Consider the following 56947-nt stretch of genomic DNA (forward strand, 5'->3'; position numbering starts at 1 on the left):
GACCGCGAGCCCCACGATCGCCCACCATGCCCACGAGGGCACCACCCCGCCCGCGGCGAGCGAGAGCAGCCCGGCGGCCGTGAACAGCGGCCAGGCCAGGTGCCAGCGGACGAGCGTGAAGAAGACCGCTGCCGAGGCCAGACACATCACGCCGACGGTCACCGGCGACGACCCGCCGAGCAGGACGCCGGCGGCTGCCCACCAGGCGATCGAGGTGAGGTGCCAGGCACCGCGCAGCAGTCCGTCCGCATGGCGACGTGGGACGCCGATCCGCCAGCCGGGCGCGGCGAGGAGCGGGCGCAGGACGACGATCTCGCCGAGCACGGAGTGCAGGACCCCGACGAGGACCAGGAGCAGGGCGGCGATGAGCAGCATCTTTCCTCCATACGGTGGCGTATGGTCACCGTATCCGTACGGTGGCGTATGGTCAACGCATGGCTTCGCTCTCCGCCTCCGACTGGGTCCGCGCCGCGGCGCGGAGGCTTGCCGCCGGCGGCGTGGACGCCGTGCGCGTCGAACCCGTCGCCGCCGAGCTCGGCGTGTCCAAGGGCAGCTTCTACTGGCACTTCACGAACCGTGACGCCCTGCTCGACGCCGTCCTCGACCACTGGCGGCACGCCGGCGTGGCCGACGTCGTCGCCCAGGTCGAACGGGTCGCAGCGGAACCCGAGGCACGGCTGCGGGAGCTCCTGCGGCGGTCGTTCGAGCACACCGACCAGGGATTCGACGTCGGCGTACGAGCCTGGGCGGCACGGGACGCCCGAGCGCGAGCCGCCGCGGGCGCCGTCGACGCCGCGCGCACCGACTACCTCGCCCGGCTGCTGGGCGAGGCGGGCTCCGCCGACCCGGACCGTCGCGCCGCCGTCGTGTACCGCACGTTGCTCGGCGACTACGCGATGCGGCACGCCGGCGGCGAGACGCTCGGGCCGGACGCGATCGCTGCGCTGATCGACTGGAGCCTCGCCCCGGAGCCCAGCAAGCCGACTACCAGCGGCCCTGCCGCGGCCGCGGCTGACAGCGCGGACAGGTGAACGACGACCGGTTCATGAACTCGTCGCGCCGCACGGGCGTCGCGCACCGCGGGCACGGTTCGCCGGCACGCCCGTAGACCGCCAGCGACCGAGAGAAGTAGCCGGACTCCCCGTTGACGTTGACGTAGAGCGCGTCGAAGCTCGTGCCGCCCTGACCGAGCGCCTCCGTCATGACCTCGGTGGCAGCGTCGAGCACACGGTGCACCACGGGACGGGTCATCGTGTCGGTCGCCCGCGCGAAGTGCACCCGGGCACGCCACAGCGCCTCGTCGGCGTAGATGTTGCCGATGCCCGACACCACCGTCTGGTCGAGCAGCGCACGCTTGATCCCCGTCCGACGGCGGCGGACCGTCGCGACCACAGCGTCCCGGTCGAGCGCGGGGTCGAGCAGGTCCCGGGCGATGTGCGCCACCGGCGCGGGGAGCGCCGGCAGCGGCGAGCCGTATCCACCGGACGCACCGTCCGCCGTCGGCTCCAGGTCGGTCACCGCCAGGTGGCCGAAGGTGCGCTGGTCGACGAAGTCCACGTAGTGCGCACCCGAGGGTGCCTCGTCCACGTGGAGGCGGACACGCAGGTGCGGGTGCGCCCACTCCCCGGCCACCGCCGGGTCGCGGACCAGGAGCTGGCCCGACATCCCGAGGTGCGCGAGCAGCGCCGCCGAGGCCCCCTGCCGGGGGTCGGCCAGCGGGAGCCAGAGGTACTTGCCGCGGCGCACCGCGCCCACGAGGCGTCGCCCCCGGAGCTGGTCCGCGAATCCGGCCGGGCCGCCGTCGTGCCGTCGCACCGAGTAGTCACGGAACACCTCGGCGTCACGCACGACGGCGCCCGCGACGAGGCGGTCGAGACCGTCACGCACGGTCTCGACCTCGGGAAGCTCAGGCACCGACGGGGATCTCCGCGATCGCCCGGTACGCCTGCTCGGCAGCGGCCTGCTCGGCGTGCTTCTTCGCGGTCCCCTGGCCGATCCCGATCACGGGGCCGGCCGTGACGTGCGCCTCGAAGCGGCGCGCGTGCTCAGGGCCCTCACCGGTCACCGAGTAGACGGGCGCACCGAAGCCGCGCAGGGCCGCGGCCTCCTGCAACGACGTCTTCCAGTCCAGCCCGGCACCGAGGTCGGCAGCCTGGTCGAGGGTCTCGTCGACGAGCCGGTGCACGAGCTCGCGGGACACCTCGAGACCGTGGGAGAGGTACGTGGCGCCCAGCAGGGCCTCGACGGTGTCCGACAGGATCGAGTCCTTGTCGAACCCGCGCGTCCGCATCTCCCCCTTGCCGAGCAGCACGTAGCTGCCCAGCTCCAGCCGGCGCGCGACCGCGGCCAACGAGCGCTGGGAGACGGTCGCCGCACGCATCTTCGCCAGCTCACCCTCGGGCTTGTCGGGGTGCCGGCGGTACAGCGCCTCGGTCACCACCAGACCGAGCACGGTGTCGCCGAGGAACTCGAGCCGCTCGTTCGTGGGGATCCCGCCGGCCTCGTGCGCGAACGACCGGTGCGTCAGGGCAAGCACGAGAAGCTCGGGATCCAGATGGACCCCGAGCTTCTCGAGAAGAGCGGTCGGCTCCGAACGGGCGGGGCCGGTAGCAGGCATCTCAGCCGGCGTGCTCGGTACGCAGCGCCTCCGCGTACTGACGACCCTTGTACGCGCCGCAGGTCGGGCACGCAGTGTGGGACAGCTTCTGTCCCTTGCAGCTCGGGCACGTGGTGAGGGTCGCCGCGGTGGTCTTCCACTGCGAACGACGCGCACGGGTGTTGCTGCGCGACATCTTGCGCTTCGGAACAGCCACGGTCAGCTCTCTTTCGTCTCGTCGGACACGCTCGACTCCTCGAGCATGGTCTGCAGCGCCGCCCAGCGAGGGTCGACGACGTCATGGTGGTGCTCGGGGTCCTCCTCGAGCCGCGCTCCGCACTCGGAGCACAGGCCGGGGCAGTCCTGCCGGCACAGCGGTTGAAATGGTAGTGCAGTCACGAGCGAATCCCGAACCACGGGTTCGAGATCCGCCAGGTCGTCGGTCAGCTCCGGCTCGTCCTCGGCCTCTTCGTCGCCGGACTCGTCGGCCGCCTGGGCACGCTCCGGGTAGACGAACAGCTCCTGGACGCGCACCGTCACCTCGTCGCGGATCTCCGCGAGGCAGCGGACGCACTCGCCGACGGCGGTGCCGCGCACCACACCCGAGACGAGCACGCCCTCCATGACCGACTCGAGGCGCAGCCCCAGCGTGAGGTCCGCGCCCTCGGGCACACCGATGACCGCCGTCCCCAGGTCGGCAGGTGCGGCGACGATGCGCGCGACCTCCCGCATGGTGCCGGGACGTCGCGACAGCTCGTGCGTGTCGAGCACGAGCGGCGAGCGCTTTGCGGTCGTGATGAGGCTCTCCTGAGGGTGGGCGCGCCTGGTACGGCGCGGGGCTGTGGCGTGGCGTGTGGGACGACGTCCCGAGAAAGACGGTCCGACCGGACCAGCGTCCCAGTCTACGCGATCGGCAGACCTCAGCCAACGGGGTGGTGGCGTGACGTGCACGACCCCGCCCCGACCTCGCCGCGTGATGCGTCGCTCAGGCGCTGCGCTCCTCAGCGCGGGCACCCTCCTGGGGCCATGCCGGGTCGTTGACGGCGTCCCAGCGCACCCTCGGGGCGCCCGTCCCCAGGCGCTCCGCCAGCTTGGCGCGGCCCGCCTGGACCTGGGCACCCAGCTTGCCGAGGTCCGCCTCGAAGTCCGCCAGCCGGCCGTCGCAGTACTCGTCCGCATCCGTGCGCAACGCGGCGGCCTGACGCTCGGCGTCGGCCACGATCTCCGCGGCGCGCGACTCCGCCTGGACGACGACCTGCTCCGCCTGCACCAGCTCGATCGCCCGGGCCCGAGCCGTCGCGAGGACCTCCTCGGCCTGACGGTGGGCACCTTCGAGGGTCTGCTCGGCCTCGGCGAGGACCTCGTCGGCCCGCGCGACCTGCGTCGGCAGCGAGTCGCGCAGCTCCTCGACGAGCCCGAGCGCCTGCTCGCGGTCGACCTTGACGTTCGTCGACAGCGGCGACGTGCGTGCGTTCTCGATGAGCGCGGCCAGGTCGTCGATGATCTCGAGCAGTCCGGCGGTGGGGTTCTGGTTCTCGGTCATGTGGCGCTCCTCACGCACGGTGCGCGACGGCGGCGCGCACCGCCTCGGCCGCGGCGGGCGGCACGAGGTCGTCGATCGGCCCGCCGTGGCGGGCGATGTCCTTGACCAGCGACGACGCCACGTGGGCGAAGCGCTGCTCGGCCGGCAGGAAGACGGTCTCCACGCCGCTCAGGTGTCGGTTCATCATGGCCATCGGGTGCTCCCCGTCGAAGTCGGCCCCGCCACGCAGCCCTTTCACGACGGCGGCGGCCCCGACCTGGCGACAGAAGTCGACCAGGAGCCCGGGCACCTGCTCCACCCGCACGGCGGCGAGGTCCGACTCGGCGGCGACGGCGCCCCGCACCACCTCGACCCGTTCCTCGGGCGTCAGCAGGGCGGACTTGGAGGCGTTGCGGGCGACCCCGATCACGACCACGTCGAACAGGCGCACAGCGCGGCGCACGATGTCGAGGTGCCCGAGCGTGATCGGGTCGAAGGACCCGGGACAGACAGCGATGCTCACGCCCCGACGCTAACGCGGGGCCCACCGGATCCGGCCGAGGCTCCCCGGAGTGGCCCGCAGGTGGTCCGGGACGTCGCTCGGCTCCGCTGAGGTCCGGTCAGGTCCATTCAGGACTGGCCGAAGCCTGCTCGACGGGCTCCGCGTAGTGCACGGCGGTGTCCCCGTAGGTCTTCGTCACGATCGGGACCAACCCCTCCGGCCACTGAGGTGCCCCGCTGCGCCTGGCCCGCTCGACGACCACGACCGCTTCCGGCGCCAGGACCCCGGGCGCAGCCAGGTCGGCGAGGATCCCCGCCAGCGCAGCACCCGACAGGTCGTACGGCGGGTCGATGAGCACCAGGTCGAAGGCTCCGCCGGCGCCGGTCGCTCCGCCGTCGGCCGCAAGGCGTGCCGTGCAGCGCTCCGCGGGCTCGGCGAGCACGCGCACCGTCCCGCCCAGGCCGAGGGTCGCGACGTTGCGGCGGGCGATCTCGGCAGCCTTGCGCGCCGACTCCACGAGAGTCACGTCGGCCGCGCCCCGGCTCGCGGCCTCGATGCCCAGCGCCCCCGACCCTGCGAAGAGGTCCAGCACCCGGCCGTCGTCGATCACCCCGTCGTGCTCCAGCCGGGAGAACATCGCCTCGCGGACACGTTCGCTGGTGGGGCGGGTGCCCGACGGCGGCACCGTGAGGGTGCGCCCGCCGACGGTCCCGGCGACGATCCTGGTCATGTCGCCGAGCGTAGCCGCCGTCGCTCGCCCGTCGCTCAGCCCGGCGGGAGCGCGACGTCGGCGACCACGGGCAGGTGGTCGCTGGCGGTCCGGCCCAGCGTGGAGATCCCCGTGATCTCGGCGCCCCGGACGAGCACGTGGTCGATCCGTACGCCCGGCAGCCGTGCGGGGAACGTGAAGCCGAGCGAGCCCGGCGGCGTCGCCACGTGCGCCAGCACCGGGTCGAAGGCCCGGTCGGCCAGCACCGTGTTGAAGTCCCCGCCGACGACGACGATCGGTGCGCCGTCCGCCGCCAGTACCTCTCCGAGCCGTCGGAGCGAGTGGTCGCGGGGCCCGGACGTGAGCCCCTGGGGTCCGAGCCGCACGGACGGCAGGTGCACGGCGTAGACCGCGAGGCCGGGGGCGCCCGGGGCGTCGACGACCACGCGCAGCCCGCGGTCCCACGAGGCGTCCGTCCCTGGTGGGCGCAGGTCGACCGGCTCGGCCCTGGTGATCGGGTGCCGCGACCACACCCCGACGGTGCCCTGCAGCGCAAAGTGGGGCAGGGCCTCGGCGAACGAGCTGGCGAAGGCCTCGGCGAGCTCCGGGGTGACCTCCACCAGGGTGACGACGTCGGGCTCCGGGGCGAGCAGGACGCGCGCCGTCCACGTCGGGTCGGTGTTGGTGTCGGCCACGTTGTGCAGCACGACGACGAGGTCTCCCTCGCCGCTCGACGCGGGGGTGAGGAACGGCAGGCAGACCCACAGCCACGCTCCCGTGGCGAACAGCACGGCCACGCCGCCGAGCACCGTCCGTCGGAGCACCGCGAGCAGGCCGAGTGCCGCCAGCGCCAGCCCGAACCACGGCAGCACGGTCGCCACGAGACTCCGCAGCCCACCCGCGGCCGGCAGGTGGTCGTGCAGGGCGAGCAGGAGCGCCAGGACCAGGGCGAGCACCACGAGGCCCGTCGCCCTCGGCGGGCCGGCGGCAGTGTGCGGCGTACCGTCCACCTGTCCTGGCGCGCGGCGCGGGGGCCGGCGACGGCGTGCTGTGGTCACGCCGGCCGCCACGGTGTTCACGTACCGACCGTAGCAAGCGATAGCGGGACATACCGGGTGCCACGCTCAGGCTCTCTCCAGATACTCCTCCTGCTCGGCGTCGAGCTGCGCCGCGATCTCCGCGGCGAGAGCCGGGTGACCGCTCAGGCCCGGGTCGGCGGCGACCACCTCGGTCGCCTCGGCTCGGGCCTCCGCGATGAGCTCGGCGTCCTTGACCACCCGCAGCAGCCGGAGCGAGCTCGACCGGCCGGACTGGGCGGCACCGAGCACGTCGCCCTCCGAGCGCAGCTCGAGGTCGAGGTTCGCCAGCTCGAAGCCGTCGGCCGTCGCCGCAAGTGCCTCGACGCGAGTGGCCGCGGGAGTGCCGGGCTGCGCGGAGGACACCAGCAGGCACAGCCCCGGGTCGCCGCCGCGCCCGATCCGGCCGCGCAGCTGGTGGAGCTGAGAGATCCCGAACCGGTCGGCGTCGAAGACGACCATCACGGTGGCCTCCGGCACGTCCACGCCCACCTCGACCACGGTCGTGGACACGAGCACGGGCGCCTCACCCGAGGCGAACCGCGCCATGGCGGCGTCCTTCTCGGCCGGGGGGAGCTGGCCGTGCAGCACGCCGATCTCGACACCGTCCAGGCGCGGCATCGAGCGCAGCATCTCCGCGACCTCCAGCACGGCCCGCAGCGGCGCACGGTCGGGATCCTCGCCGTCGGGCGGCACGAGGAACTCGGGGACCACATCGAACTCCGCCGAGCTCGGCTGCTTCCCGCCGGGCACGTCGTCGTCCGGGTGGATGCGCGGGCAGACGACATAGGCGCGCCGGCCGGCGTCGACCTCCTCGCGCACCTTCTCCCACACCCGCTCGTTCCAGCGCGGGTTGGCGGCCGGGACCACGTGGGAGGTGATGCCTGCCCGGCCGGCGGGCAGCTCGGTGAGCGTGGAGGTCTCCAGGTCGCCGAACACCGTCATCGCGACGGTGCGCGGGATCGGCGTGGCGGTCATGACGAGCAGGTGCGGTGCGACGCGACCCTTGGCCCGCAACGCGTCCCGCTGCTCCACGCCGAACCGGTGCTGCTCGTCGACGACGACGAGGCCGAGGTCGGCGAACTGGACCTGGTCCCCGAGCAGCGCGTGCGTGCCGACGACGATGCCCGCCTCCCCGCTCGCCGCCTGCAGCAGTGCCTCCTTGCGCGCGGCGGCACCCAACGACCCGGTCAGCAGGGCCACCCGCGTGCCGTGCGCGGCGCCACCGAGGAGCCCACCCTCGGCGAGCGGACCCAGCATGCCGCGCAAGGTCCGGGCGTGCTGGGCGGCGAGCACCTCGGTCGGGGCGAGGAGCGCGGCCTGACCGCCGGCGTCGACCACCTGGAGCATCGCCCGCAGCGCGACCACCGTCTTGCCGGAGCCGACCTCGCCCTGCAGCAGACGCTGCATCGGCCTGCTCCGGGACAGCTCGCCGGCGATCTGCTCGCCCACCTCGCGCTGGCCCTCGGTGAGCGTGAAGGGCAGTGCGGCGTCGAAGTCACCGAGCACGCCGCCGGGGCCGGCGGCACGCGGCGGGCGGGCCGTGGCCTCGGCGGCGGCGGCGCGGTCGCGGCGCTGCGCGAGCGCCGTCTGGAGCACGAAGGCCTCCTCGAAGCGCAGCCGGCGGCGGCCGCGCTGCCAGTGCTGGGCGGAGTCCGGGACGTGCACCGCACGCAGGGCGTCGAGGCGGCTCAGGAGCCCGAGCCGCGCCCGGACCTCGTCCGGGACCGGGTCGACGACGTCGTCCTCGGTCAAAGGGTCGAGCACCGTGCGCACGGCCCGCTGGATGCGCCACGTCGGCACCGACGCCGTCGCCGGGTAGAGGGGGATGGGCCGTGAGGCCTCGACCATCGCCTCCTCGTCGTCGTCCGCATCGACCCCGACCAGGATGTAGTCGGGATGCGTGAGCTGCCGGGTGCCGCGGTACTCGGAGACCACACCGGTGAACAGGCCCGACCGGCCCGGCCGGAGCTTGTCCTCGTGCGGGCGCAGCGCCCCGGCACGCTTGGCGAAGAACGTCAGGCTGAGCTCGTGCCGCCCGTCGGTGACCGTGGCCTGCAGCAGGGCGCCGCCGCGGCTGCGCATCTGGCGCACCGTGGCGCTGGCGACCCGTGCCATGACCGTCACGTGCTCGCCGAGCTGCAGGCGGTCCATGTCGGTGAGGCGTCCGGGCTCGCCGTAGCGCCGGGGGTAGTGGCGCAGGAGGTCGTCGACGGTCTCCAGGCCCATCTTCGCCAGCGGGCCCGCGGCCCGCTTGCCGAGCGTCGTGGCGAGCGGCTCGGTCAGCCGGCCGGTCACCACGTCTCCTCGCTCAGCGCCCCGATCACCCGGTGGTCACCGGGATCCTCCCCCGGCTCGACGCCGATGCCCACCTGGTCACCGGTTCGCCCGGTCGGCAGGACCACGACGTCGGCTCCGGGAGCGAGGTTCCCCGCGTGCTCGACGAGCGCGTCCACCACCGGGTGCGGGACGTCGAGGTCAGGCAGCAGCGCGACGATGCCGGCAGCTGCCCCGAGAGTCGCCACGAGCCGGGCCAGCTCGTCGGGCGCATCGGCCGCAGCCACCCGCGACGCCCGCAGCCGGGCCAGGGCAGACCGGACGACGTGGGGCACTTCGGCGTACGTCTCCGCGGAGCCTGCGACGTCGAGCGCGCCGGCCAGCGCCGAGACAGCGGTCACCAGGTGCACGTCGCCGTCCGCGGGGAGGACGACAACCTCGGGCACCTCGACCGGCTCGTCGCCGACCCCGTCACGTCCGGCCAGCGCGTCGATCGCGTCCCGCAGCCCGACCCCTCCGGACTCGGCGGGGGCGAGGACGAGGACGTGCGGCGTCCCGGCGCCGAGGACACTCTGGGCGAGGTCCTCCGGCGTGGGCGTCACGTCCAGGTCGAGCAGCACGACCGACCCGCCCGAGGCGAGCTCCGCCGCCAGCGCCGGGGCCGACGTCGTGGTGACGACGGCCCAGTCGGTGGGCGGCACCGCGAGGTGGCGCACGTGGACCCGGGAGACCGCACCGCGCCGCGCCCAGCGCCGGGCGACGTCGAGCGCCGCGTCGAGCTCAGGAGTGTGGACGTGCGCCTGCCAGACGGACTCGACGTCCTCACCACCCGCGTCCCCGGTGCCGCCCCCCACCACGACGACGGAGTTACCGACGCCGTCCAGGTCGGCGCGCAGGGCGTCCGCCACGGCGCCCGGGCGGAACCCTGCGGCGTCGGCGGCCCGGTGCAGCACGAACATGAGCTCGACCTCGTCGAGCGTCCCGGCCCCGGGCTCGCCGCCAGGTTCCCCGGCAGGCCCGTCGGCCGTCTCGGTCGCGTCGTCGGCGGGCGAGTATCCCCGCAGGTCCAGGTCGAGCAGCACGGGCCCCATGGTGACGTCAGTCTCCGACACACCGTCGCTCGTCGCGCCCACGTACCGCTGGGCCTCGGCGAGCGCGGCGAGCACCAGCAGCAGTCCGCAGGCGCCGGCGTCGAGCACCCCGGCGGCGCGCAGGGGGGCAAGGGTCCCCACGCTGCGCAGCGCAGCCTCGCGGGCGCCGCGGCGGGCCGCGTCGAGGACCGTCAGTCGTGCCGGGGCACCCAGGGGGCCCACCATGCCTCCGGCCTCCGCGTGCCGAGCGGCGGCCGCCGCGGAGTCCGCCGCCGTGAGGATCGTGCCGGCCGCAGGGTGCGCCACGGCCTGTCGCGCCGACCTCGCGGCCACGTCGAGGGCGACTCCGAGACTGTCCCGACGGCTCGCCGCGAGAGCCAGGCCCCGCAGCCACTCGCTGAGGATCACCCCGGAGTTGCCGCGCGCGTGCAGCAGCGCGGCACGGGCACCCAGGCGCAGCAGTCGAGCGCCGCTCGTTCCGTCGTCGGCGTCGTGGACCGCGGCGCCGGCCTCCCGCACGGTGAAGTACATGTTGGTGCCGGTGTCGCCGTCGGCGACCGGGAAGACGTTGACACCGTCGAGCTCCGTCCGTGCCGTGGCGAGGGCATCGGTGGACGCACGTGCCCACGCGCGGACGACAGGGGCGTCGAGGAGCTCGGGCTGGTCCACGCCCCCACCGTAGCGGTGACGCACCCAACGCCGGCGCTGTTGAGGCCGACGGCGAACATCGGCTATCCTCGTGTGGTTGCCCGGAGTTTCGGGCGCCCCCAGACCATCAACACCTCACGTCCTGCTGTCATGGCGCGGGACGTGCACGACGATTCAGGAGAAACCGTGGCTGCCAACTGCGACGTCTGCGGCAAGGGCCCGGGCTTCGGGCACAGCATCTCGCACTCCCACATCCGCACCAAGCGACGCTGGAACCCGAACATCCAGCGCGTGCGTGCCGTCGTCGCGGGCACCCCCAAGCGCGTGAACGTGTGCACCTCGTGCCTCAAGGCCGGCAAGGTCCAGCGCAAGGCCTGAGCCTGCGCCGTCGGACGCAGGACTGACGAACGCCCGTCGGGTTTCCCGGCGGGCGTCTTGTCGTCCCCGGCGAGCCCACAAAAGCAAAGAGTTCGTGAAGCGTTCACCAATACCTCTAGGCGTTCCCTCCCGGACGTGGCAGGCTGACTCCATGATGGTGGAGACCGACAACGACGTGGTGATCCGTTCCGCGACGACCTCTGACGCCGCCACGATCGCCCAGGTGCACATGACCTCCTGGAAGAGCGCCTACTCCCACGTGCTGCCCACCTCGTACCTCGACTCGCTGGACGTCAGCGAACGTGCCGAGCAGTGGGAGAAGACCCTCGCCTCCGCCGAGGGAACCACGATCGTCGCGGAGGCCGACGGCCGCACCCTCGGGTTCGCCAGCTACGGCCCGTCACGCGACGAGGACGCCGACGACGGCTGCCTGGAGCTCTACGCCATCTATCTCGACCCCGAGTCGTGGGGCCGGGGCGTCGCACGCGACCTGATGCGGACGGTGCTGGCGGACGTCCCGCCGACGGTGCGCATGACGCTGTGGGTCCTGAACGAGAGCCAGCGCGCGCACCACTTCTACCGTCGCCACGGTTTCCACCCCGACGGGGTGGAACGCATCGAGGACTACGGCGACGTGCCGGTGACGGAGATCCGTTTCGCCCGCTCGGCCGAGCGCTGACCCGGAGCGCAGCGAAGCAAGCACAGGGACAGCGCGACCCACGGCAACGAGCGTGACCCGGAGCGCAGCGAAGCAAGCACAGGGACAGCGCGACCCACGGCAACGAGCGCTGACCCGGGTTCTCCTCAGGACCGGAAGTGGTCCCAGCCCGGCGGTACGTCGGGCTCCTCGCCGTCGAGCAGGACGCGCGGACCGGCGTCGCCCGCCGCCGCGACCTCGCCGATCTCCCGGAATCCCGGGGGCAGGCCGTGGTCCGCGACCTCGGCGGGGAAGGCCGCCAGCAGTCCGTGGTCCTCTCCCCCGGACAGCACCCAGCCGTGCGCCAGCTGCCAGCCGTCGACGTCGTCGGTGGCGATCGCCAGCTCGACCGCCGCAGGCACGAGCGCGGTGACGTCACGGGACAGCAGGCCGCTGGACAGGTTCATCGTCACCGCACCGGCTCGGGCCAGGCGCCCGGCGTCTCGCAGCAACCCGTCCGAGACGTCCAGCAGGGCGGTGGCACCGGCGTCGGCGGCCGCCTGCCCGGCGGCGAGCGGCGCCTCGGGGCGCAGGTAGGCCGCGACGAACGGGGCGAGCGGACCTGACGCGCCCGGTGCGCCGTCGTCGGGCGATGCCGCCCCGGAGGCGAGCAGCGCCAGGCCGGCGGCCGACATGCCGAGAACCCCGCAGTGCGCCAGGACGTCGCCGGGCCGGGCACCGGAGCGCAGCACCGGGGTGCGGCCGCCGAGGTCTCCGTGGACGGTGACGGCGACCACGATCTTGTCACCCCCGGACAGGTCGCCTCCGACGACGGCGGCACCGGCGGGCGTGGCTGCGTCCGCCAGCCCGCGCGCGAACCCGGTGACCCAGTCGACGGGCAGGTCGTCCGGCACGACGAGGGAGACGACGAGCGACGTCGCACGTGCGCCCATCGCCGCGATGTCCGCAAGGTTCTGCACGGCGGCGCGGCGGCCGACGTCGAACCCGGTGGACCAGGTCCGGCGGAAGTGCCGGTCCTCGACGAGCACGTCGGTCGAGACCACCACCCGACCGTCCGGAGCCTGGACGACGGCGGCGTCGTCACCCGGGCCGACGTCCACGGTGTCGCCGGCCGGCAGGAGCGGGAAGATGCGGGCCAGGAGCTCTGTCTCGTCGAGGTCGCGCACGCGCACGGTGGGGTCGGTCACGACGGAACCCTAACCGGCTACCGCACCGTACCGGTGCGGGTACCGTGGTCGCGTGCCCGCCCGTCGCGTCCGTGCGCTGCTCTGTCTGCCCGCCCTCGCCCTGCTCGTCGCCTGTACCCCCATGATCGGGGTCGAGGCCGGCGAGGACGCGACGAACCCGGACTGCGCCCCCGTGATGCTGGCACTGCCGGAGGTGGTCGCCGGAGACCTGGAGAAGGCGGACACCAACTCTCAGGCGACTGCCGCGTGGGGCGAGCCGGGCGCCGCGGTGACGTTGCGCTGCGGAGTGACCCCGCCCGGCCCGTCCGCGGACTGCCAGCGCATCGAGTCCGCGGGCGGGACGGTGGACTGGATCGTGGCGAGCAGCGACGACGGGACCTGGCGGTTCACCACGTACGGCCGCGAACCCGCCATCGAGGTGACCGTGCCGCCGGCGGTGACCGCGGACCACTCGACGTCGTTCATCGCGGACCTGAGCCGAGCGGTCGACCTGGTGCCCGCGACCCGGCAGTGCACCTGACCTCGCCCGGCCCCGAGGTGCCGTGAGCCACGGCGAGGTAGCGCAGGCCCCGGCGAGGTAGCGCAGCTCAGGGAACCACGAGCTCGCCCAGGGCTCCCGGGGCGTACGCGACCTCCCAGAGGAAGCCGTCCGGATCCGTGAAGTACCCGGAGTAGCCACCCCATTCACGCTCGACGGCGTCGCCGATCGTCGGTGCACCGGCGCGGCGCGCGTCCTCCAGGACCGCGTCCACCTGGGCCGGGTCGCCGACGTTGTGCGCCAGCGTCACCGGTGGTGTGCCGCCCCGGCTGACCGGGCCGATCTCCTCGAGCGCCGCCCCCTCGTCCCACAGCGAGAGCACGAGGTGCGGTCCGACCTGGAACATGAGGACCTCGCCGGGGACGTCCACGTAGCTGTCCCAGCCGAGCCCGTCGCAGTAGAAGCGGCGCGTCTCGGTCAGGTCGGCGACGACGAGCGTGACGAGGCTGAGTCTCTGGTCCATGGCCGTACGGTCCCATCCGGGGCCGACACGCTGCGCTACCTCACGCCGTCGTGCGCTACCTCGCGGGTCAGCGCAGGCCGGTCGGACGCTCCAGGGCGAGCTGGATGAGCTCGTCCACCAGCTCGGGATAGCTCACACCGGACGCCTGCCACATGCGCGGGTACATCGAGAAGGGCGTGAACCCGGGCATCGTGTTGATCTCGTTGACGATCACCCGCTCGTCCGGGGTCACGAAGACGTCCACCCGCGACAGCCCCTCGGCCTCGACGGCCTCGAAGGTGCGGACCGCGAGCTCGCGGATCTCGTCGACGACGGCGTCCGGCAGCTTCGCGGGGCAGTCGAGCTGCACGTGGGTCTCGTCCAGGTACTTGGCCTCGAAGTCGTAGAAGGCGTGCGTGTCGTCGACGACGATCTCGCCGGGCAGCGAGGCGCGCGCCCGTGCGCCAGCCCGCCCCCCGAGCACCGCGCACTCGATCTCACGGCCTTCGATGCCTGCCTCGACGACGACCTTCGGGTCGTGCTCACGCGCCGCCTCGATCGCGGCGGGCAGGTCGGCGAGGTCGTCGACCCGCGTGATGCCGAGCGAGGATCCCGCGCGGGCGGGCTTCACGAAGAGCGGCAGCCCGAGCGCCTTGATGCGCGCCACGCAGGCGTCAGGATCCGCCGTCCACTCGTGGGGCCTGACGACCTCGTACGGGCCCACCGGCAGGCCGTGACCGGCCAGCACCAGCTTCATGAAGTGCTTGTCCATGCCGACGGCGGAGGCGAGCACGCCCGCCCCGACGTACCGCACGTCGGCGAGCTCGAGGAGACCCTGGACGGTGCCGTCCTCGCCGAACGGTCCGTGCAGCAGCGGGAACACGACGTCGACCTCGCCGAGCAGGCTCGGCACCTGTCCCGGCTCCAGCACCCGCAGCGAGCTCTCGCCCGAGGTGAGGGACAGCACGACCTCCGCGCCGTCGTCGGCGGTCACCTCGGGGAGCCGACCGTCGGTGATCTGCCAGCGTTCGGCGCGGTCCTCGGCGACCACCCAGCGGCCGGCGCGCGTGATACCCACCGGGACGACGTCGTAGGCGGAACGGTCGATCGCGCCGAGGACGCCGGCTGCGGTGGCAGCCGAGATCGCGTGCTCGCCGGAACGCCCACCGAAGAGCAGGGCGACGCGCGGCTTGCGCGCGGGGGCGGAAGGCTGGGTCTCGGACATCGGCCCGACCTTACCGGACCTGACCTCGTTCTCCGCCCCCGTGCGGGAGGTCGTTCATGCGGCCTTGAGGTGTCGGTGCGGTCGTCGTCGACCGCGTCGGAACCAGCGTAGGGGAAGAGACCGACCGGCCCGGTATGTTCTGCCGCGAGAACTTCTCCCGCCCCGGGTGGTTGAATCGCCAGATGGCCGCCGACCCCGCCTCCTTCACCGACCGCCAGCTGCTCACCGACGACCTGCTCGCGACGATCCGCGGGCGCGCGGCGATCCACGACCGTGAGAACTCGTTCTTCGCCGACGACCTCGCCGACCTGGCCGCGGCCGGTTACCTGCGGGCGATGGTCCCCGTCGACCTGGGCGGCGGCGGGCTCACCCTGCGCGAGACCGTCCGGGAGCAGGCCCGCCTCGCCGGGGCAGCTCCCGCGACCGCGCTGGCCGTCAACATGCACCACGTCTGGGTCGGGGTCGCGCGCTACCTCCACGAGCGCGGCGACGACTCTCTCGACTGGTTGCTCACCGAGACCGCCCGCGGCGAGGTCTTCGGGTTCGGCTACTCGGAGGCGGGCAACGACCTGGTGCTGCTCGGGTCCCGCACCGAGGCGCGGCCCGACGGCGAGGGCGGCTACCGCTTCCACGGCCGGAAGATCTTCACGTCCAACTCCCCCGGTTGGACCCGGCTGGGCGTGATGGGCCTGGACGACACCGACCCGGCCGACCCGCGGATCGTGCACGCCTTCGTCACCCGCGACGGCGGCGGGTTCGAGATCCTCGACGACTGGGACACGCTCGGCATGCGCGCCTCCCAGTCATGCACCACGGTGCTGGACGGCGCCCACGCCCCCGCCGACCGCGTCCTGCGCCGGCTCACGCCCGGGCCGAGCCTCGACCCGTACGTGCTCGGCATCTTCACCAGCTTCGAGATCCTCCTCGCCGGGGTGTACACGGGGCTCGCGGACCGGGCGCTGCGCCTGGCCGTCGAGGCGGCCGGCCGCAGGACGTCGATGAAGACCGGCGAGGCGTACTCGCAGGACCCGGACATCCGGCGGCGCATCGCCTCGGCAGCGCTCGCTCTCGACGGCATCTGGCCGCAGCTCGACCAGGTGGCCGGCGAGATCGACGCGCGCGTCGACCGCGGCGCCGGGTACTTCCGTGCGACGGCGGGCCTCAAGGTGCGCGCCACCGAGACGGCGCGCTACGTCGTGGACGAGGCGATCCGCTGCTCGGGCGGCTCGACCTACTTCAACCGGTCCGAGCTCGGCAGGCTCTACCGCGACGTCCTGGCCGGCACCTTCCACCCGAGCGACGACGAGTCGGCCCACTCGCTGGTGGCGCAGTCGATCCTGGGACCTCTCACCCAGGACTGAGTCTCAGGACCGGAGCCTCGGTGAGGCGGGCTCGCTCGAGCCCGTCGAGCAGCAGGTCGAGCGTGAACTCGAACTCCGTCTGGCTGTCGCACCAGCCGAGCGTGGGGTCGCCTGCGTCGTGGAGCTCGGACGCGACCATCGCCGTGGTGTACGGCAGCGCTGCCGCCATCGCCTCCATCTCGGCCTCCGAGGCCTCCGCGTCCCCGGCGTCGCCCGGGCTGAAGAGCTCCTGGGAGAACCCGAGGACCATGCTGCCCAGCGCGTGCATCGCACGGTGGGCCAGCCGGTAGGTGCAGCCGCCCCGGACCATCGCACCGAGCACGTCCTCGTAGAGCTGGAAGACCGCCGGTCGGATCGTCGTGCGCGAGCCGAGCAGGCCGGGCATCCACGGGTGCCGCAGCATGACGCTCCGTGCCGCGAGGCAGCGGGCACGCACCTGGGTGACCCATCCGTCGTCGGCCGCAGGTTGCTCACTCACCGCCTGGGCGATCTCCACCGCGACGAGGTCGATGAGCCCGTCGAGGAGCTCCTCCTTCTTGCCAGGGAGATGGTGGTAGAGCGACATCGCCTCGACGCCGAGCCTCGATGCGACGCCGCGCATGGTCACGGCGGCGAGACCGTCGGCGTCAGCGAGGGCGACTCCGGCAGCAAGGACGCGCTCCCTCGTCACGGACTTCGTCGCCGCCATGTCCGCTCACCCCTTCCGTCGCCTCACCTTACGACGTATGGTCACCTTACGGCGTAAGACTTACGTCGTAAGAGCGAAAGAGGCATCTCATGAACGTGTCCATCTCCCGGCCCGTCGCCCGCACGACCGGCCTGCTCTACCTCGCCATGGCCTTCGTCGGCGTCCCGGGTTTCCTCGTGATCCGCCCGGTGCTCTTCGACCACGACAGCCCGGCGGCGACGATGGCGCAGCTCGTCGAGAACGAGGCGCTGGCCCGCGTCGGGATCGGGCTCGAGCTCGCCCTCGTGATCGTCCAGGCGCTCACGGCCCTGTGGTTCTTCCGGCTCTTCCGCACCGTCGACCGGTTCGCCGCCGGGGCGCTCGCCGCGTTCGGCACGGTCAACGCGATCGCCATCCTGGTCAGCGCCGCCGGGCTCGCGACAGCGCTCGAGGCGGCCCTGGGCGGTGACGCAGCCGGCACCCAGCTCATGTACGCGCTCTCCGGCAGCCTCTGGGGCGTCGGGGCCGTCTTCTTCGGTCTGTGGCTCGTCCCGATGGGCCTGCTCGCACGCCCTGCAGGCATGCCGCGCGCCCTCGGCTGGATCCTCGTGGCCGGCGGGATCGGCTACGTCGCGAGCGCCTTCGTCGGCTACGTCGTCCCGGACGCCGGCCCCCTCGCCCAGCTGCTCACCGCACCCGCCACGGTGGGCGAGTTCTGGATGATCGGCCTCCTGCTGTGGCACGGCCTGCGTCGCACCCCGGCGCCCGCTACTGAGGCCACGCACCAAGAAGCACCCGCCGAGGCCTGACCGGGTCCTCGGAAACGCGTCAGTCCCGGCGGGTCAGAGCCCGGAGACCGAGCAGGACACCGAGCACGCACCACGCCACGAGCACGACGAGGTCTCGGGCGTCGGCTGAGTATGCCTCGGATGCGAGCCCGGCCCGCAGCAGATCGCCCGCCGCCTGCACGGGCAGCCAGTCATGGACAGCCTGGAACCACTCCGGCAGCTGGCTCGCCGGGAAGGTCAGCGGCGAGAAGAGCATCACGAAGAAGACGAGCACCTGGCTGACGAGCTGGGCGAGCACCGGCGGCAGCGTCACCGCCAGCGCGTAGCCGACCGACGTCGCGGTCACCGTGACGAGCACCACCGCGGCCAGCAGCACGGGCCAGTCGAGCACGAGCGCGAGGTCGAACCGGAGCTCGGCGACGACGACCGCCACGGCCACGCTGGGCAGCGCCACGAGGAGCCACACGGTCAGGTCCGCCAGCAGGATCATCAGCCGCGGCACGGGCAGCGAGCGCAGGAACACGAAGGTGCCGTCGGTCCGGGCCCGCGCCACACCCTGTGGCACGATCACGAGCCCGACGGTCATGAGCAGCACCGTCGGTGCCCCTGTCGCCAGGTAGCGAGCGGTCGCTGCGTCGATGTCCGGGATGACGAACCCGAAGCCGATGATGATCCCCGCGGCGAGCAGCGCCTGCACGACGACGACCAACGGCAGGACGCTGCCCACCTGGGCGATGTTCCACCGCACCAGCGAGCGGTAGGCGGACCACGAGCCGGTCTCCGCCGGGGCCGGCGGCGAGGGGTTCGCGGTCAGGAGAGCGGAGGACTCGGCGGAGGTCTGCTCAGGCATGGTTGCTCGTCTCGGTCGTCGCGGTGCCGGCAAGGGTCCTGGTGCTCGCCCCGGTGCCGGAGGTCCCGGCGGACCCCGTCCGCGCGAGGTAGGCGTCCTCGAGCGTCGCGGGACCGAGCGTGTAGCCGTCGACGAGGCCCGCGGCGCGCAGGGAGCCCGCCCAGGCGACCGCCGGCGCCGCCTGGTCCGCGGGCACCACGAGCAGCACCCGGCGGCCTGCGCTCACCCGCTGCAGCACCGGGACGGGGACGCCGTCCCCGGTGGGGTCGCTGCTTCCCGGCGGCAGCGAGAGCTCGAGGCGCAACCCGTCGTCCATCCCGGCGGTGAGCCGCGCCGGCGACCCGGAGGCCACCACCTCGCCGCGGTCCAGGACGACGAGCTCGTCGACCACCTTCTCCGCCTCGAGGACGTTGTGCGTCACGAGGAGCACGCCCGCGCCTCGGTCCCCGAGCCGGCGCACGGCGTCCCACAACCGCCGGCGTCGGGAGGCGTCGACGTCGTTGGTGGGTTCGTCGAGCACGACCAGCGGCGCAGGTGACGCGACGGCCATCGCGAAGCCGGCGAGCCGCCGCACCCCACCGGACAGACCCCGACCCTCGGGCAGCGCCCGCTGGTCCATCCACGGTGCGATGTCGAGCTCGTCGGCGAGCCGCGCGGCAGCCTGGCGCGCTGCTCGACGCGGCAGACCACGCAAGCGAGCGGCGAGCTCGACGGCCGTGCGGGGAGTCAGCCCGTCGAGCGGCACCTGCCCCTGTGCCTGCAGGGCGACGAGCCGGCGCGCGGCACCGGGGTGCGCGACGGCGTCGACACCGGCTACGCGGATCTCCCCCGCGTCCGGACGGAGCAGACCCACGATCTGCGAGACGAGAGTGGTCTTGCCCGCACCGTTGTGCCCCAGGAGTCCGACCACCTCCCCCGCCCGGACACGGAACCCGATCGCCGCATTGGCCGTGACCTCGCCGAAGCGCTTGGTCACACCGTCCACGACGAGGACGTCGTCGGTCATAGGAGTCTCCTCAGATACCGTCAGTCTTGGAATACTGAGAGTATCCCAATACCTCCGGTCTTGGCCAGGGATAGGCTGGGGAACCATGACACCCGAGGTGATGAGCAGGGCCGACCGCCAGCGGCAGACCCGCGAGGCACTCGTGCAGACCGCCCGCGCCGTCTTCGCCCGCGACGGCTACCACGGCGCGCGGCTGGACAGCATCGCGCGCGAGGCCGGGTACTCCAAGGGAGCGGTCTACTCAAACTTCGCGGGCAAGGCCGATCTCTTCCTGGCGGTCATCGACGCCAACCTCGACCTGGCCACCCCTGGCGACTGGGACCCCTTCGAGCCTGCGCGCAGCACGCCGTCCGGGCCCCGGCAGACCAGCGCCGGCGACGACTGCCCCGTCGACCACGCCTCGCACACACCGGTCGACGACGCCGAGCTCGAGGAGGTGCTCCGCGGGTTCGCCCTCGCCACGCTCGAGTTCATCGCCAGCGCCGCCCGCGACGAGGCCCTGACCGCACGGATGGCCACCAAGATGGAGGCGATGATCCGGCTCAGCGACGCCGTCGCGGAACGCGCGCCGGACGACGACGAGCTCACCACGACCGAACGTGCCACCCTGCTCACCGCACTGGAGCAGGGTGCCGCCCTGCAAAGCCTCGGCGGGGTCGGGCACCTCGACCAACGCCTCCTGCGCGTCGGGTTCCGTCGGCTGCTCGACCCCCGCCGCGCCGCCCTCGAGCGGGTCGACGACGCCCACGGTGAGACCGGCCTGCACCGCCAGGAGTACCGCGAGGAGATCCGCCGCAGCATCCACGACGACGGGTTCACCCGCTGAATCCCGGTGTGACGTCGGCGCCGGACCCGCCCCGTAACCTGGCGCCATGACGCACGAGCCCACCGAGATCGCACCCCTGCGCTCCCCCGCCACCGTGGCCGTGACGGCCGGGCGACCCCCGCGGGTCCAGGGCGGCCCGGTCAACCCGCCGGTCGTCCTCAGCTCGACCTACGTCTCGGCGGGCGTCCCCGGGGGCGAGCTGCTCTACGCGCGCGGCGGCACCGAGACGTGGGAACCGTTCGAGGAGGCGCTCGCCACGCTCGAAGGTGGCGCCCACGGCGTCGTGTTCGGCTCCGGCATGGCGGCGATCGCCGCGACGCTCGGCGACGTGCCGGACGGCGGCGCGGTCGTCGTGCCGCGCCACGCCTACCAGGTGACGCTCGGCTATCTCGACGACCTGACGCGCCGGCACGGCCTCGAGGTGCGGCGGGTCGACATCGCCGACACGGACCAGGTGGTGACCGCGCTCGACGGTGCCGACCTGCTCATGGCCGAGTCCCCCACCAACCCGATGCTGGAGGTCGCCGACCTGCCCGCGATCCTCGCCGCCGCCCGCGAGCGCGGTGTTCCCACGGTCGTCGACAACACGTTCGCCACACCCCTCGGGCAGCGACCTCTCGAGCTGGGCGCCGACGTCGTGGTGCACTCGGTGACGAAGTACCTGGCCGGCCACTCCGACGTCGTGCTCGGCGCTGTCGTGACCAACGACGACGAGACCGCCGCCCGGATCCGCGCCTACCGCACCCTGCACGGTGCGATCGCCGGGCCCATGGAGGTCTTCCTCGCGCTGCGCGGGCTGCGCACCCTGCACCTGCGCGTCGAGCGCGCCGCCGCCAACGCCGCCGAGCTCGCCAGCCGCCTGGCCGGCCACGCCGCCGTCGCCGAGGTGCGCCACCCCTCCCTGCCGTCCGACCCGGGCCACGAGCGCGCCGCGCAGCAGATGTCGTCGTTCGGCGCGGTCGTCGGCCTGCGACCCGTCGGTGGCCTCGAGGCCGCCGACTCCGTCGTCGACGCCGTCCGGCTGTGGGTTCCTGCGACGTCGCTCGGCGGGGTCGAGTCGACGCTTGAGCGCCGCCGCCGGTTCACCACGGAGTCGACGACCGTGCCCGAGGACCTGATCCGCCTGTCCGTGGGGATCGAGGACGTCGAGGACCTGTGGGCAGACCTGGCGCAAGCGCTGGGCAGCCGCGGCGCCTAGGCTGGCCGGGACGGGCGCACCGCGTGCCCGGGTCGGGAGGCAGGACGTGCGCACGAGGCATCACCGCCAGCTGTGGGCCGGAGTCGCCGCTGCGGCGCTGGCCCTCGTCGTCGCCGGCTGCGGGGGCGGCTCCGGCATGCCGGGCTACGGCACCGGGACTCCCACGGAAGACACCAGCACGCCCACCGACGACGCGTCACCGACAGAGGGTTCCGCCACCTTCGAGGGCGGCACCGCGCTCGACACGGCCGAGCCCGGCGGTGACCAGCTCCTGACCGTCACCGACGTCGTCGTCGAGCCCCAGGACGGCTTCGACCGCGTGATCTTCACGCTGGACGGCAGCGGGACCCCGGGCTGGCGTGTCGAGTACGTCGACGAGGCCCTCGATCCGGGCAAGGGCGACGTCGTCGAGGTCGCCGGCGACGCGGTGCTGCAGGTGGTGGTGCTGGGCACGGCGATGCCGATGGACTCCGGCGTCGAGGAGTACGAGGGCACGCCGGTCGTGCCCGACGGCGCAGGGTCCGTCGAGGATGTCGTCTACCGCTTCGTGTTCGAGGGGCAGACGACGGCGTTCGTGGGCGTCGCCGGTGAGGCGAAGCCGTTCGCCGTCTCGGTCGAGCAGGATCCGACCCGCCTGGTCGTCGACGTCGGTCACTGACCGGGCCCGACGGCACCGCGCGGCTCAGTCGGCTGCGCTCTCCGCCTTCTGGGGACGCGAGAGCAGGGCACGCGCCATGTCGTCCACGGACAGCCCCTCGTGCAGCACCGCCACGACGCCGGCGGTGATCGGCATGTCCACCCCGTGCTTCTGCGCCAGCTCCAGGACCGACTTCGAGGACTTCACGCCCTCGGCCGTGGTGCCGGTGGCGATGAGGGCGTCCTCGAGCGACATGCCCTGCCCCACGTGCTTGCCGAGCGTGTGGTTGCGCGACAACGGCGACGCGCACGTCGCGACGAGGTCACCCATGCCCGCCAGGCCGGCGAAGGTCTCCGGCTGGGCGCCGAGCGCCCGCCCGAGCCGGGTGATCTCGACCAGGCCACGGGTGATGACCGTCGCCGTGGTGTTCCACCCGAACCCGCGACCCTGGGCCATGCCGATCGCCAGCGCGATGACGTTCTTCACCGCGCCGCACAGCTCGACCCCGACCACGTCGGAGTTGGTGTACGGGCGGAAGTAGGCGTTCGAGCAGGCCTCGGCGGCGAGGCGTGCGTTGCCCTCGTCCGGGCAGGCCACGACGGTGGCCGTGGGCTGACGCGTCGCGATCTCCTTGGCGAGGTTCGGCCCCGAGACCACCACGACGCGGTCGAGCGAGATGTCGAGAGCCTCGGCGATCACCTGGCTCATGCGCTTGTCCGTGCTGAGCTCGATGCCCTTCATGAGCGAGACCACCACCGCGTCCGGCTCCAGGTGCTCCCGCAGACCCTCCAGGGTGGTCCGGGCCACCTGGGACGGGATCGCGACCACGACGACGCGAGCGCCGGCGAGCGCTGCCGCGGCATCCGTCGTCGCGCGCATCGCCGGCAGCTCGACCTCAGGGAGGTACTTGGAGTTGCGGCGTGCGGACGCCACCTCCTGGACCACGGCCTCGTCCCTACCCCACAGCGTCACGTCGCACCCGGCGTCGGCCATGACCATCGCGAACGTCGTGCCCCAGGACCCGGAGCCGAGAACGGCAGCCTGCACGCCGCTCACGGGCGCTCCACCGGCGGGTAGTGCATCTTCTTCACCTCGTAGTCAGGATGCTTGCGCAGGTCGAACCGGTGTTCCGGTGCCCGCTCGTCACGCAGCTCGGCGAGCAGCGCCGTGATCGCGTCCATGACGCGGTCCATCACCTCGCGCAGGGTCGCGGAGTCCTGCGGTCGGTCGTACAGGTCCGAGAGGTCCACCGGCGGCCCTGCGACGACCTGCACCCGCTTGCGCGGGAACGGCCTGAGCAGCCGCCCGTAGCGCGGCAGGATGTCCGTGGCGCCCCACTGGGCGACAGGCACCACGGGCAGCCTGGTCGTCAGCGCGATGCGCGCCAGACCGGTCTTGGGCTCCATGGGCCAGCAGTCCGGGTCCCGGGTGAGCGTCCCCTCGGGAAAGATCGCCACGCAGGCCCCGTCCCCGAGCTCCTCGCCCGCCCGCTGCAAGGACCGCGCGGCGGCCGCGCTCCCCCGGTCCACCGGGATCATGTTGGTGCCTCGCAGCACGGTGCCGACCACCGGCGTGGTGAACAGACCACGCTTGGCCAGGACGCGCGGCTCGTACCCCTGGTCGAAGAGATAGTGCACGAACGTCAGGGCATCCAGCTCCGTGACGTGGTTCGCCGCGGCGATGAAGCCGCCCTCGGACGGGAAGTTCTCGCTGCCGCTCCACTCGTAGCGGCACATCGAGAACATCAGGGGTCTGACGATCCTCGCGATGGCGCGATAGATGCGCGACTCAGGTCTGGCGATGGGCACGGCCACAGAGCCTACCTGTCCGACGGCGGCACGGGGCCCGGGGAGGTCCGCCCCCCGGGTCCCGGTCAGCGGTGGTCGACGGTCGGTCTCAGCCGCGGGAGACGTCGGCGCCGAGAGCGACGAGCTTGTCCTGGAACGACTCGTAACCCCGGTCGATCAACGAGATGCCCCGTACCGTGGAGGTGCCCTTGGCCGCCAGCGCCGCGATCAGGTGCGAGAAGCCGCCCCGCAGGTCCGGCACCTCGATGTCCGCGGCCGCCAACGGCGTCGGCCCCGACACGACCGCGGAGTGATGGAAGTTGCGCTGCCCGAACCGGCACGCACCCCCACCCAGGCACTCCTTGTACACCTGGATCGTGGCACCCATCTGACGCAACGCCTCGGTGAACCCGAACCGGTTCTCGTACACCGTCTCGTGCACGATCGACAGGCCCGTGGCCTGTGTCAGCGCCACCACCAACGGCTGCTGCCAGTCCGTCATGAAACCCGGGTGCACGTCCGTCTCCAGCACGATCGGTCGCAGGTCACCGCCGGGGTGCCAGAACCGGATGCCGTCGTCCTGCACGTCGAACTGCCCACCGACCTTGCGGAACGTGTTCAGGAACGTCATCATCTCCGGCTGCGTGGCGCCCTTGATCGTCACGTCACCACCGGTCGCCAACGCCGCCGACGCCCACGACGCCGCCTCGATCCGGTCACCCAGCGCCGTGTGGTTGTACCCCTCGAGGCGGTCCACGCCCTCGATCCGGATCACCCGGTCGGTGTCCACCGAGATGATCGCGCCCATCTTCTGCAGCACCGCGATCAGGTCCATGATCTCGGGCTCGGTCGCCGCCCCCGACAGCTCCGTGATCCCCTCCGCACGCACCGCGGTCAGCAGCAGCTGCTCCGTCGCCCCCACCGACGGGTACGGCAGCGAGATCTTCGTTCCCTGCAGGCGCCGCGGGGCCCGCAGGTGGATCCCGTTCGGACGCTTGTCCACCACCGCACCGAACTGCCGCAGGATGTCCAGGTGGTAGTCGATCGGCCGGTCCCCGATCCGGCACCCACCCAGGTCCGGGATGAACGCCTCGCCCAGCCGGTGCAGCAGCGGACCGCAGAACAGGATCGGGATCCGCGACGACCCTGCGTGCGCGTCGATGTCCGCCACGTGCGCCGACTCCACGTTCGACGGGTCCAGGTCGAGGATCCCCGCCTCCGGGTCGTACTTCACGTTCACCCCGTGCAGCTCCAGCAGGCCAGAGACCACGGCCACGTCCCGGATCTGCGGCACGTTGCGCAGCACGCTCGGCGACTCACCCAGCAACGACGCCACCATCGCCTTCGACACGAAGTTCTTCGCGCCCCGCACCGAGATGGTGCCCTGCAACGGCGTCCCACCGTTCACATACAGCAGATCAGTCATAGCGAGTCGTTCATCCTGTCGTCACGGGGATTCCGGCAGCACGTGAGTGCCGCCCTCGGAGCGGGCCACGGTGGCTCGCGTCGCGCGGGGGTGCGCAGCGCGTTCGATCCTGCCCTCGCGGGCCCGGTGGTGCCAACATCCGGCACCCCCGGAGTATTCACGTTCACCACACCTTCACGCCGTCGGCGCGGACTCGCGCGAGGGCGGTCACCGGTCGGGTCGGTGACGCACCGGCCCGAGCTAGAGCAGGCGGCCACCGGTCACGCCGATGCGGTCACCGGTGATGTAGCTCGACTCCTGCGAGGCGAAGAACACGAAGGCGGGGGCGAGCTCGGCCGGCTGCCCCGCCCGGCCCAGCGGTGTCTCGCCACCGAACTGCTCCACCTTCTCGTCGGGCAGCGTGGCCGGGATGAGCGGGGTCCAGATCGGGCCCGGCGCCACGGCGTTGACCCGGATGCCCTCCTCGGCGAGCTGCTGCGCGAGCCCCTTGGTGAAGTTCAGGATCGCTGCCTTCGTCGTGGCGTAGTCGAGCAGCGGTGGGCTCGGCTCGAACGCCTGGATGGAGGTGGTGTTGATGATCGTCCCACCCCGCGGGAGGTGGTCCAGCGCGGCCCGGGTGATCCAGAACATGGCGTAGACGTTGGTCTTCATCACCCGGTCGAGCTGCTCGGTGGTGATGCCGCGCAGGCCCTCGTCCTGCGCCATCTGATAGGCCGCGTTGTTCACCAGCACGTCCAGCCCGCCGAGGCCGGCGACCGCCTCGGCGACGAGCTCCCGGCAGAAGTCCTCGTCCTGGATGTCGCCGGGCAGCAGCACGGCGCGGCGACCGGCGTCCTCGACCCAGCGAGCGGTCGTGCGCGCGTCGTCCTCCTCCTCGGGCAGGTACGAGATCGCGACGTCGGCGCCTTCGCGCGCGAAGGCGATCGCCACTGCCCGCCCGATGCCCGAGTCGCCGCCCGTGATCAGCGCCCGCTTGCCCTCGAGCCGGGCCGACCCCACGTAGGTCGACTCACCGTGGTCCGGCTCCTGCGACATCTCTGCCGTGCGACCCGGCGGGTCCAAGTCGTCCGCAGGCTGCTCAGGCGAGGGCTCCTGGGTGGTCGGGTCCTGCGGTGTGGTCTGGTCGGACATCCGGTGCTCCCTTGTTCGACGTCGGCGGAGGGTCCAGCATCGGCACAGCTCCGCCTGCTCGCACGCGCGCTGCGTGCTGCGCGACGAGCTCGGCACCCAGACGCGAGAGCTCGTCGCGGACGTCCGGTGGGCCGACTACCTCCGCGGCGGCCCCCCATCCGGCGAGGTGCCGTGCGACGTCGAGGGCCGTGGGCGCACCGACGCGGACCTGCACCCGACCGTCGACACCCGCGGGACCGTCGACCCTCGTGTGACGTCCGAACTGCTGACGCAGCACGCCGACGTGCTGCTCCGCCACCAGCACGGTGGCCCAGGTGGTCGATCGCAGGGCCTCCACCTCGCCGACGACCCGGTCCCACACGCTGTCCAGGTCGAGGTCCTCCGGGACCTGGGACGGTTCGTCGATGATCTGGACCTCGGTCGCCCGGTCCACCCGGAAGGTCCGCGCGCCCCGAGCGGTGCCCGCCACCAGGTACCACGTGCCCTCCTTGTCCACGAGGCCCCACGGGTCGACGTCGCGCAGGCTCTCCCGGCCGACCCCGTCGGTGTAGCGGAACGCGACGCGGCGCCGTGCGACCACGGCCTGCTGCAGTGCGCCGACGGCGTGTGGCGGCGCACCCTCGGCGCTCCCCCAGCGTGACCGGTCGACGATCGTGGCGACGATCGCAGCCTCGGCCTCGGCCCGGAACGTCACGGGCAGCGCCTGCACCAGCTTGTGCAGCGCGGTCCGGGCTTCTTTCGACGAGGACGCGGGACCGGCCTGGAGGAACAGTGCTCGCGCCTCGGACGCCGTGAGACCGGTCAGGTCCGTGCGAGCACCGCCGACCAGCGCCCACCCGCCACCTCGACCTCGTTGCGGATACACCGGTACGCCGGCGGCCGAGAGCGCCTCGAGGTCCCGCCGGGCGGTCGCGACCGACACCTCCAGCGCGGCGGCGAGGTCGGCGGCGGTCACGCGCGGACGCGCCTGCAGGTGGAGCAGGGCTCGGATGAGGCGATCGGCGCGCACGGAACGAGCGTGTCACACAAAGTAGTCACTGGGTGAGCACTTTGCTCCGGAGACTGGTGGCAGGTGCCACCGGGGCACCACCTGAGGAGAGGACCATCATGCTGCGCGGACTCACGACCATCACCTACCTCGCCGACGACGTCGCCGCGGCCCGTGACTGGTACGCCCGGTTGCTGGGCATCGAGGCGTACTTCGCCAGGGACGCCGGCGGCCGGCCCGCCTATGTCGAGTTCCGGCTCGGCGACTACCAGCACGAGCTGGGAATCATGGACCGGAGGTTCGCACCCCCAGAGCCCGACGGGGCCGGCGGCGTCGTCGCGTACTGGGCGGTCGACGACGCCGACGCCGCCTACGCACACCTGCTCGACCTCGGCGCGACATCGCACGCTGCACCGGTCGAGCGCGGACCGGGCTACGTCACCGCGTCCGTGCTCGACCCCTTCGGCAACATCCTCGGCGTGATGGAGAACGCCCACTACGTCGAGGTGCTCGGCTCGCTGAAGCACTGACGCGCCAACGCCGGACGCCGGACGCTGGACGCCTTCTACCGGGAGGACGCACAACGGGCGGCTGCGCGGAAGTGCTCGAGCGCGGCCGGGAGGTCGTCGTCCCGACCCGCGCGCAGTGCGGCCTCGAGCGAACGGGCGGCCCCGGTGAGCGCCTCGTCGCCGAAGGTCCCCGCCGACCCGGCCACCGTGTGGCACAGGCTCGCGGCCTCGGCGCGCGCCGTGGCATCGAGCGCCGTCGCACCGCGCGCCAGGAGGGCGACGACCCGGTCGGCACGGTCGGCGTTGCGGCGGCGCGCTCGCGCGCCGAGCTGCGCGACGGCGTCGTCCAGCACGTCCTCACGCGCCCGCTCGTGGTGCGGTCCCGGGACCCCGTCCGCCTGGCTCATCGGTCCCACCCGAGCGCGTCGGCGAGCTCCCGGGCCAGATCGAGCGGGTCGAACGGCTTGGTGATCACGGCGACCGCGCCGAGTCCACCGAGCCGCGAGATGTCCTGCGCACCGATCTTCGCGGTGAGGAAGACCACGGGCACCTCGCGGAGCGCCTCCATGCCCCGCATGCGCGCCAGGATGGTCGGACCATCGAGGGTAGGCATCATGACGTCCAGCAGGACCGCGTCCGGCAGGACGCGACGGACGAGCTCGACGCCCTCCGTGCCGTCGCCTGCCGTGTGCACCTCGTGCCCGCCGATGGCCGACAGCGCCAGCGCCGCGACCTCACGGATCGACGGGTCGTCGTCGATGACCACCACGCGCCGACCGTCCGTCTCCACGCGTCACGCCCCCCAGGTCACTCGTCCCGCTCCGTCGACCGTACCCCGGTGCGGCGGACGACGCCGCCCGTCGCAACCGGTGGCAGGCCCGGCAGGAGTGGCGACGTTCCCCTACGCTCAGGCTATGGGGGAGCCGCGACGCGCGTCGGCACAGGCACAGACCGGCTTCGCGCTCTGGTGCTGGGCGGCCGGTGTCGCGGTCGCCCTGCTCGTCGTCGTCCTCGCCGGGCCGTTCCAGCAGTCGATGCGTGAGCAGGTCTCGGCCGCGGCACTTACAGGTGCCGGGGTCGCCACGGCGGTGAGCTGCGGTTGGCGCGCGGTGCGCTCGACGGGCCGGCGCCGCCGAGCATGGGCGATCCTCTGCCTCGGCGCGACGGTCGGCCTTCTCGGCAACGCCTATGCGGCACTCATCGCGGACCAGGCGACGGGGGACGCCGCCTACATCACCGCGCTCCTGTTCGGCGTGGTCGGCCTCGCGCTGTTTCCCACCGTCCGTCCGCGCAGCCAGGAGATCGTGCGGATGCTGCTCGACAGCGTCGTCGTCGGCGGATCGGTCCTCTACATCGCGGTCTTCGCCGTCGCCATCGGTGCCGGCGCCTGGGCGGCACAACCGGCGCTCAGCACCTATGCCCTGCCCGTCGTGGACGCCCTGCTCGCCACGCTCGCCGTCCTGGTCATGACACGTTCCAGCGCCTCGGAACGCGTCCCCCTGGTCCTCGTCGGCAGCGGTTTCGTGCTGTACGCCGTGGCTGACGTCTCCTTCGCCCTGCTCTCCGCGCAGGGCGGCTTCACCTTCGGCAGCCCGGTCGACGCCGCCTGGGTCGGCGGCTACGTCGCCATCGCCCTGGCCGCGCGGCACCCGGCGGCATCCGGGAGCCCGGTCACCCAACGGCACTCCGACGGTTCGCCGGTGCTCGGCACCGTCGTGACGTTCTGCCTGTTCCTCGCGGCCGCCCTGGTGCGCGTCGTCCAGACGGACAGCAACGTCCCGTGGGTGGCGGACCTCCTGTGGGCCGCCGTGCTGGTCGCCGTCGTCGTGCGCCAGATCCTCGTGGTCGTGGACAACGAGTCGCTGCGCCACGGCCTGGAACGGCGCGTGCAGGATCGCACCGCTCAGCTCCGATCGCTGGCGAGCGAGCGCGAGCGCACGCTCGAGTCCGTCGCGGACGGGATCTACGGGGTGGACCTCGCAGGCCACGTGACCTTCGTCAACGCAGCCGGGGCGCGCACCCTCGGCGCGGGCGCCGCAGATCTCGTCGGGCGCGACGCGCACGCCACCTTCCATGCGGCGGCACCCAGCGGCGCTCCCTACCCGGCGGAGAACTGTTACATCGCCGAGGCTGTGCGGGACGGCATCACCTCCACCGGCGAGCAGGACGTCTACCGAAGGCTCGACGGCAAGGACGTTCCCGTCGAGGTCACCGCCAGCCCGCTGCGTGACGACGGAGTGATCCGCGGGGCCGTCGTCACCTTCCGCGACGTCACCGAGCGCCGCGAGGTGGAGCGCATCAAGGACGAGTTCGTGTCCGTCGTCAGCCACGAGCTGCGCACCCCGCTCACGTCGATCCGCGGCGCTCTCGGCCTGCTCGACAGCGGCGTGCTCGACGACTCGCCGGACCAGGCGTCACGCATGATCCGCATCGCGCTCACGAGCAGCGAGCGCCTCAGCCGGCTCGTGGACGACATCCTCGACATCGAGCGCATGGATGCCGGGACCACGCCGCTCAACCTGGCGGAGCACCGGGTCGAGACGCTCATCGCGACCGCGGTGGACCAGGTATCGATCCTCGCGGACGAGGCAGGGGTCACGTTGAGGCCCGCCCCGACCACGGAGATGGTCGCCGTGGACGGCGAGCGCATCGTGCAGACGCTGACCAACCTGCTGAGCAACGCGGTGAAGTTCTCCTCGCGCGGCGACGAGGTGCGCATCAGCGCCGTGCCCGTCGGAGACCTCGTCGAGGTCCGTGTCGACGACGAGGGACGCGGCATACCGGCGGACAAGCTCGAGACGGTGTTCCGTCGGTTCGAGCAGGTGGACGCCTCCGACGCCCGCGAGCGGGGCGGCACGGGCCTGGGGCTCGCCATCTCCCAGAGCGTCGTCGAGCGGCACGGTGGGCGGATCTGGGCGTTGAGCGACGGCGAGGGCACGGGGGCGAGCTTCCGCCTCACGCTGCGCCGCGCCAACCCTCAGGCGGTCCCCGTGGGCGACCGTCCCACCTCGACCGAGGAGGCCTCGGCCGCCCTCGCGTGGGCCGCGAACGACGTTCCTGCCCCGGCGCCGAGCGATGCGGCGGAACAGCCTGGCACCACGAGGGTGATCGTCGTCGACGACGATCCCTACGTCGTCGACGTCCTGCGCAATGTCCTGGAGACCCGCGGCTACGACGTCGTGGGCGTCACCGACGGGCAGACGGCGCTCGAGATCGTCGAGCAGGAGCAGCCTGCCGCGATCGTGCTCGACCTCGCCATGCCGGGCACCGACGGGACGGAGGTGCTCGGCCAGCTGCGGCGGTCCGCCGCGACCGCCCAGGTGCCGGTCGTCGTGGTGTCCGGGACCCGGGCGTCCGACGCGCGGGAGGCGGCCGCGCTCGCCGACGGCTGGCTCGTCAAGCCGGTGGACCCCGGGCACCTCGTCAGGACCGTCCAGGACGTGATCCGGTGGCAGCCACACCACGAACGGGTCCTCGTCGTGGAGGACGACGACGACCTGCGGAGCGTCGTCGCGACCGCTCTGACCAGCGGTGGGCTCGTCGTCTCCCAGGCCGGCTCGCTCGGCGAGGCGCGGGAGGCGCTCGCACTCGGTGAGGAGCCTGACCTCGTCGTGCTCGACCTGGGTCTGCCCGACGGCACCGGGCGCGAGCTCGTGGAGGACCTGCGCCGCGACGGCCGGCTGTGGCGTGTCCCGCTCGTGGTCTACACGGCGACCGCGCTCGGTGCCCACGAACGCGAAGACCTCCACCTCGGCCAGACGGTCTTCCTGTCCAAGAGACGGGCCGCACCGGACGCCATCCTGCGCCCCGTCCTCGACCTGCTGGACGTCGCCGCCGGCCGCCCTCCTGTCACCGCCCGAAGACGACCGACCGATACGTGAGGACCTGATGACTTCCCCCTTGACCATCCGCGTCAGCACCGGGACCGGCAGCGGGCGAACCACCCTGGCCGCCTTCGACGCCGCCCTCGTCGCCGCGGGTGTCGGCGACTTCAACCTCGTCCGGCTCAGCTCCGTCGTCCCACCGGGCAGCGAGATCCTCGAGGTGGACGGCGACGAGCAGCTCACCGGCGACCACGGCGACGCCCTGTACTGCGTGTACGCCGAGGCCCACGCCTCCCTCCCCGGGCACGAGGCGTGGGCGGGCGTCGCCTGGTCACGGCGCGACGACGGCAGCGGCGCCGGACTGTTCGTCGAGCACCAGGGCCCCTCGCACGAGCAGGTCGCCACCGATCTCACGCACAGCCTCGAGGACCTCTCGGCGACGCGCGGCGGGCGGTATCGCGCGGAGGGCCGGCAGATCACCGGCATCACCTGCGGCACGCTGCCCGTGTGCGCCGTCGTCGTCGCGACCTTCCGCCGAGCGGGCTGGGAGGAGCTCACCCGTGCGAGCTGACGTCACCTTCGAGAAGTCCGTGCCCGAGGCTGTCGCCGATCACTTCTGGGGGCTGTACCTCGCGGCCTTCGAGCCGCTGCGCACGCGTGCCGCCGCCCGGCACGTGCTGCACCGCGAGGAGTTCGACGAGGAGATGGCCGACCCCCGGGTGACCAAGCTCCTCGCCCGGGACGAGCAGGGCGAACCCGTCGGTCTGACCACGCTCGCGACGGACCTGGCGGCGGTGCCGTGGGTGAGCCCCGAGTTCTACGCCGCCCGCTTTCCCGAGTACTCGGCGCGCGGTGCGGTCTGGTACGTCGGTTTCACGCTCGCCCACCCGGGCCGGCGCTCCACCCGCACCTTCATGGACATGCTCGACGCCCTCGTCGCACACCTCGCCGAGCACCGCGTCGTGGCCTGCTACGACGTCTCCCGGTTCAACGACGACTCGCTACGTTTCGCCGAGAACCTGCGCCGCCACGTGGAGCGCACCCAGGACATCACCGTGGAGACCATCGACCGTCAGACGTACTACTCGATGTCGTTCCACTGACGAGGCGGCTCAGCCGGCACAGCGGCCGGGCGTGACCGCGCCGACCAGGTCAGGGGCCTGCGCGACGACGGGCATCAGCTCGGCGGTGGTCACGCCGTAGGCCAGGTTTCCGTCGGACTCCGAGCGACCGAAGATGACGCCGACGACGTCGCCGTCGGTGGACAGGACGGGCCCGCCGGAGTTGCCGGGGTGGACGGTGGCGGCCAGGGCGTAGATGTCGCGTTCACCGCCACCGATGCCGCCGGACTCAGGGATGCGGACGGAACCCACGTCGAGCACCTCAGCACTCGTCGAGGTGAACGGCCCGCCGTGCGGGTAGCCCTGGACGGCTGCCGGGTCGCCGGTCGCCAACGACGGCGCGACCGTCAGCGGGTCGGCACCCAGCCCGTCGACGGCGACGACGGCGAGGTCGGCCTCGGGGTCGAAGTAGACGACCCGTCCCTCCTGCGCCGGGCGGCCGGGGAGCTCGACGAGCGGCCGCTCGACGCCCGCCACGACGTGCGCGTTCGTCACGACGCGGTCCGGCGCGCTGGCGAAGCCCGAGCCCGTCATGCTCGTCCCGCACGCGTACGCCGTACCCCAGATCCGTGCGACCGACTGGGCCGACGCCTCGAGCGCCGGGTCGTCGAGGTCGACGGCGGGCGCGACCGCCGCGCGCCGCGGATCCAGGAGACCGTCCAGCCGTGGCAGCCCGTCGTCGAGCACCGAGGCGCGCACCTGGGCGAGCGTGCGGCTCACCGGAGCCGGCGTGAGGTCCTCGATCGTGCGGAGCACCGTGGACGACGAGACCGCGGAGGCGATGACGGGTGTTCCGGTCGCCTTGACGGCGGTGCCGACGAACGACAACGCGACCGCCGCCACCACCAGGCTCGCGACCCCTCCGAGAAGTCGCTCGAACGGCCGCAACGGCGTCCCGTCGACCTGCCGCCGCAGGGTGTGGCCCACACCGGACCCGACCGAGGCTCCGAGCAGCGGGAGCACCACGGCGAGGATGACCGTCGCCGGCCCGCGCCACTGGGCGGTGGGCAGCGCATCGATCACCAGTGGAACCACCAGGAACGCGGCCACGCCACCGACGACGAGCCCCACGAGTCCACCGAGCGTGGCCAGGAGCCCGCGGCCCAACCCCGACACCAGGGCAGTGACGAGGACGACGACGAGCACGAGGTCGAGCAGGGTCACGGGTGTCCTTCCGCAGATCTCGGGCAGCGCGGAGGGCTGAGGATACGCGGTCTGCCTGGGTACCCGGAGCCCCCGCCCTCGAGCCCTAGACCGATGCCGTCGCCGTCGCCGTCGCCGGGGAACGCTGCGCGGTGCTGTCGCGGACGACGAGACTGCCGGGTAGGTGGACGTCTGACGTCGCTGCCCGGTCGAGGGCGAGCGCGAGTGCCGCGCGTCCCGCGTCCACGAACGGCAGCGAGACCGTCGTGAGCGGCGGCGTGACGTCTCGCGCGATCGGGATGTCGTCGACGCCGCAGAGGGCGACGTCCCGCGGCACCCGCAGACCGGCCGCACGAAGTGCGTGCAGCGCACCGATGGCGAGGACGTCGTTGCCGGCGAAGATGACGTCCGGGTGCGCCCCGTCGCCGACGAGCGCCTCGGTCGCCGCGCGACCTCCGGCGCGCGACACGTCCGTGTGCTGCAGGGTGATCGACTCCGGGTCGCGACCGTGCGCGGCCAGTCCCTCGACGAAACCACGGGTCCGGCTCTCGACCGCAGGATGGTTGACGGCGGTGAGGACGGCGGGACGTTCCCGCCCGAGCGTCGCCACGTGCTCGGCGACCAGACGACCGATCGCCACGTCGTCGAACCGGATCGACGGGTAGTCGTAGTCGTGCTCGCCGACGAAGACGATCTTGGCGCCCTCGCCACGGATGAGCTCGAGCTCGGCGAGCACCTGGTCGCTGTCCGTACCAGCAAAGCTCGCACTGGTGACGACGAGCGCCAGCGGGCGCAGACCCCGGAGGACGCGCAGCGCCTCGAGATGCGCCTCCGCGCCGGAGCCGACGGCCGTGATGCTGACCGTCACGCCGCGCTCTCGGCCGGCCTCCTCCATCCCTGCCGCCATCGCGGCGGCCGACGCCGTGCGGGGGTCGGTGACCAGCAGCACGACACCCGAGCGACGGCCACGCAGGGCGCGGGCTGCCTGGTTGCGCACGTACCCCAGGGCGTCGGCCACCGCGAGCACGCGCAGTGCGAGCTCTTCGCTCACGGCCGCATCGCTTCCGTTCAGCACCCGGGATGCCGTGGACGGGGACACACCTGCGACGTCGGCCACATCACGCAGCGTCGCGGCGCCGTTCCGGCGTGCCAGTGTCACTTCGCCTCCGTTCTTCCAGGTCGTCATGCTCTTCTGCTGGACCCAGTATCCCTGGACGGAGCCGTATCGCTCCCCGGGTGGTGGACAATCGTGTCGTGACGACAGAGACGAGCGGTGAGGCCGGCGGTCGAGCGAACACCGTTCGCCCACCCGTCACCCTGAGGGACGTCGCACGCGAGGCCGGTGTCGGTCTCGCCACGGCATCGCGCGCCCTCGATCCGGACTCCCGCTACGTGGCCAAGGACGTGCGCGCGCGCGTCCTCGAGACGGCAGAACGTCTCGGCTATCGACCGAACACCTCGGCAAGGGCGACGACGACGGGTTCGACTCCCACGATCGCGGTGCTCGTGTCGGACATCCGTGACCCGTACAACGCTCAGCTGGTCCACGGCGCGATCCAGCAGGCCAGGTCGTCCGGACTCATGGTGACGATCTCCGGGACCGAGCACGTCATCGATGACGAGGTTCGCGTCATCCGGATGCTGCGCAGCCAACGACCCCGCGTCATGGTGCTGACCGGGACCCGGAGCGGCTCGGCCTCCTCGCGGGTAGCCCTCCTGCGCGAGCTGGAGCTCTACGAGCAGGACGGTGGCCGGATCGTGGTGGCGGGCGACGACGAGCTGCCGTTCGACACGGCGGCCGTGCCCCGGCGCGAGGGGGCGCGCAAGCTCGTCGCCACGTTGGCCGGGATGGGCTACCGCTCGATGGCGCTGATCACCCCCGACGTCGACTCCACCGGTGTGCGCGAGTGGGAGACCGGCGTCCTGGAAGCAGCCCGTGAGCACGAGGTGCGCGTCGACCGCGCCAGCATGGTGCGCGTACCGATGTCCCGGGACGGCGGCTACTCCGCAGCCTCCGGCTATCTCGGTAGCGCCCAGGAGCGGGCCGATGTCCTCCTGGCAGCCACGGACGCCATGGCGCTCGGTGCGATGAGTGCGCTGCGCCACGCGGGGGTGGTCGTCGGCCAGGAGGTCGGCGTCGCCGGCTTCGACGACGTCGTCGACGCCGACGACGTGACACCCGGCCTGACCAGCGTGGACCTGTCGCTCGAGTCGATCGGCCGTACCGCGGTCGACCTCGCGCTCCAGGAGCCGGACGCCCGACGCCGCCTGGTCGTGTTCGAGGCGCGGGTCGTCCTGCGGGACAGCACCCCGGTGCGTCGCTGACACGCGTTCCTCGCGACGTCGTCGGGGCTGTGCGCCGGTGATGTACCGGCGCACAGCCCCTATGACCGTGCGTGAAGCCGCTCCGACGTCGTCAGTTGGCTGACTTGATCGTCGCGTCCAGCTGGTCGATGAACGCCTCGGCCGCCTGGTCGGGCGTCTGCGACTCGAACAGGACGTCCTCGAGGTAGCGAGCGATGAGCGTGTCGAGCTCGCTCGCACCGTTCGGCGTGATCTCGGGAGCCGCGCCGATGTACTCCTCCTCGGCGGCGACGAACTCCGCGGCCCGCTGCTGACCGGGCTCGAGACCGTCGACGATCGCCTCGCGGACGGTGCCGTTGGAGGGGATGCCACGGTCGGTTCCGAGGATCTGCCCGGCCTCGGGGTCGTTCACCAGGAAGTCGATCAACAGAGCGGCCTCCGCAGGGTGCTTGCTCGTGGACGAGACCGACCAGTACATGCCGGGCTTGAGGTAGGAGTAGTCCGCCTCGTTCGCGTCCTCGGTCGGGATCTTGACCGGCTCGAGCGTGGCACCGCCGGTCGCGGCCTCGTACGCCGGGATCTGGGTGATCTGGCTGAACAGCAGGGCCTGCTTGCGCGTCGAGAAGTCGGACTGGTCGATCGAGACCCCGGCCAGCTCGGCCTGGCGCGACGCCGAGGCCGCGGCTCCGGACTCCGTCCAGTCGAGCGCCTGCTGGAAGTACCCCGCGAGCGTCTCCGGAGAGATCGAGACGGCGCCGCCACTGAAGAGCGCCTCACCGTGCTGGCGCGCCCACAGCTGCAGGGAGTACCCGTTGTTCAGCGGCGAGATGCCGACGACCTCGCCGTCGCTCGCTTCGCTGACCTCCTCGGCGAACGCGCTGAGGTCGTCCCAGGTCCACGTGGTCGTGTCGGGCAGCGTGAGCCCCAGCTCGTCGAGCAGGTCGGTGTTGGCCAGGATGCCGAACGCGGTGGTGCTGATCGGCATGCCGTAGAGCGTGCCGTCGGACCGGCCGAGGTCGACGATGTTCGGGTCGAGGGCCGAGGTGTCGAGCTGGGTCGTCTGCTCGAGGTCGTACAGGGCGCCGCGGTCCGCGTAGGACGCGAGGTAGAGCTCGTCCATCTGCATGATGTCCGGGGCGTTGCCGCCGGCGGTCTGGGTCGCGAGCTTGTCCCAGTACCCGCCCCAGTCGGCGAACGCACCCTCCACCTTGATGTTGGGGTGCTTCTCCTCGAAGGCCTCGATGGCCTCCTGGGTCAGCGGGTGACGGGAGTCCCCGCCCCACCAGGTGACGCGGAGCGTGACCGCTTCCTCGCTGAGCTCGGGGGCCTCGCCCTCGCTCCCGGACCCGGGCTGCTCCCCCGTACCGCAGGCGGTCAGCCCCAGCAGGGCGGCAGTGGTGGCCACAGCAGCCGCTGCGCGGCGTGCGGACGACGTTGTCAGACGCATGATTCCTTCTCTCTGTTCGGGTCGTGCTGGAGGTTTCTGTCGTGCGTGAGGCACGACGGGTGAGGGGTGGTCATTTGCCACCGGTCGTGGCGATGCCACGGACCAGGTACTTCTGCCCGAGGGTGAACGCGACGAGCAGCGGGATGACGGACACGACGCTCATGGCGAACATCGAGCCGTAGGACGACTGGGACTGCGCGTCGATGAAGGACCGCAGCGCCACCGGCACCGTGTAGAGATTCGGGTCGGTCAGATAGATGAGCTGGCTGAAGAAGTCGTTCCACGTCCAGATGAACGTGAAGATCGCGGTCGTGGCGAGCGCGGGCGTCATCAGCGGCAGGAGGATCTGGAAGAAGGTCCGGCCGTGCCCTGCTCCGTCGATGCGAGCCGCCTCGTCGAGCTCACGGGGAAGTCCGCGGATGAACTGGACCATGAGGAAGACGAAGAAGCCGTCGGTGGCGAGGAACTTCGGGATCACCAGGGGCCAGAACGAGTTGACCAGCCCGGTCTGCGCCCAGAGGACGTACTGCGGCACGATCACGACGTGGACCGGCAGCATGATCATGAGCAGCATGATCGCGAACGCCGGCCGCTGGAACCGGAACCGCAGCCTGGCGAAGGCATAGGCGGCCATCGAGCAGGTGACGAGGTTGCCGACGATGGCACCCGCGACGACCACGGCCGAGTTGAGCAGGTACGTGCTGAACGGCGCGCCGAGTGCGTTCCAGCCGCCGGTGTAGTTCTCGATCTCGAACGTGTTGAGCACCAGCGAGGCGTTGCCGAAGATGAATCCGTCCGGCCGCAGGGAGCTGACGATCATCCACAGGACCGGGTAGAGCGACACGACGACCAAGGCCAGCAGGGCGACGTGACGCAGGAAGCCCAGGAGGCGCCGGCGGGTCTCGGACCGCGGCTGGCGAACCTGTGGGCTCGCGGACGGCACCGTCTCGGTCTCGAGCGGGCGGTGTGCGGTGGTGGTCTCAGTCGTCATAGTGCACCCAGAACCTCGAAGCCCAGAAGTTGATGACAGTGAACGCGCCGACGATGACGACCAGCAGCCATGCCAGAGCGGAGGCGTACCCCATCCGGAAGGCACCGAAGCCCTCCTGGTAGAGGTACAGCGTGTAGAAGAGAGTCGAGTCGCTCGGTCCCCCGGTCCCGCCCGAGACGACGAACGCCTGCGTGAACGCCTGGAACGAGTTGATGATCGCGAGCACGAGGTTGAAGAAGATGATCGGCGTCAGCAGCGGGAGCGTGATGGAACGGAACTGCCGCAACGGGCTGGCGCCGTCGGTCGACGCCGCCTCGTAGTACTCCCGGGGGATCTGGCGCAGACCGGCCAGGAAGATGACCATCGGTGAGCCGAACGTCCACACGTGCAGCATCACGATCGTCCACAGCGCGGTGTCCGGGTTGGCGATCCAGCTCGTGGACGAGTCGATCCCCAGGGTCCCCAGGATGCTGTTGAAGAGTCCCTCGCTCCCGAAGATCAGGCGCCACAGCACCGCGATGGCGACGCTCGCGCCCAGCAGCGACGGCAGGTAGAACGCCGACCGGTAGAACGGCAGGCCTCGCATGCCGCGGTCGAGTGCGATCGCGAGCAGCAGCGCGACGGCGAGCTGGGCCGGGACGCCGAACGCGACGTAGGTGAACGTGACCTCGATCGACTTGTGGAGCCGGTCGTCCTCGAGCATGCGCTCGAAGTTCGCCAGCCCGATCCACCGCGGGTCCTGCAGCAGGTTGTAGTCCGTGAACGCCAGGTAGAGGGACGCGGCCATCGGGCCGATGGTCAGCGCGACCGCCCCCACCAGCCACGGTCCGAGGAAGAACAGCGCGGCCTTGTTGTCGGGCGTCTCCTGCTTGACCCGCGCTCCGCCGCTCCGGGTGCTCAGCTTCTGAAGCTCGGCAAGACTCATCGCGCGCCCACCTCCCCGGTGCGCCGCGGCGCGGGGCCGAGCCGGGTCGCTGCGTGCGCCGTCGGGCGACGGCCTTCGCCCGCCCGCCGTCGTCGCGAACGCGCCATTCCGTGGTGCATCAACTCTCGCCTCTCCCTCGAGGTAGTAGCCTTCACGCTCCACCCCGAGGCTCGTTCTTCGGGGTGTCGCTGGGAAAGCATGACAACGGTTTCAGATTCCGTCAAGTCTCCGTCGATATCGTCGTAGATTGGCGTATTTGCGGGCATTCCTACTCCTAGCTCGCCTTGCTCGGTCACCAAATGGGATGACGATTGGATAACGGTTCCACGCATCTCTGCCCGGGCCGCAGGAAAAGCGGCTGGACGGCGGCGGCCTCGCTCTCGAGGCCGGAGACCTTGCGCCTAGTCGCCGCCCCCCGCGTCCGAGCGCACGACGTCGACGAGGGCCTCCGTGAGGACAGGGACGAAGAAGCGCGTCATGCCTTCGATGTTCGGGTGGGTACCCGAACCGTTGGTGCCGGGGAAGCCACCGAGAAGGTCGTCGAAGGTGTAGGCGGCACGGTGGACGTCGTCGCGGGTGTCGAGCGTCGAGCCTGCGAAGACGTCGGCGTAGGTGAGGCCCCACTTCTCGGCGACCTGGAGGGTGACCTCACGGACCGCAAGCTGGGTGTCCCAGTCACGCGAGCCGAGCTTGTGGACCGCGACGTAGACGATCGGGGCGTTGGGCCACTTGGACCGCATCTCGTGCACGGTCGCCTCGAGGGCACCGGCATACGTACCGGAGTCGAAGCCGGCCGGATCGAACCCGCTGCTGACCGTACCGACCTTGTGCCCCGCGGTGGTGATCGCCTCGATGTCGTTGGTGCCGCCGTCGAACACGACCAGGTCCGGCGACGTCGCGCTCGCGGCGCGCACCTGCTGGATGACGGTCCCGGCGGGGAACCCGGCGTTCATGACGGTCGCACCGTTGCGGGCGTGCTTGGACACGGTGATGCCCTCACGCTCGGCCACGAGGTCGACGAACCCGCGCGAGTACTTGTGCCCGGCGACGATGCTGTCGCCGAAGGCGTACACCCTCTTGCCCTGCAGGATCCCGTCGGCGACGTGGGCCGGTCGGCGCAGCAGCACGTTGTCGACGGACTGCGGGCCCACGCCGTAGTAGTTGCACGCCACCAGACGATCAAGGTTCGTCGCCGCGATCTTGCCCGTGCCCGACGCCATCACGCGAGGCGACGCCTCGCGGGTCGCGATCGTGTACTGGACCGTCCCCACGGTGAAGTCCATGTGCAGGTCGACCGTGTACCACTTGGTGCGATCGAACGCGATCTTCGTCCACGCCGGATTGAGGCTGTCGGGAGCAGCGCTCGAGTCCGACGCCGGCCCGGTGACCCCATAGCGCATCTCCGCGCCGGTCGCGGCGAGCGCGAAGACGAGGTTGTCGTCCGCACCGCGCAGCTCCAGCCCGGTCTTCATCCCCGTACTGGCGATATCCGTCTTCCAGTCGAAGCTCAGGTCGAGCGTCCGTTGGTCGCGGACAGCAGCATCGAATCTCGAGACGGACGTGGTGTAGTGGTCCATGTCCTCGGTGACGCGGAGCACGCCGTCGGCCACGCGCGCACCCTGAGGGAACCCGAAGTTCGGCGGTTCCGTCTGGGCGTCGAAGGCCTCGTCGATGTGGACGACCTCCGACGCCTCACCCTGGACGCCGCGAGCGATGCGGACGTCGTCGACATAGACGGCGCCACGCTCACCCCCGTTGGCGTACCAGGCGACCCGGGCGATGCCCGGCAGCTCGTTGCGGAACGTCGCACCCGTCAGGAGGGGCTCGCCGTCGACCTCCAGGTCGAAGCGCTGGTTGACCGTGTCGATCGTGACGGCAACCTGGTACCAGCGGCCTCGCTCGTAGGTACCCACCGTGCGTGAGGTCGAACCCTCGTACGCGACGATGTCGCCCCGTGCGAACGCGACGCTGACAGCGGGCTGGCCCGAGGCGTTGTACACGTACGGCAGACCGAACCAGCCTGCCTGGTCGTCGTCGCGCATCACCTCCGCTTCGATCGTGACCAGACCCTGCACGGGAGCATCGAAGGTGCGGGAAAGGCTGGTGCCCGCCGTCCCGCCGTTCGTCGTGGTCCGGGTCAGCCGGACGCTCTTGTCAGACTCCGAGGGAACGGCGACGACGTCGACCGCGTTGCCCGTGGCGACGACGCCCCAGCCGTTCGTGCCGTCCGCCAGTGCACCGGTGGGCAGCGCGTCGAACGACTCGTCGACGAGGAGCCCGGGGCGATAGATCGCGATGTCGTCGACGTGCACCGATCCGCGCTCGCCGCCGTTGGCATACCAGGCGATACGGCTGATCCCGGTCAGTGGAGTGCGCGGTGTCGCGTCGGTGAAGACCGCCTCGCCGTCGATCGCGAGGTCGAAGGTCTGCGCGTCGGTGTCGACGGTCAGGTCGATGTCATACCACCGGCCAGGCTCGTACTGACCGATCGTCCGCAACGTGGTGCCCTCGTAGGCCACGATGTCGCCCCGGGCGAGCGCCACGCTCACCGCGGGCTGGCCGGCCTCGTCGTACACGTACGGCAGACCGAAGAACCCGGCCTCGCTGTCCGAGCGCATGACGCGGGCCGAGACGCCCACCGTGCCTGTCAAGGGCGCCTCGAACTCCCGGGCGAGCGCAGAGCCGCCCGACCCCGTTCCGGCGGCCCGGCTGATGCGCAGGCTGTGGTCCTCGGCCGAGGGCACGGACACCACCTCGACGGCATTGCCCGCGCTGACGTCGACGTTCCAACCGTCGGTGCCGTGCACGAACGGTCCGGTGGGGCGCTCGTCGAACGATGACTGCACGATGTAGGCGGCGTCCATGCCACCCGTCTCCGCTGCCGTGAGCGCTACCGCGCCAGATGGCGGCATCAGCACCGCGGCCGCGGCAACGACTGCCAGGGTCGGCCGCGACAGCCGCCGCGGGCCCGTCTGCGAGCTGGTCATGATCTGTCCTCCTCATCGAGGGTTCGCCTGATGACAACGTTTCCAAGTATGCCTCGGCAGCCACGCGTCGAGGCCGTCACCGAGGAAAGCGCATGCCCTGTCTGCCAAGAGAGCGCCTGCCGCTCCCCCGTACGGGAGTCATGCGATGCACCTGGACCTGAGTGTGACAACGTTTCCAGAATGCGTCAATCCCGGTTTCCCCGAGTTCACCCGGGAGCGAGGGGCGCACGGACGCTGGAACGGCAGCACCTTGCGGCGCGAGGATCGCGAGCCGCTCGCCCGGCTGGCGCCCCACCGGCCGGGCGCCGCCCTACGCCTGCCACGGCATGCTCTCGCCGCCGCCTTGACACACGGAGTGAACGTTCAATACTCTCCGGGGACCCAAAAGGTGAACGTTCACTATCACGCCTGAGGGAGTGTCACCCGTGGTGTCCACGTCCTTCACGCTCGCCCTGCCACCGCCCGCAGCGTGCCCGGCCCTGCCTCTTGCTCGGCCTCGGACCTGCGGCCGCACCACCGCGGCACGGCGGACATCGTCGCCCTGCCAAGGAACAGCCGAACTCAAGTAGAGACGAGTCAATGATGACTACCCGCAAACCACCACGGCGCACGGTTGCCGCCATGGTGTTCGCCCTGCTCGCCGCACTGGCGATCACCGTCCCCGGTTCCGCGGCCACGGCCGCCACGGGCACCACGTACTACGTCAGCTCCGCCGGCAGCGACACCAACGCCGGAACCAGCACCGGTGCGCCGTGGCGTTCGCTGAGCAAGGTGAACTCGACGACCTTCCAGCCGGGCGACTCCATCCTCCTGCGGAGCGGCGACGCCTGGACCGGTCAGCTGTGGCCGAAGGGCTCCGGCACCGATGGCGCGCCGATCACGATCGACCGGTACGGCAGCGGCGCCAAGCCGAAGATCGCCGGCGGCGGCACCGTCGCTGATGCGGTGCGTCTCTTCAACCAGGAGTACTGGGAGATCCGCAACCTCGACGTGTCGAACGAGGCACCCGCGACGGCGACGCCGGGTGCAAACCTCGGCGACTTCCGCGGCATCGGCGTGCACGGCGACAACGGCCAGACGTTGAAGCACTTCGTGATCGACTCCGTCGACGTGCACGACGTCACCGGTGAGATCAACTGGATCGGTGGCAGCGGCCCAAGCACCCCGGGCATCAACTGGGGCACCGGCTGGGACCGCTCGAAGAACAGCGGCGGCATCATCTTCCTCACCTCGGTCGCTGACATCGCGAACCCGGGTGACCCGACGGTGCTCTCCGGCATCACCGTGGAGAACTCCACGATCAAGAACACCTCGTTCGGTGGCATCACCGTCAAGCAGTACACCGGTGACGCGCCGGGCGCGGTCGAGACCGGCTGGGGCACTCGTCGCACCGCTGGCGACTCGCGCTTCACGCCGCACACCGACGTCGTCATCCGCGGCAACTACCTCACCCAGAAGGACACCCAGTTCGGCGCCAACGGCGTCTACCTCACCAACGTCCGCGGCGGCCTCGTCGAGGACAACGTGGTCGACCGCGTCGGCGTCTCCGGCATCGAGACGTTCGCCGCTGACCAGGTGACCGTCCAGTTCAACGAGATTTCCGGGACCACCCGGGCCAACGGCAGCGCCGACGGCAACGGCATGGACCCCGACATCGCCACCACGAACCAGGTGTTCCAGTACAACTACCTGCACGACAACGAGGACGGCATCCTCCTCTGCGCCTGCAACGGCAACTACAGGTTCGGCAGCGCGATCGTCCGCTACAACGTCGTCACCGGCTCGACCCGGTGGAACCTCCACATGTCCCAGACGTCGGGCACGACCGCCCAGGTCTACAACAACGTCTTCTACAGCAAGACGGCGCCGAACATGGTCTCTGGTGGCACCAGCGGACCGGTGACGATGAGCAACAACCTGTTCATCTCGGACCGCTCCGACGTCACGTTCGTCACGCCGACCAACGCGATCTACCAGAACAACGGGTACTCGTCGAACCTCACCCCGCCCTCGAAGGAGAGCAGCCCGGTGGTCGGCAACCCGCAGTTCGTGAACCCCGGTGTCACGGGGCCGTACGGCGACGAGAGCGGCACACGGCTCGACACCGCCGAGAACTTCGCACTGAAGGCGGGGTCGGTGTTCATCGACGCCGGCATCGAGATCGCCGGCAACGGCGGACGTGACTTCGCCGGTGCGGCGATGCCGAGCGGGGCGGGAACCGACATGGGCGCCTTCGAGGCCCCGGGTGACCCGGTGCGCGCGGTGAACGAGACGTTCGACGCCCTGCCGACCGGCCCGCTCGCCAACGGCAAGAACGGGTGGCAGGTCGTGTCCACCAGCAACGCCGTGGACATCGTCGAGACCCCGTCCGCCAGCAACAAGAGCGCCCGGTTGACCCGCACGACCAACGGTGGCGGCACCGACGGCACCAGCCTCGCCCGTGTCTTCACCGACCCGCTGGACGGCGTCGTCACCGTCAAGGCGAGCGTGATGCGCAACGACACTCAGGGAGGCTTCTTCGGGCTGCCCTACGTGTACAACGCCGACGGTGAGCCGGCGATCAGCGTTGCCTTCGCCTCCGGCCAGATCAGGGCGTACCAGGGGACCTCCTCGACCGTCGTCGGCACGTACGAGCTGGGCCGGTGGTACGACATCGAGCTCACCGTCGACACCGACGCCCAGCGGTACAGCCTCGACATCGACGGCCAGCGGGTGGTCTCGGACGCTACGCTCCGCAACGCCCTTCCCGGTATCGCACGGGTCGCCTGGTACGCCAACGGCGGCGAGCGCGGCTCGGTCCACGTCGACGACGTGAGCATCGCGGCTGCCGGTCCGGTCAGCGGTCAGACCTATCGCATCCGGAACGCATCGACCGGACGGTACCTCGACTCCGAGGCCGACGGCGCCCTCGCACTGGAGCCGGGCAGCATCTACGACGACCAGCACTGGAAGCTCACCGAGCACCAGCCGGGATACTGGACGATCGACAACGTCCGCAGCGGGCGTGATTTCCTCGACACCGAACCAGCGGGCGAGGTCATCTGGAACACCGGATGGCTCGGCGACGACTCGCTCTGGGCGATCAAGGCCGCCGACGGCGGGTTCCGGATCGACAACAAGCAGAGCGGGCGTGGCTACCTCTTCGGGTCGGGTAGCTCGGTCGGTTGGAACACCGGAGCGGCGGACGCGAACACCGTCTGGACGTTCGAACCCCTGTAGGCGAACCACAGCAGGAAAGCAGCACTACCGTCCGGCGGCCGGGCTCCGAGCAACTCGGGGCCCGGCCGTCTCGGCTCAGCGGATCGGTGCGCTGCTGCGTCCCTGTGCCCGCCCGCTCAGCTCGGCGTCGAGCGTCTCCTGGGCGACCCGCATCTGGTCGACGTAGACCGGCTCCTGCAACCGCTGCCACATCGCCTCCTCGGAGACGTCCTCGACGTGGGTCACGACCCACCAGATGTTCCCGAACGGATCCTTGAGGCGCCCGCCGCGCTGCCCGAACGCGCTGTCGGACAGCTCGGTCACCACCTCCGCGCCGGCCGCGAGCGCCCTCGCGAAGGCCTCGTCCGCGTTGGGCACGAACACGCGCAGCAGGCTCGGCATGACGGGCCACTCCGGACGGCGGTCGAAGGCCAGCACGACGGTGTCGCCCACGCGCGTCTCACCGTGGCCGACGGAGCCGTCCGCCGTCACGACGCGGGCGAGCTCCTCGCCCTCGAACACCGTCGCCACGAAGTCGAGGAAGGCTCCGGTGTCGTCCGTGACGACCCAGGGCGCGACGCTCGTGTAGCCGGCCGGGGCGCTGTGCTGCTGTGCGGTCATGGTGGTGTCCTCTCGTGGTGGTTGTGCTGGTGTCAGCAACGATAGGACGCATCTAGGACTGTTGCTGTCCTAGATGTGACCGAGAATGGAGCCATGACCGGACCTACCTCGCGCCTGCTCGCCCTGCTGTCGCTGCTCCAGACCGCCCGCACCTGGTCCGGCAGCGAGCTCGCCGAGCGGCTCGACGTCACGCACCGCACGGTGCGCCGCGACGTCGACCGGCTGCGCGAGATGGGCTACCCCGTCGAGGCGACGCTCGGCGCCCACGGCGGGTACCGCCTGGTGGCCGGCACCTCGATACCGCCGCTGCTGCTGGAGGACGACGAGGCGGTCGCCGTGGCGCTCGGCCTGCGCACCGTCGCCGTCCACGGCCTCCCCGGGCTCGAGGACGCGGGGATCCGCGCGCTCACCAAGCTGAGCCAGTCGCTCCCTCCCCGGCTACGGCACCGCGTCCGCACGCTCGGCGCGAACGCCATGAGCTGGGGACGCCCGGCTGCGGGCGCCGTCGACCCCGACGTCCTCACCGTGCTGGCCGCCGCAGCGGCCAACCGCGAACGGGTCCGCCTGGAGTACGAGACTCGCGACGGCCGCAGCGGGCCGAGGCACGTGGAGCCGCAGCAGCTCGTCAGCGCCCATCATCGCTGGTACCTCGTGGCGTTCGACGTCGACCGCGACGACTGGCGTACCTTCCGCGCCGACCGGGTACACGCCCCGCGCGCCACCGGAGCGCCGTCACGCCACGACATGCCCGCCGCGGACGTCCTGACACATCTCGAGGAGGCCGAGGGGGCGATGGCGCCGACCTACCGCGCGGACGTCACGCTCCACCTGCCGACCGACGTCGCCAGGGCGCGCCTTCGCGACCACCTCGGCGACGGCCAGCTCGTCCCCGACGGCGACGACACGCGCTGGCACAGCGCGCCGGACACCGTGGAGTGGCTGGCGCTGCGCCTGTTGCTGCTGGACTGTCGGTTCGTCGTGCACGGGCCGCCCGCGCTGCGCACACATCTCGACAGCGTTCACGAACGGACCCGTCCATAGCGCCCGGCCACACCTTGCCGAGGCCTCCAAGTGGTGCTGGGTCAACGTTGACGCGATGCAGGTCTCACGTCTGGCACGCGACACCACGGCTCAGCCGCGGCGCAGCCGCTGGGCGTAGACATCCAGGACTTCGATGACCCCGGCGTGCTGGTAGACGCGGTTGCGCTGCCTGCCTGTGCGTTCCTCCACCACCCCGGCGTCGACCAGCTGGCCGAGCGCACGCTGGGCGCCCATGCCGTTCATGCCGAGGCGCTCGATCAGCAGGTTGGCATTCACCACGGGATGGGCCACCAGGTGCGGCAGAACCTTCCACGCACCGGCGTTGCGGCGCACGCCCGCCATCCGCTCACGGGACCACTCCATCTGCGCAGCCAGGTCGTCGACCAGCTGGGCGCCGGACGAGGCCGCAAACCGGCTCGCGTCCGAGAACTCTTCGATGATGGGGCGGGCGTTGCCGTCACGGTAGCCTCCCAGCGCGCGAAAGTAGCCCTCGGTGTCGCGCAGCAGTCCGGCCGAGACGGGAGCCGTCGTGCTCGTCAGGACGCTCTTGGACCTCAAGAGAGCCTGCACGAGCGCTCGGCCGGTACGTCCGTTGCCGTCGGCGAACGGGTGGATCGTCTCGAACTGAGCGTGTGCGATCGCAGCTTGCACGAGCACCGGCATGTCGTCGCGGCGTATGAATGCCACCAGGTCGTCCATGGCGGCCGCCACCTGCTCGGCCTGGGGAGCGATATGGCTGGCGCCCCGTGGCGTGATCCCGCTGGAGCCCACCCAGACCAGGCCCTCGCGGTAGCGACCTGCGTGCCGTTGCCAGCCTGGCTGGGCATCCAACAGCTCTCGCTGCATCGTGAGGATCGCGTCGGAGTCGAGCCGGTCGGCGAGCTCGAGCGCGGCCTCCATCGCACGCACGTTGGCCACGACCACCTTGGCGTTCTGCGAGGTCGACTGGTCGATCTCCGCCAAGGCCAGCTGCCGCGCGCTCACCGTCAAGTTCTCGATCTGTGAGGAGGAGGTCGACTCGGTACGCAGCAGGATCGACGACATCGGTCCGAGCGTCGGGCTGCCAGCGCCGAGGACCGACCGCGCGTAGGCGTCGAACCGGGCCAGCGCGGCTGTCGCGTCCTCCGCGTCAGCGGCAAGATCCGTCGGCAGGCTCGGCGTGAAGTCGGTGATCGGCGGGGTCACGGTCGATCGGTAGGGCCCGCTAGCAGCCGCTACGCGCGTGCGACCGTGCAGCCCGTCGGGCTCGGCCTGCCAGACGTGCTCCTCGTACCCCATCGCGGGCACCGCCACCGGAAGTGTGACCACGCCGACCATCTTAGTAACACTTCCTGGCAATGTGTTGCTCAGCGTACAATCCCCGTCAGGAGCTGACCCTGGTTCCCTGATCATGGGAGTCCGGATGTCCGGCGCCACTCACCTTTCCCCTGCTGTCCCCACCGAGTCGTTCAACGACGCCTCACGGAGCAGCGATCTGCTCACCCTCGGGCTGCTCGCCGGCTCCTCGATGGAGAACGAGCGGCGACTGCCGATCCATCCCCATCACCTGGACCGCATCGACCCGGACGTGCGTGCGCGGATGGTCGTCGAGCGTGGCTACGCCGCCGATTTTCACCTGGAGCCCGGGTACGTCGAGTCGCGCGTCGGCAGGGTCGCGGAACGCTCCGAGGTGATCGAGTCCGCCGACGTGCTGCTCCTGCCCAAGCCACAGGCGGCCGACGTGGCGGCCGTTCCCGAGGGCCGTGTCCTGTGGGGGTGGCCGCACTGCGTGCAGGACGCCGGGATGACGCAGACCGCCATCGACCGTCGGCTCACGCTGATCGCCTTCGAGGCGATGAACCACTGGACCCGACAGGGTGACTTCAGCCTGCACGTGTTCCACAAGAACAACGAGCTCGCCGGCTACTCCTCCGTCCTGCACGCGTTGAGCCTGACCGGCTCGACCGGAGACTACGGACCGCGGCTCAGTGCCGTCGTCATCGGCTTCGGCGCGACCGCACGGGGTGCTGTCACCGCGCTCAAGGCGCAGGGGATCCACGACATCCAGGTCCTCACGCAACGAGGAACCGCGGCGGTCGGCTCGCCGATCCACAGCGCGCACATCACCCAGCTCCACACCAGCGAGGGTGCCGCCTACCTCAGCGAGGTGTCGACGCCGGACGGCGACGTCTCGCTGCCCGCGTTCCTGGCGTCCCACGACATCGTGGTCAACTGCACGCTCCAGGATGTCGCCGCGCCGCTGACGTACCTGCGGACGGAGGACCTGGAGGGTTTCGCCACAGGAAGCATGATCATCGACGTCTCGTGCGACGCCGGCATGGGCTTCGAGTGGGCCGTCCCCACCACGTTCGACGACCCGATGTTCACCGTCGGCCGCGGGGTGAGCTACTACGCCGTCGACCACACCCCGTCCTACCTGTGGAACTCGGCCACGTGGGAGGTCAGCGAGGCGCTCCTGCCGTTCCTGCGGCCGGTCATGGAAGGACCTGCCGCGTGGGCGACGAGTCTGACCATCTCGCGCGCGATCGAGATCCACGACGGCAGGATCCAGAACCCGAGCATCCTGAGCTTTCAGGGTCGCGAGCAGCTCTACCCGCACGCCCTGACGACCGTGGACGATCTCGAGGTCGCTGTCCAGGTGGCAGGAGCTCGGTGAGTCGCTCGGGACGGTGACGGGCGACGGAGCCGTCAGAACCGCGACGAGCTGCCGGAGCCGCTGAAGCTCCCTCCGCTGCTGCTGAACCCGGAGGTGGACCCTCCGGAGCTCGACGCGGAACGAGCCTGCTCGACCTGGCTCGTCCCGGCGGCGAACCCGCTCTGGAACGTGCTCACGGTGAACCAGGTCCAGGCCGGGTCGACCGTCCCGAGGATCGTCGTCCGCCCCGCAGGCCGGTAGCTGTCGGACCGGAGGGCCTTCTCCATCACCTGCTGCTCGGATCGTTTCTTGCTGAACTCGCGCGACACGGCACCGGCCAGCGCGTCGAGGTGCCCGCTGAGCTCGTCGCGCAGGGTTCGCAGGCGGTCCAGGGCGTCGTCCGGAGCCAGGGTCCGGTCGTCCAGCTCGCCACGCATGCGGTCCAGCTCCACCGAGGAACGCGTGGCCAGCTCTCGCAGCTTCTGGGCCTCGGGGAGTCCGCGCATCTTCTTCGGCACGGTCGAACCGAGCAGCGGCTCCACCTGTGCCAGGTCGTCCCGCAGCGGTGCGGCCTGCCGGGCCCAGACCTCCGGCCAGGAGCTGTCACGGTTGAGGAACGTTGCCGTGTCCGCGATGACGTCGTCCAGCTGGTCCAGCTCGACCGCCTTGTCCCGGTACCGGGTCAGGACTTCCAGGGCGCGACGCGAGTCGTACTCGCTCTCGGGGACGTCGCGCGCGGTGTCCCCCAGCTCGACCAGCTCCCGGAACCCGCGGCGGTAGTCCGCGAAGCGCTCCAGCATCGCCCCGCCGTACCGCGACTCCGCGGGCAGGACGTGCGTGTGCAGCTCGGTCTCGTCGTAGTCGCGCACCACGTTGGCCATCGACCGGTCGCCGGCGGCACGGGCACGCCGGCTCCGGCTCGCACGGTTCATCCCCACCACGACGTAGACGCCGGATCCCAGGACGGTGAGGAGCGACGCCGCGGACGCTGCGGCGGTGCCAGCCGGCCGTCGGATCGCAGGAGTGTTCATCCGGTCGGCCGCCGCCTGGACGCCGACGATCGCCCCTGCGGTCCACTGCCCACGCCGGAAGTCGTCCTTCGCGGTGTCCTGGATGTCCAGCTGTGCGTCCTCGCCCACCGCACGGTTCTCACCGAAGTAGGTGCCTACCAGGCGGCCCTCCGGGTCGACGGCGAAGATGAACAGGTCGTCCGCCCACTTCTGCTCGTTCTCGCTGAGCCAGTCCGTGCGCGACTCGCGGGCGTGTTCCAGGACGGCGTCGTTGAGCGCGTAGTCGTCGGAGCGCGCCTCCGGGCCGCCGTCGTGCGTGAACACCGCCACCGTGGTGGGGGCGTAGAAGCGCATCGCCTCGACAGCGGCGGTCAGCTCGGGCTCGTAGAGGACGCCGGCCGTGTCCACGACCTCCACCGCGTCAGCGCGGTGATCGGGCGCCTGCGCCGCGTACAGGCCAGCGCTGAGGCCGACGACGACGACGCTGGCCGCGGTTCCGGTGACGATCCGCCGACGCACCGACATGTGGGGTTCTCCTCGTCCGCTGGGCGACTGTCGAGATCCATAATTACAGACGAAAACGGCACATTCCTCACCCGGCGTGGCGCGCCCGGCGAGCCCCGGAGTGGACCATGCTGTGCGCATGTCGAACATCGTTGCTGGAGACGGCCGCCGTGCGCCGTCCATCCCCTCCGCACGCGGCCGCCGTGTGGTCGCACTGACCGCTTCCGGCGCAGCCGGTGCTCTGCTGCTGACCGGGCTCGTCGCGGTCGGCCCGTCGGCAGCAGCCGCGCCCGCGGCCGACTGCGCAGCGCCCTTCCCGGTCTCCGAGCTCACGAGCGGGGCACCGGTCAGCGGGCTCACCGTGAGCAAGGGGACCACGCCGCAGGAGTTCACCGGTGAGGTGCTCGGTGTGCTCGCGGACGGTATCGGACCGGGCCTCGACATGATCGTGGCCGAGCTCGACTCCCCCGCCATCGACGCCGCAGGCGGCATCTGGCAGGGCATGTCCGGATCCCCGGTGTACGCCGAGGACGGGCGGCTCATCGGTGCCGTCGCCTACGGCCTCGCCTGGGGCAGCTCCCCCGTGGCCGGGATCACGCCCTTCGAGAGCATGGACGACTACCTGGGCGCCGCGAAGGCCGCACCCAAGGTGGCTGTCGGCCCGAAGCTGGCAGGCAAGATCGCCGCCGAGACGGACGTGACCCGGTCGCAGGCGTCCCAGGGGCTCCGGCAGCTGCCGATGCCGATGGGCGTCGGCGGGGTCAACCTGGGCCGAGCGCGCGACGCCGGTCGGTCGTTCAGCGGCAAGGCCCTGGTGGGAGCCGACTCCTACCGGATCGGGCGGTCGGCCGGCAGTGCCGCCGCTGGCGTCGACACCGTCGTCGCCGGCGGGAACGTCGGTGCGGTGCTCTCGCACGGCGACATCACCTTCGCCGGGGTCGGGACCGTCACGTCGGTCTGCGGCAACCGGGTGGTCGCCTTCGGCCACCCGATGGCCTTCACCGGCAAGACGCGACTGGGTCTGGCAGCCGCGGACGCGGTCTACGTCCAGAAGGACCCGCTGGGCGTGCCGTTCAAGGTGGCGAACCTCGGCGCGCTCGGCGGCACCATCACCGACGACCGTCTGGCCGGGATCGCCGGGACCTTCGGAGCCTCCCCCGCGGCGGCACAGGTCCGGTCGAAGGTGTCGTACGACGGCCGCTCCCGCACGGGCACGACGCAGGTGCTGGTCCCGCCTGCCCTCGGAGAGGTCACTCTCTACGCCGGCCTGGCGAACCACGAGCGCGTGGTGGACGGGGTCATCGGCGGGTCGCTGACCCAGGCGTGGACGATCACGGGGACCCGCAGCGGCACCCCGTTCACGCTCCGGTACGCCGACCGGTACCAGTCGGCCGACGACATCGGGCTCGACAGCGCCTTCGACCTGGCCGAGGTGGCGTTCACGCTCTCCTCGCTGTCAGGGGTGAAGGTGACCGGCGTGACCAACGACGTCAGGGTGACCGACAGCAAGCGCCGCTACCGGGTCGCGAAGATCCAGCAGCGCACCGGTGGGCGCTGGGTCGACGTGACGGGCGAGCGGGTGAAGGTCCGCGCGGGCTCGACGCTCGTGCTGCGGACGCAGCTCGTCGGGTCGGACGGCACCACCAAGACGTTCTTCCGCCAGGAGATCAAGATCCCCAAGAGGCTCAAGGGCGAGCGGGGCACGGTCGCGGTGGTCGGTGGCAATGTCTACCAGGAGGACTTCTCCGAGCTCCGGTCGTTCGACGAAGTGCGCAACGCCCTGCGCAACAACCAGCGCAACGACGAGGTCGGTCTGGAGGTCAGCATCGGCGACGGCAAGACCGCGTTCGAGCGCACGCGGACGTCCGACCCTCTGCCGCGCGTCGTCAACGGGTCCAAGCAGCTGAAGATTCGCGTGATCAAGTAAGACCAGGTGAAGGCTGGGACCAGGTGGTGCGAGCGGTCCGCTCGCACCACCTGGTCCCAGTCCTTGAGGGGTCGTGTCCCCGGCTCGTCAGGGAGTGACGCCACACGCGAGGGCCGCGTCCCGGGCACAGGCCGCGGAGAAAAAGCACGCATGCTGGGCCTGTTCCGCTGCCAGGCTTCTATCCACCTGCCGCCGACCCTTCTCCATGTCAGCGCACCCACGTGCGCGCCGACGGCTGCCAGGCGAGCCCATTGGCAGGACCGTTCAGGATAGGGTCGGCGAACTCCTCGACCTCGTCGAGCAGGGCTTGGAAGTTCTCCGGCGTGCTGCCGGTCAGACGCTGCTTGCGTCGCCACGCGGACCTGCGCGACTGCGCGATCTCGCCCATGCCCGCGAGCGACTCCTCGAGGCTCCGGAGCTCGACGTGCCGGTGGTCGGCCACGACCTGGATCGAGGCGGCGAGGTCCGCTCCGGCGATCGACTGGCTCCGGCTGATCGAGGCGATGTCGACGAAGTCCCGCCACCGCGTGTTGGCCGCGCACGGTCGATCGCGGTGACGACTTCTCTGCGAGGACCATGTGTGCGGGGTAGCCCTGAGTCCAGGTGGCCTTGAACCGGTCGAGATACTCCGAGTCGATGGTGTAGTTCGGCGCGCCGCCCTGACGTTCGTCCCAGGTGACCGGGATGCGGATGCTGTTGACGCCCTGCGCCTTGATGTCGTCGATCAGGTCACGGGTGATGACCGGGTTACCCATCCCGTCTCGCCACCGGTCGCGTCCAGCGAGTTGCCGAGATTCCAGCCCGGCTCCATCGCGGCCACGACGTCCATGGCGGACGCATCGGTGCTGGCACCTATCTTGACCAGTTGCCATTGCTGGTTGGTCGTCATGCCAGGATTCCTTCGTTCGGTGGTGAATTCGTCATTGGTGCAGGAAGTCCTTGCGCGGCGGGATGGCCTCTGCCTCGAGGAACAGCTTGACGACGGCGGCGCGAGAGGCGCGGACGACGAGCTCGCCGGCTGTTTGTTCCCACTCGACCGGACCGGCTTCGCCGAGAATGGTGACCTCCTTGACCGGGCGGGTGAGTACCCCCGCACCGCTGCCGAAGGCGCGGATGCGCAGCTCGTTGTCGTCGGGCTCGGCCAGCGGGATTGCGTAGACGTAGTCGCCTGTCACGTGCGCGCGGCTGGTGAACCGGAAGTCGGAGGCGGTGAAGTTCCGCGACTGCGCGTCGACGAACGATCCGACGGCCACCTGTGTCGGTCCCTCACCGGAGACGACCCAGGGCCTGGTGCCATAGATCGCCTCGCCGTTGATCGAGAGCCAGTCACCGATCGTCAGCAGGAGCTCCTGCTCCGCGTCGGGGATCGTGCCGTCGGCCTTCGGGCCGATGTTCAGGAGCAGGATGCCGTTCTTGGAGACGACGTCGGCGAGCTCGACGATCAGGTCGTGGGCGCTCTTGTACTCGTGGTTCGTCACCCACGACCACGCGGTCTTCGACACGGAGGTATCGTTCTGCCACACCGTGGGGCGGATGGCGCCCATCGTGCCGCGCTCGATGTCGTACACGGCCGAGCCCTCGGCGAAGGCGTCCCACTTGTAGTTGATGACGACCTCGCGGCCCCAGGCGGCAGCGCGGTTGTAGTAGTAGGCGGCGACCTTCGCCAGGTACGGCTTGAACGCGGGGTGCTCGATCCACCAGTCGAACCACAGGACCTGCGGGCGGTAGCGGTCGATGATCTCGACGGTGCGCAGCAGCCAGTCCTCGAGGAAGCGCTCGTGCGGCGCGGTCTCCTCGCGCTGCGCCGGACCGTAGAAGTCCTGGGTCCGCGCGGCGAGCACGTCGGAGTCGAACTGTGTTCCACCGTTCATGAAGAACCAGTGCTCGGCGCGGTGCGTGGAGGCACCGCGCACCATCCACGCCCGGTCGGTGGCGGCGCTCAGGTCTCCGAACACGTCACGCTCGGGCCCCATCCGGGCGGCGCTCCACCGGGAACGCTGCGTGTCGTACATCGCGAAACCGTCATGATGCTCGGCGACGGGCACGACGAACTGCGCACCCGCCTTGCGGAACAGCTCCGCCCATTCGTCGGGATCGAACCGGTCCATCGTGAAGGAGGGGATGAAGTCCTTATACCCGAACTGCCGATGGTCACCATAGGTCGCGACGTGATGCTCGAACTCCGCGGTCCCCTCGCGGTACATGTTGCGCGAGTACCACTCGTTGTTGAAGGCGGGGACGGAGTACACGCCCCAGTGGATGAAGATCCCGAGCTTCGCATCCTCGTACCACTGCGGCGGGGTATAACCGCGCAGGGACTCCCAGGTGTCCGTGTAGGGGCCGGCGTCGATGACGGCTCGAACGTCGGCGAGTGCTTGGGTGTTGTCCGCGACATCGACCGGACCGGGCAGCGCGGCAAGGTCGAGCGGCGGGAGCGATCCGGTCAAGAGCTTTCCTTCGAGTTCGGAGGGCGGACGTGTCAGTGCTTGGATCGCGGCGACGAGTTGTCGCCACCTTCGCAAGGTGGTCACCGTAACCGACCTCGCGGCGTCCTGTTCGCCGAGGGATACGGCCCGTCAGCAGAGGGAACGCAGCAGCGGCGGCTTCCTCAGGCCCAGGCGATCCTGAGCCGCTCGAACTCTGTGTCGTACCCATCGTTCGACCTCCTGGCTCGTGACCGTCGTCGCGCCATCGCTGTGCACGGCGGGCGGCATTGTCGGACCGCTCACGTCCATAGGCGTCAACGACACCCCGGGACGCGAAGAGGCCCGGATCCGCGGAATTCCACGGACCCGGGCCTCTCAGCGCGACGGCACCACCGCCGTCGGGCGGGTGATCAGAAGTTGATCATGTGCCCCGCGATGCCGTGGACCGCCTCCTGGACGGCCTCCGACAGCGTCGGGTGGGTGTGCACGTTGCGGGCGACCTCGTCGGCCGTGAGGTCCCACTTCTGCGCGAGGGTGAGCTCGGGCAGCAGCTCGGAGACGTCGGGGCCGATCATGTGGGCACCGAGCAGCTCGTTGTACTTGGCGTCCGCAATGAGCTTGACGAACCCGGTGGGCTCGCCGAGGCCGTGCGCCTTGCCGTTCGCCATGAACGGGAAGCTGGAGACCTTGACGTCGTAGCCCTCGTCCTTGGCCTGCGCCTCGGTGAGGCCGAACGAGGCCACCTGCGGCTGGCAGAACGTGGCGCGCGGCATCATGCGGTAGTCGCCGAGCGTCATCGTCTCCGCGTCACCGATGGTCT

Annotated in this window: 55 protein-coding genes and 1 pseudogene (2 of these 56 running past the window's edge); 18 read left to right on the forward strand and 38 right to left on the reverse strand. The window is 71.3% G+C overall.

Annotated elements, in window-relative coordinates; translation table 11 throughout:
• Positions 1 to 375, reverse strand: the 5' portion of a protein-coding gene (locus tag PZC42_RS12840; protein WP_277211691.1) for a DUF3995 domain-containing protein. The gene continues 390 nt to the left of window position 1, outside the view; 375 of the gene's 765 nt are visible here — the first part of the coding sequence; its start codon is at positions 373 to 375; its stop codon lies off the left edge, out of view.
• Positions 376 to 434: 59 nt separating this feature from the next.
• Here PZC42_RS12840 and PZC42_RS12845 point away from each other — a divergent pair, with 59 nt between their 5' ends.
• Complete coding sequence (locus PZC42_RS12845; RefSeq protein WP_277211693.1) at positions 435 to 1031, forward strand: TetR/AcrR family transcriptional regulator; 597 nt, start codon at positions 435 to 437, stop codon at positions 1029 to 1031.
• Here PZC42_RS12845 and mutM read toward each other — a convergent pair.
• From mutM to PZC42_RS12895, 10 genes are all read right to left on the reverse strand, one after another.
• Positions 985 to 1914: a bifunctional DNA-formamidopyrimidine glycosylase/DNA-(apurinic or apyrimidinic site) lyase gene (gene mutM, locus PZC42_RS12850; RefSeq protein WP_277211695.1), complete on the reverse strand. Its 930-nt coding sequence runs from the start codon at positions 1912 to 1914 to the stop codon at positions 985 to 987. The genes PZC42_RS12845 and mutM overlap by 47 nt on opposite strands.
• A complete protein-coding gene (gene rnc, locus PZC42_RS12855) occupies positions 1907 to 2617 on the reverse strand; it encodes a ribonuclease III (protein WP_277211697.1) in 711 nt (236 codons plus the stop codon). Before rnc ends, mutM begins: the two co-directional genes overlap by 8 nt.
• Position 2618: 1 nt before the next feature.
• Positions 2619 to 2813, reverse strand: a complete 195-nt coding sequence (gene rpmF, locus PZC42_RS12860) for a 50S ribosomal protein L32 (RefSeq protein WP_106268541.1) — start codon at positions 2811 to 2813, stop codon at positions 2619 to 2621.
• A gap of 2 nt (positions 2814 to 2815) precedes the next feature.
• Positions 2816 to 3367 carry a YceD family protein gene (locus tag PZC42_RS12865; RefSeq protein ID WP_277211701.1) on the reverse strand — a complete coding sequence of 184 codons (552 nt, stop codon included), beginning with the start codon at positions 3365 to 3367 and terminating at the stop codon, positions 2816 to 2818.
• Between the two features lie 214 nt (positions 3368 to 3581).
• The gene (locus PZC42_RS12870; RefSeq protein ID WP_277211703.1) at positions 3582 to 4139 is read right to left on the reverse strand and encodes an ATP synthase subunit B family protein; all 558 of its coding nucleotides are present in this window, start codon (positions 4137 to 4139) and stop codon (positions 3582 to 3584) included.
• Positions 4140 to 4149: 10 nt separating this feature from the next.
• Positions 4150 to 4641: a pantetheine-phosphate adenylyltransferase gene (coaD, locus tag PZC42_RS12875; protein WP_277211705.1), complete on the reverse strand. Its 492-nt coding sequence runs from the start codon at positions 4639 to 4641 to the stop codon at positions 4150 to 4152.
• A 97-nt stretch (positions 4642 to 4738) separates the two neighbouring features.
• Positions 4739 to 5350, reverse strand: a complete 612-nt coding sequence (gene rsmD, locus PZC42_RS12880; protein WP_277211707.1) for a 16S rRNA (guanine(966)-N(2))-methyltransferase RsmD — start codon at positions 5348 to 5350, stop codon at positions 4739 to 4741.
• A 35-nt stretch (positions 5351 to 5385) separates the two neighbouring features.
• Positions 5386 to 6408, reverse strand: coding sequence for an endonuclease/exonuclease/phosphatase family protein (locus PZC42_RS12885; protein ID WP_277211709.1), 1023 nt, complete (start codon positions 6406 to 6408; stop codon positions 5386 to 5388).
• Positions 6409 to 6453: 45 nt separating this feature from the next.
• Entirely contained in the window at positions 6454 to 8703 is a 2250-nt protein-coding gene (locus tag PZC42_RS12890; RefSeq protein ID WP_277211711.1) for an ATP-dependent DNA helicase RecG, read from the reverse strand.
• Positions 8700 to 10442 carry a DAK2 domain-containing protein gene (locus PZC42_RS12895; protein ID WP_277211713.1) on the reverse strand — a complete coding sequence of 581 codons (1743 nt, stop codon included), beginning with the start codon at positions 10440 to 10442 and terminating at the stop codon, positions 8700 to 8702. The genes PZC42_RS12890 and PZC42_RS12895 overlap by 4 nt, the downstream gene beginning before the upstream one ends.
• Positions 10443 to 10607: 165 nt before the next feature.
• Here PZC42_RS12895 and rpmB point away from each other — a divergent pair, with 165 nt between their 5' ends.
• Both rpmB and PZC42_RS12905 read left to right on the forward strand, forming a co-directional pair.
• Entirely contained in the window at positions 10608 to 10799 is a 192-nt protein-coding gene (gene rpmB, locus PZC42_RS12900; RefSeq protein ID WP_106268555.1) for a 50S ribosomal protein L28, read from the forward strand.
• Positions 10800 to 10950: 151 nt separating this feature from the next.
• Entirely contained in the window at positions 10951 to 11478 is a 528-nt protein-coding gene (locus PZC42_RS12905; RefSeq protein ID WP_277211716.1) for a GNAT family N-acetyltransferase, read from the forward strand.
• 125 nt (positions 11479 to 11603) lie between these two features.
• Here the strand turns inward: PZC42_RS12905 and PZC42_RS12910 are convergent, their stop codons facing one another.
• Positions 11604 to 12644 carry a thiamine-phosphate kinase gene (locus PZC42_RS12910; RefSeq protein WP_277211718.1) on the reverse strand — a complete coding sequence of 347 codons (1041 nt, stop codon included), beginning with the start codon at positions 12642 to 12644 and terminating at the stop codon, positions 11604 to 11606.
• Positions 12645 to 12696: 52 nt separating this feature from the next.
• Between PZC42_RS12910 and PZC42_RS12915 the strand changes: the two genes are divergently transcribed.
• Positions 12697 to 13164, forward strand: coding sequence for a DUF3515 domain-containing protein (locus tag PZC42_RS12915; RefSeq protein ID WP_277211720.1), 468 nt, complete (start codon positions 12697 to 12699; stop codon positions 13162 to 13164).
• A 67-nt stretch (positions 13165 to 13231) separates the two neighbouring features.
• On the opposite strand, the gene PZC42_RS12920 is transcribed toward PZC42_RS12915, so the two are convergent.
• On the reverse strand, positions 13232 to 13645 hold the full coding sequence (locus PZC42_RS12920) for a VOC family protein (RefSeq protein WP_277211722.1): 414 nt from the start codon (positions 13643 to 13645) through the stop codon (positions 13232 to 13234).
• A 67-nt stretch (positions 13646 to 13712) separates the two neighbouring features.
• Positions 13713 to 14849 (reverse strand): D-alanine--D-alanine ligase family protein, encoded by a 1137-nt coding sequence (locus PZC42_RS12925; RefSeq protein WP_277211724.1) that lies wholly within the window; start codon positions 14847 to 14849, stop codon positions 13713 to 13715.
• A 182-nt stretch (positions 14850 to 15031) separates the two neighbouring features.
• On the opposite strand from PZC42_RS12925, the gene PZC42_RS12930 reads away from it, so the two are divergent.
• Entirely contained in the window at positions 15032 to 16210 is a 1179-nt protein-coding gene (locus PZC42_RS12930) for an acyl-CoA dehydrogenase family protein (protein WP_277211740.1), read from the forward strand.
• Here PZC42_RS12930 and PZC42_RS12935 read toward each other — a convergent pair.
• Complete coding sequence (locus PZC42_RS12935) at positions 16197 to 16898, reverse strand: TetR/AcrR family transcriptional regulator (protein ID WP_277211742.1); 702 nt, start codon at positions 16896 to 16898, stop codon at positions 16197 to 16199. The two genes, PZC42_RS12930 and PZC42_RS12935, sit on opposite strands and share 14 nt — an antisense overlap.
• 89 nt (positions 16899 to 16987) lie before the next feature.
• On the opposite strand from PZC42_RS12935, the gene PZC42_RS12940 reads away from it, so the two are divergent.
• Positions 16988 to 17686, forward strand: a complete 699-nt coding sequence (locus tag PZC42_RS12940) for a DUF4386 domain-containing protein (protein ID WP_277211744.1) — start codon at positions 16988 to 16990, stop codon at positions 17684 to 17686.
• 19 nt (positions 17687 to 17705) lie between these two features.
• On the opposite strand, the gene PZC42_RS12945 is transcribed toward PZC42_RS12940, so the two are convergent.
• Positions 17706 to 18515 (reverse strand): ABC transporter permease, encoded by an 810-nt coding sequence (locus tag PZC42_RS12945; protein ID WP_277211746.1) that lies wholly within the window; start codon positions 18513 to 18515, stop codon positions 17706 to 17708.
• The gene (locus PZC42_RS12950) at positions 18508 to 19521 is read right to left on the reverse strand and encodes an ABC transporter ATP-binding protein (protein WP_277211748.1); all 1014 of its coding nucleotides are present in this window, start codon (positions 19519 to 19521) and stop codon (positions 18508 to 18510) included. Before PZC42_RS12950 ends, PZC42_RS12945 begins: the two co-directional genes overlap by 8 nt.
• Positions 19522 to 19606: 85 nt before the next feature.
• Here PZC42_RS12950 and PZC42_RS12955 point away from each other — a divergent pair, with 85 nt between their 5' ends.
• The 3 genes from PZC42_RS12955 to PZC42_RS12965 are packed head-to-tail and all read left to right on the forward strand — an operon-like array spanning position 19607 to position 22203.
• Positions 19607 to 20347, forward strand: a complete 741-nt coding sequence (locus PZC42_RS12955; protein ID WP_277211750.1) for a TetR/AcrR family transcriptional regulator — start codon at positions 19607 to 19609, stop codon at positions 20345 to 20347.
• A 46-nt stretch (positions 20348 to 20393) separates the two neighbouring features.
• Positions 20394 to 21545: a trans-sulfuration enzyme family protein gene (locus PZC42_RS12960; RefSeq protein ID WP_277211752.1), complete on the forward strand. Its 1152-nt coding sequence runs from the start codon at positions 20394 to 20396 to the stop codon at positions 21543 to 21545.
• A gap of 46 nt (positions 21546 to 21591) precedes the next feature.
• Complete coding sequence (locus PZC42_RS12965) at positions 21592 to 22203, forward strand: AMIN-like domain-containing (lipo)protein (protein WP_277211754.1); 612 nt, start codon at positions 21592 to 21594, stop codon at positions 22201 to 22203.
• Positions 22204 to 22227: 24 nt separating this feature from the next.
• Here the strand turns inward: PZC42_RS12965 and PZC42_RS12970 are convergent, their stop codons facing one another.
• The 5 genes from PZC42_RS12970 to PZC42_RS12990 form a co-directional block, all read right to left on the reverse strand.
• Positions 22228 to 23229, reverse strand: coding sequence for an NAD(P)H-dependent glycerol-3-phosphate dehydrogenase (locus PZC42_RS12970; RefSeq protein WP_277211945.1), 1002 nt, complete (start codon positions 23227 to 23229; stop codon positions 22228 to 22230).
• 5 nt (positions 23230 to 23234) lie between these two features.
• Entirely contained in the window at positions 23235 to 23990 is a 756-nt protein-coding gene (locus tag PZC42_RS12975) for a lysophospholipid acyltransferase family protein (RefSeq protein WP_277211756.1), read from the reverse strand.
• A gap of 88 nt (positions 23991 to 24078) precedes the next feature.
• On the reverse strand, positions 24079 to 25395 hold the full coding sequence (murA, locus tag PZC42_RS12980) for a UDP-N-acetylglucosamine 1-carboxyvinyltransferase (protein ID WP_277211758.1): 1317 nt from the start codon (positions 25393 to 25395) through the stop codon (positions 24079 to 24081).
• Between the two features lie 240 nt (positions 25396 to 25635).
• Positions 25636 to 26526 (reverse strand): SDR family oxidoreductase, encoded by an 891-nt coding sequence (locus tag PZC42_RS12985; RefSeq protein WP_277211760.1) that lies wholly within the window; start codon positions 26524 to 26526, stop codon positions 25636 to 25638.
• A complete protein-coding gene (locus tag PZC42_RS12990) occupies positions 26474 to 27535 on the reverse strand; it encodes a helix-turn-helix transcriptional regulator (protein ID WP_277211762.1) in 1062 nt (353 codons plus the stop codon). Before PZC42_RS12990 ends, PZC42_RS12985 begins: the two co-directional genes overlap by 53 nt.
• 98 nt (positions 27536 to 27633) lie before the next feature.
• Between PZC42_RS12990 and PZC42_RS12995 the strand changes: the two genes are divergently transcribed.
• Entirely contained in the window at positions 27634 to 28044 is a 411-nt protein-coding gene (locus PZC42_RS12995; RefSeq protein WP_277211764.1) for a VOC family protein, read from the forward strand.
• Positions 28045 to 28079: 35 nt separating this feature from the next.
• Here the strand turns inward: PZC42_RS12995 and PZC42_RS13000 are convergent, their stop codons facing one another.
• Positions 28080 to 28430 (reverse strand): Hpt domain-containing protein, encoded by a 351-nt coding sequence (locus PZC42_RS13000; protein ID WP_277211766.1) that lies wholly within the window; start codon positions 28428 to 28430, stop codon positions 28080 to 28082.
• On the reverse strand, positions 28427 to 28813 hold the full coding sequence (locus PZC42_RS13005) for a response regulator (RefSeq protein WP_277211768.1): 387 nt from the start codon (positions 28811 to 28813) through the stop codon (positions 28427 to 28429). Before PZC42_RS13005 ends, PZC42_RS13000 begins: the two co-directional genes overlap by 4 nt.
• Before the next feature lie 124 nt (positions 28814 to 28937).
• On the opposite strand from PZC42_RS13005, the gene PZC42_RS13010 reads away from it, so the two are divergent.
• From PZC42_RS13010 to PZC42_RS13020, 3 genes are read left to right on the forward strand one after another with little or no spacing between them, the layout of a single operon-like run.
• Positions 28938 to 31904, forward strand: coding sequence for a response regulator (locus PZC42_RS13010; protein ID WP_277211770.1), 2967 nt, complete (start codon positions 28938 to 28940; stop codon positions 31902 to 31904).
• Positions 31905 to 31911: 7 nt separating this feature from the next.
• Positions 31912 to 32418, forward strand: coding sequence for a pyruvoyl-dependent arginine decarboxylase (locus PZC42_RS13015; RefSeq protein ID WP_277211772.1), 507 nt, complete (start codon positions 31912 to 31914; stop codon positions 32416 to 32418).
• Entirely contained in the window at positions 32408 to 32950 is a 543-nt protein-coding gene (locus PZC42_RS13020) for a hypothetical protein (protein WP_277211774.1), read from the forward strand. The genes PZC42_RS13015 and PZC42_RS13020 overlap by 11 nt, the downstream gene beginning before the upstream one ends.
• A 9-nt stretch (positions 32951 to 32959) precedes the next feature.
• Here PZC42_RS13020 and PZC42_RS13025 read toward each other — a convergent pair whose 3' ends face one another.
• On the reverse strand, positions 32960 to 34132 hold the full coding sequence (locus PZC42_RS13025; RefSeq protein ID WP_277211776.1) for a MarP family serine protease: 1173 nt from the start codon (positions 34130 to 34132) through the stop codon (positions 32960 to 32962).
• A gap of 85 nt (positions 34133 to 34217) precedes the next feature.
• Positions 34218 to 35297: a LacI family DNA-binding transcriptional regulator gene (locus PZC42_RS13030; RefSeq protein ID WP_277211778.1), complete on the reverse strand. Its 1080-nt coding sequence runs from the start codon at positions 35295 to 35297 to the stop codon at positions 34218 to 34220.
• A gap of 68 nt (positions 35298 to 35365) precedes the next feature.
• Here PZC42_RS13030 and PZC42_RS13035 point away from each other — a divergent pair, with 68 nt between their 5' ends.
• The gene (locus PZC42_RS13035) at positions 35366 to 36436 is read left to right on the forward strand and encodes a LacI family DNA-binding transcriptional regulator (RefSeq protein WP_277211780.1); all 1071 of its coding nucleotides are present in this window, start codon (positions 35366 to 35368) and stop codon (positions 36434 to 36436) included.
• Positions 36437 to 36527: 91 nt separating this feature from the next.
• Here the strand turns inward: PZC42_RS13035 and PZC42_RS13040 are convergent, their stop codons facing one another.
• The 4 genes from PZC42_RS13040 to PZC42_RS13055 form a co-directional block, all read right to left on the reverse strand.
• Positions 36528 to 37862 carry an ABC transporter substrate-binding protein gene (locus tag PZC42_RS13040; RefSeq protein WP_277211782.1) on the reverse strand — a complete coding sequence of 445 codons (1335 nt, stop codon included), beginning with the start codon at positions 37860 to 37862 and terminating at the stop codon, positions 36528 to 36530.
• Between the two features lie 70 nt (positions 37863 to 37932).
• The gene (locus PZC42_RS13045; protein WP_277211783.1) at positions 37933 to 38853 is read right to left on the reverse strand and encodes a carbohydrate ABC transporter permease; all 921 of its coding nucleotides are present in this window, start codon (positions 38851 to 38853) and stop codon (positions 37933 to 37935) included.
• Positions 38843 to 39778, reverse strand: coding sequence for a carbohydrate ABC transporter permease (locus tag PZC42_RS13050; RefSeq protein ID WP_277211785.1), 936 nt, complete (start codon positions 39776 to 39778; stop codon positions 38843 to 38845). Before PZC42_RS13050 ends, PZC42_RS13045 begins: the two co-directional genes overlap by 11 nt.
• 401 nt (positions 39779 to 40179) lie before the next feature.
• On the reverse strand, positions 40180 to 42765 hold the full coding sequence (locus tag PZC42_RS13055) for a GDSL-type esterase/lipase family protein (RefSeq protein WP_277211787.1): 2586 nt from the start codon (positions 42763 to 42765) through the stop codon (positions 40180 to 40182).
• Positions 42766 to 43347: 582 nt separating this feature from the next.
• Here PZC42_RS13055 and PZC42_RS13060 point away from each other — a divergent pair.
• On the forward strand, positions 43348 to 45984 hold the full coding sequence (locus tag PZC42_RS13060; protein WP_277211789.1) for an RICIN domain-containing protein: 2637 nt from the start codon (positions 43348 to 43350) through the stop codon (positions 45982 to 45984).
• Between the two features lie 75 nt (positions 45985 to 46059).
• Here PZC42_RS13060 and PZC42_RS13065 read toward each other — a convergent pair whose 3' ends face one another.
• Positions 46060 to 46584 (reverse strand): VOC family protein, encoded by a 525-nt coding sequence (locus PZC42_RS13065; RefSeq protein WP_277211791.1) that lies wholly within the window; start codon positions 46582 to 46584, stop codon positions 46060 to 46062.
• A 93-nt stretch (positions 46585 to 46677) separates the two neighbouring features.
• Here PZC42_RS13065 and PZC42_RS13070 point away from each other — a divergent pair, with 93 nt between their 5' ends.
• Entirely contained in the window at positions 46678 to 47625 is a 948-nt protein-coding gene (locus tag PZC42_RS13070; protein WP_277211793.1) for a helix-turn-helix transcriptional regulator, read from the forward strand.
• A gap of 90 nt (positions 47626 to 47715) precedes the next feature.
• Here PZC42_RS13070 and PZC42_RS13075 read toward each other — a convergent pair whose 3' ends face one another.
• Positions 47716 to 48933, reverse strand: a complete 1218-nt coding sequence (locus PZC42_RS13075) for a Fic family protein (RefSeq protein WP_277211795.1) — start codon at positions 48931 to 48933, stop codon at positions 47716 to 47718.
• 199 nt (positions 48934 to 49132) lie between these two features.
• On the opposite strand from PZC42_RS13075, the gene PZC42_RS13080 reads away from it, so the two are divergent.
• Positions 49133 to 50281, forward strand: a complete 1149-nt coding sequence (locus tag PZC42_RS13080; RefSeq protein ID WP_438802954.1) for a N(5)-(carboxyethyl)ornithine synthase — start codon at positions 49133 to 49135, stop codon at positions 50279 to 50281.
• 32 nt (positions 50282 to 50313) lie between these two features.
• Here PZC42_RS13080 and PZC42_RS13085 read toward each other — a convergent pair whose 3' ends face one another.
• A complete protein-coding gene (locus PZC42_RS13085) occupies positions 50314 to 51795 on the reverse strand; it encodes a DUF5129 domain-containing protein (protein WP_277211799.1) in 1482 nt (493 codons plus the stop codon).
• Between the two features lie 118 nt (positions 51796 to 51913).
• Here PZC42_RS13085 and PZC42_RS13090 point away from each other — a divergent pair, with 118 nt between their 5' ends.
• The gene (locus PZC42_RS13090) at positions 51914 to 53701 is read left to right on the forward strand and encodes a SpoIVB peptidase S55 domain-containing protein (protein WP_277211801.1); all 1788 of its coding nucleotides are present in this window, start codon (positions 51914 to 51916) and stop codon (positions 53699 to 53701) included.
• A 208-nt stretch (positions 53702 to 53909) separates the two neighbouring features.
• Here PZC42_RS13090 and PZC42_RS13095 read toward each other — a convergent pair whose 3' ends face one another.
• From PZC42_RS13095 to lpdA, 5 genes and pseudogenes are all read right to left on the reverse strand, one after another.
• Entirely contained in the window at positions 53910 to 54143 is a 234-nt protein-coding gene (locus PZC42_RS13095) for a hypothetical protein (RefSeq protein WP_277211803.1), read from the reverse strand.
• A 223-nt stretch (positions 54144 to 54366) separates the two neighbouring features.
• Positions 54367 to 54456, reverse strand: a pseudogene (locus PZC42_RS22660) (hypothetical protein); the annotation flags it as partial.
• Entirely contained in the window at positions 54426 to 54590 is a 165-nt protein-coding gene (locus tag PZC42_RS13100; protein WP_277211805.1) for a hypothetical protein, read from the reverse strand. The pseudogene PZC42_RS22660 and the gene PZC42_RS13100, both read right to left, overlap by 31 nt.
• A gap of 31 nt (positions 54591 to 54621) precedes the next feature.
• On the reverse strand, positions 54622 to 56148 hold the full coding sequence (locus PZC42_RS13105; protein ID WP_277211807.1) for an alpha-L-fucosidase: 1527 nt from the start codon (positions 56146 to 56148) through the stop codon (positions 54622 to 54624).
• 389 nt (positions 56149 to 56537) lie between these two features.
• On the reverse strand, positions 56538 to 56947 hold the final stretch of the coding sequence (gene lpdA / locus PZC42_RS13110; protein WP_277211809.1) for a dihydrolipoyl dehydrogenase. 994 nt of this gene lie beyond the right edge of the window; the window shows 410 of its 1404 coding nt (coding positions 995-1404); its start codon lies off the right edge, out of view — the gene reads right to left on this strand; the stop codon is at positions 56538 to 56540.

This window comes from Isoptericola croceus, from assembly GCF_029382255.1.
In the GTDB taxonomy this organism is placed as follows: Bacteria; Actinomycetota; Actinomycetes; order Actinomycetales; family Cellulomonadaceae; genus Isoptericola; species Isoptericola croceus.

Coding starts and splice junctions, on each gene's coding strand:
- PZC42_RS12845 (WP_277211693.1), top strand. CDS start 435: ATGGCTTCGCTCTCCGCCTCCGACTGGGTCCGCGCCGCGGCGCGGAGG.
- rnc (WP_277211697.1), bottom strand. CDS start 2,617: ATGCCTGCTACCGGCCCCGCCCGTTCGGAGCCGACCGCTCTTCTCGAG.
- PZC42_RS12870 (WP_277211703.1), bottom strand. CDS start 4,139: ATGACCGAGAACCAGAACCCCACCGCCGGACTGCTCGAGATCATCGAC.
- rsmD (WP_277211707.1), bottom strand. CDS start 5,350: ATGACCAGGATCGTCGCCGGGACCGTCGGCGGGCGCACCCTCACGGTG.
- PZC42_RS12905 (WP_277211716.1), top strand. CDS start 10,951: ATGATGGTGGAGACCGACAACGACGTGGTGATCCGTTCCGCGACGACC.
- PZC42_RS12920 (WP_277211722.1), bottom strand. CDS start 13,645: ATGGACCAGAGACTCAGCCTCGTCACGCTCGTCGTCGCCGACCTGACC.
- PZC42_RS12925 (WP_277211724.1), bottom strand. CDS start 14,849: ATGTCCGAGACCCAGCCTTCCGCCCCCGCGCGCAAGCCGCGCGTCGCC.
- PZC42_RS12930 (WP_277211740.1), top strand. CDS start 15,032: ATGGCCGCCGACCCCGCCTCCTTCACCGACCGCCAGCTGCTCACCGAC.
- PZC42_RS12935 (WP_277211742.1), bottom strand. CDS start 16,898: ATGGCGGCGACGAAGTCCGTGACGAGGGAGCGCGTCCTTGCTGCCGGA.
- PZC42_RS12940 (WP_277211744.1), top strand. CDS start 16,988: ATGAACGTGTCCATCTCCCGGCCCGTCGCCCGCACGACCGGCCTGCTC.
- PZC42_RS12945 (WP_277211746.1), bottom strand. CDS start 18,515: ATGCCTGAGCAGACCTCCGCCGAGTCCTCCGCTCTCCTGACCGCGAAC.
- PZC42_RS12950 (WP_277211748.1), bottom strand. CDS start 19,521: ATGACCGACGACGTCCTCGTCGTGGACGGTGTGACCAAGCGCTTCGGC.
- PZC42_RS12955 (WP_277211750.1), top strand. CDS start 19,607: ATGACACCCGAGGTGATGAGCAGGGCCGACCGCCAGCGGCAGACCCGC.
- PZC42_RS12960 (WP_277211752.1), top strand. CDS start 20,394: ATGACGCACGAGCCCACCGAGATCGCACCCCTGCGCTCCCCCGCCACC.
- murA (WP_277211758.1), bottom strand. CDS start 25,395: ATGACTGATCTGCTGTATGTGAACGGTGGGACGCCGTTGCAGGGCACC.
- PZC42_RS12985 (WP_277211760.1), bottom strand. CDS start 26,526: ATGTCCGACCAGACCACACCGCAGGACCCGACCACCCAGGAGCCCTCG.
- PZC42_RS12995 (WP_277211764.1), top strand. CDS start 27,634: ATGCTGCGCGGACTCACGACCATCACCTACCTCGCCGACGACGTCGCC.
- PZC42_RS13000 (WP_277211766.1), bottom strand. CDS start 28,430: ATGAGCCAGGCGGACGGGGTCCCGGGACCGCACCACGAGCGGGCGCGT.
- PZC42_RS13010 (WP_277211770.1), top strand. CDS start 28,938: ATGGGGGAGCCGCGACGCGCGTCGGCACAGGCACAGACCGGCTTCGCG.
- PZC42_RS13015 (WP_277211772.1), top strand. CDS start 31,912: ATGACTTCCCCCTTGACCATCCGCGTCAGCACCGGGACCGGCAGCGGG.
- PZC42_RS13030 (WP_277211778.1), bottom strand. CDS start 35,297: ATGACGACCTGGAAGAACGGAGGCGAAGTGACACTGGCACGCCGGAAC.
- PZC42_RS13040 (WP_277211782.1), bottom strand. CDS start 37,862: ATGCGTCTGACAACGTCGTCCGCACGCCGCGCAGCGGCTGCTGTGGCC.
- PZC42_RS13045 (WP_277211783.1), bottom strand. CDS start 38,853: ATGACGACTGAGACCACCACCGCACACCGCCCGCTCGAGACCGAGACG.
- PZC42_RS13050 (WP_277211785.1), bottom strand. CDS start 39,778: ATGAGTCTTGCCGAGCTTCAGAAGCTGAGCACCCGGAGCGGCGGAGCG.
- PZC42_RS13055 (WP_277211787.1), bottom strand. CDS start 42,765: ATGACCAGCTCGCAGACGGGCCCGCGGCGGCTGTCGCGGCCGACCCTG.
- PZC42_RS13060 (WP_277211789.1), top strand. CDS start 43,348: ATGACTACCCGCAAACCACCACGGCGCACGGTTGCCGCCATGGTGTTC.
- PZC42_RS13065 (WP_277211791.1), bottom strand. CDS start 46,584: ATGACCGCACAGCAGCACAGCGCCCCGGCCGGCTACACGAGCGTCGCG.
- PZC42_RS13070 (WP_277211793.1), top strand. CDS start 46,678: ATGACCGGACCTACCTCGCGCCTGCTCGCCCTGCTGTCGCTGCTCCAG.
- PZC42_RS13080 (WP_438802954.1), top strand. CDS start 49,133: ATGGAGAACGAGCGGCGACTGCCGATCCATCCCCATCACCTGGACCGC.
- PZC42_RS13085 (WP_277211799.1), bottom strand. CDS start 51,795: ATGTCGGTGCGTCGGCGGATCGTCACCGGAACCGCGGCCAGCGTCGTC.
- PZC42_RS13090 (WP_277211801.1), top strand. CDS start 51,914: ATGTCGAACATCGTTGCTGGAGACGGCCGCCGTGCGCCGTCCATCCCC.
- PZC42_RS13100 (WP_277211805.1), bottom strand. CDS start 54,590: ATGACGACCAACCAGCAATGGCAACTGGTCAAGATAGGTGCCAGCACC.